Source organism: Streptomyces sp. NPDC091376 (genome assembly GCF_044757085.1).
GTDB lineage: Bacteria > Actinomycetota > Actinomycetes > Streptomycetales > Streptomycetaceae > Streptomyces > Streptomyces pratisoli.
In genome coordinates this window covers 223,816-265,910 of sequence record NZ_JBIVUF010000012.1, presented here as the reverse complement: position 1 = coordinate 265,910, position 42,095 = coordinate 223,816, and the positions used below count along the sequence as shown (strand labels likewise).

The following is a 42,095-nucleotide window of genomic DNA, read 5'->3' as shown; positions in this document are numbered from 1 at the left end:
CGGTGGCCGGAAGGGCGGACGCGGCGCCGAGAGCCAGGGCGGCGACGGCTATGGCGCTGGCCGCGGACAGTCTTCGCCGCGAATTACGCATCACGGACATGTGAGGATCCTCCTCATTGGTGGTGCGTTCTGTGGGGGTTTCGACAGGTGCATGACAATGACGCGGAGGGGATGTCCGCGTGATTGCCGTGCCGCTGCCGTCCGAAAGATTGACCGATCCATAGGAATCCCACAAGAGTCCGGGACATGCCGTAACACGTGCGCCACACAACTGCCATGGTGGATCACATGACGGACTATCAGTGCGCGATGTGCGAGGTGCGGTCCCCTGTCGAGGCGCTCACCTGGCGCTGTCCCCAATGCCGAGGCCCCTGGGATCTCGACTTCGCCGCCGGTCCCGTCCCCCGCAACTCCCTTTCCGGACGCCTCAATTCACTCTGGCGTTACGAGGAGGCTCTCCCCCTCGCGGCCGCGGACGCCTCGCGCGGCTCGCAGGCTGTCTCTCTCGGCGAGGGCAGGACCCCGCTCGTGCCGCTCACCGAGACCGTCACCGCGAAGCTCGACTTCCTGATGCCGACCCTGTCCTTCAAGGACCGCGGCGCGGTCATGCTCGCGGAACTGGCCCGGCATCTGAAGCCTCGGCGCGTCATCGCCGACAGCAGCGGCAACGCCGGCACCTCGATCGCGGCGTACTGCGCCCGGGCCGGGCTGGACTGCACCGTGTACGTGCCCGCCGCGACTCCTCAGAAGAAGGCCGAACAGATCTCGGCGCACGGCGCCCGTCTCGACATCGTGCCGGGCGGCCGCGAGGAGGCGGCGCTGGCCGCCCGCGCCGCCGCCGACGAGGACGGCGTCTTCTACGCCTCGCATGTCTACAACCCGTACTTCCTGCACGGCACGAAGACCTATGTGTACGAGATCTGGGAGGACCTCGGCGGCCGGCTTCCCGAGACGCTCGTCGTGCCCGCCGGCAACGGGACGCTGCTGCTCGGCGCCTACCTGGCCATCGAGGAGCTCCACTCCCACGGGCTCATCGCCGAGCGTCCCGCCCTCATCGCCGTACAGGCGTCGGCGGTCGCCCCGCTCGCCTTCGCCTTCCGGGCGGGCGCGGACGACATCCTCGTCCCCGCGGCCACCACCCCCACGCTCGCCGAGGGCATCGCGATCCCGAACCCGCCGCGTGCCCGCCAGATCCTCACCGCCGTACGCGGCACCGGCGGCACCGTCCTCACGGTGACGGAGGACCAGATCCGGACCGCGCAACTGGACCTCGCGGGCCGCGGCCTCTTCGTCGAGCCCACAGGCGTGGCCTGCTGGGCGGCGATCGGCGCCCACGGCCTGGACGACCGCACCACCGTCGTACCGCTGTGCGGGGCGGGAGCGAAGACGGGATTGGCACCACGCGACTGACGGGCGCGCTCGACAGTCACGGTCGGCGGGACGAAGACACCGGAGTCGGCCGCGAGATGACCATCTAACGGGATCAGCGCAATCGGCCCAAGCCGCCAAGGCACGGCGCCTTCGTCCGGACCAGCCGGCCGGGTTGTCAGTGGCTGCTGCTTCCATGTCGCCATGAGCACTGTGCACGAGACCGCCGCCCTCCTCCCTGAGCCCGCCGAGCTCCGCGCCCATCTGCGCGCGCTGGCCGTCCTGGACGCCGCGATCGGCAGCGATCCGCGGTTCTGCTGCTACACCTTCGACGCGGCTTGGGGCCCGGGCCAGGAGGCGGCGCTGATGGAGAACGGCTCGGGGGACGACTTCTCCGTCGTCTTCACCTCCGCCGGCGCGCTCATACGCGGCTTCGACCACGAGTCGGAGATGAGCCCGTACGCGACGGACGACGAGCAGGTCTGGCCCGGTGTCATCGACGAAGTGCCCGCCGCGTTGCGCCCGCTCCTGGACGAACCCGCCTTCTGTGACGAGGGCATCGACGCGCCTCGTGTCACCACCTGCCTGTGGCGGGAGACCGGCGACACCGCCTGGCGCACCGGCTCGGCCATCGCCTTCCCTTCCGGCAGCGAGGACCCTGACGGCTCCGGTTTCCTCTTCCCTCTCCTCACCGACCGCTCCCCCGAGGCCGTCCAGGCCTACTTCGAGGACTACTACGAGCGCCCCGTCCCGCTCGACGCCATCCGCCGCATCCTGGGCGGGCACACCCTCACCCCGGCGATCGCCGCGGCACTCAACCCGGCCGCCCTCTCGGACAGCGCCCTGCTCCGCAGGATCGCCGACCATGCCGAGGTCGCCTCCTACCTGGCCTGCGACGGCGAGTTCGACCTCGCCCGCACCGACCCGATCGAACCGATCGCCCTGCCCAACGGCCTCCCGGTGGAGCCCGTTGCCGGCTGCAACGCGGGCGGCACCCACTACCTCTGCGGGCCGGCCGTCCCGGGCGGCTCTCGCCCCGTCCTCTACACCGACTCCGAGGGCCAAGCCTCCTTGATCGCGGAGTCCCTCGCCGAGGCCCTGACCCTCGCCGTCGTCCTCCCGTCCTGGCACGACGCCCTGGCCGGCTTCCGTCCCCCGGACCTCAACTCCGATTACCTCGACGACCACCCGGACCACCCCGCCGTCCGCGACCGCCTGCTCGCCGCCCTTCGGCTCCCCTCGGCCACCGACCGGGAAGTCCTGGACCGCCTCCTCGCCACCGCCGCCCGCACCGTCCCCGACGGCTTCCTCCCGCACGTTCCCGATGAGGAGGACTCCGCCTTCCAACCGATGCTCGAACCTTGTGACGAATAGGGCCCCGCGAACCTCCTGAAGAGGACCCGCACGGGGGCCGCCCCAGCCCCCGCGGCTACCGGGGCTGCCACGCCCGTACGAGGTTCTCCGGTCCCCAGTGCGCGGTCAGTGGCAGATCATCAGCCACCCCACAGCGGGCGAGGGCGACCAACGGAGTGTCCGGGGCGGCGCCGGGGACAGCGAGCATGTCGCGTACCAAGGCGTCGTTGTCATGACGGCCGAAGGGCTGGGTCTCCAGCCACTTGACCGACCCGACGAAGTGCACCTGCCGGGCGACCGGCTCGCGGTCCGCGGACAGGTGACGGTCCCAGACAGTCCAGAGGGCGCCCTCGAACTCCTGATCCTGCTCGACCAGCCAGGGCACCTCGTCGATCACCGCGATGCTGGGTGAGTCATCGGGCACCGCGAGCGCCAACGAGCGCAGGGCCTGGTTCCAGTCCTGTGCCTGGAGGCCGGCGACGAGCTCCACGCCCGGCAGCGGCGACTGCGCGAGGGTCGCGGCGAAGTCGGCACGCTCAGCCACAGGGCTACGCCCCCGGTGGCCTGGAACACCCACGTACGGCGCTCCCGACCGATCGCAGAACTCCTGGACCAGTCGCGACTTCCCCACTCGGCGCCGACCCGTCATGATCACGGCCCGCCCTCGCGTGGCACCAGCACCCTCAGCCACGGTCCGGTACTGCTCGGCCAGCAGTTCCAGATCTCCGAGCCTCGGAACAATCGGGACGCCCAAGAGCACCTCACCTGAGGTGACTGCAGCCGCTACCGTGAAGCCATGACCGCACTGCCCGACTGGATGCGCCCGCCGCGCGCGGAAGGCTGGTTCGCGGAGGACCTCGACCGCCTCCCCGAGGCACCCCGCCACACCGAGTTGATCGATGGAGCCCTCGTCTTCATGATGTCGCCCCAGCGGTCCTGGCATGGCCGCCTGGTCACCGCCCTGACCACCACGCTCATGGCGCAGGCGCCGGCCGGCTTCGAGGTCGAGCGCGAGATGACGATCCGCCTGGATGCCCGCAACCGCCCGGAGCCAGACCTCCTACTGACGGAACTGCCCTATGACCCCGACCGCACCTGGTACGCCCCGGAGGATGTGAGACTCGTCGCCGAGGTCGTCTCCCCGGAGTCCGCCCACCGCGATCGCAACGTAAAGCTTCGCAAGTACGCAGAGGCCGGCATCCCGCACTACTGGTGCATCGAGGACGAGGACGGGGCGCCCGTCGTCCACGTCTACGAGCTCGACGAACCCACCGGTGCCTACGCGCCCGCCGGGATCTTCCGGGGAACCCTCCAGCGCCCGGTGCCTTTCGAGGTCAGCCTGGACCTCGACAAGCTCACGCCGCCGCGAAGCAGCTGAAGACGCAGCACCAAGTCGGCACGGGAATGCAGAAGGGGTCGGACTCATCCGAGTCCGACCCCTTCTGACCTGCACGAACGAGGTGGCGCACCCTCGCCGCGGCCCCGCTCTGATCCCTCCTGGGTTAGCGACGACCCCACCCGCCGGGCCCCTGCGCCGCGCATATCAGGCGCACACGCACGGGGCGAGTCCTGGAGTAGGGCGGCCGGGCCGTGCATGGCGTGCACGTCGGCAGTCACCTGACCTGACGCACCTCAAGAGTGCCGCCATGTGGCACAAGAATGGGTGCCATGACAGAGAGGCGTGAGTGGAAGTACGACGGAACTGAGCTGGCGTGGCTCCACGACCGGCTCGGCCGCTCGGAAGCCGGGCCTGGGCACGTGGTGTCCGAGCTTGTACCGAGCGGCTACGAGGCGTACGTACGGGTCTTCCACCGCTTCGAAGCCACAGACGGTTCAGGTCGCAGCCGCACGTGGGAGTCGTGGGCGCAGGACTCTGGCGTTCCGTTTCACCCGGAGATATCCCACTGGTGGTTGAGGCGCGAGGAGCTCAGCACGGGACAACCGCTGTGGGTGGCTGATGACGGGCTCTCGACGAGCACAGCCGTGGGGCGCTCGCTCGCCTGCTCGGCATGCTTTCCGGGGAGCAGGCCACGTACTTCGCCTACAACCTCGCGACCATGCTCTGGGGCGACGATGACGAACCTCTCGTCCGTCACAGCTCCCTGGCCGACCTCGAGAGCGTAAGAGATTCGCTGAGGGATCTGGTGGGAGAGAGCGGCCCAGAATTCTGGTGGCCCCAAGATCGCAGCTGGGTAGTCTCCACCGACTATGACTTGCTGTCGACCTACGTGGGGTGCTCGGCACGGACCTCCAAGCTGCTTGGCGGACGACGAACTCGAAACTCTCCCCGTCACCCTGCAGACCCGCATCGATTGCCACACCCAAGCCGCCCCGTCCGGCCCGTGTGACTCATACACAGGTCGCTCCTGTCCCGCGCTGACTGGCGCTACGAAAACAGCGGTCAGGGCGCGAACGGCTCCGCCAGCGGAAGATCGCCAGTACATCGTCAGCAAACCAGACCCGCGACTGCGGGCAATCAGCTTCAGCGGGGCGGAACAGCACTGCCTGCGCAGGCACCGGGAGCACCGATTCCCCTTCGGGGTACTGGCGCTTCCATCCCCACTCATCCAGAGAAGGGGCTGATCCAGCCAGAGAAGGCAGGAAAGGGCCAGACCTGAAGATCTGGCCCCTGACCTGAGGTTTCCCGCTCTGACCAGCTGCTCCAACCGATCAATGAATCAGGCACTACACGTTGAAGCGGAACTCCACCACGTCGCCGTCCTGCATCACGTACTCCTTGCCCTCCATGCGTGCCTTGCCCGCCGAGCGGGCGTCGGCGACGGAGCCGGTGGCGACGAGGTCGGCGAAGGAGATGACCTCGGCCTTGATGAAGCCCTTCTGGAAGTCGGTGTGGATCACACCGGCCGCCTCGGGAGCCGTGGCGCCCTTCTTGATCGTCCAGGCGCGGGACTCCTTGGGGCCGGCCGTGAGGTAGGTCTGCAGGCCGAGGGTGTCGAAGCCGACGCGGGCGAGGGTGGCCAGGCCCGGCTCCTCCGCGCCGACGGACTGGAGGAGCTCCATGGCGTCCTCCTCGTCGAGCTCGGCGAGGTCCTGCTCCAGCTTGGCGTTGAGGAAGATCGCCTCGGCCGGGGCGACCAGGGCGCGCTGCTCGTTCTTGAAGTCCTCGTCGACCAGCTCGTCCTCGTCGACGTTGAAGACGTACAGGAACGGCTTGGTGGTGAGCAGGTGCAGGTCGTGCAGCAGCTCGGCCTTCTCGCTGCCCTGGAGGATGCCGACGGAGAAGAGGGTGTTGCCCTCTTCGAGGATGGCTTGGGCGGCCTCGACGGCCGCGACCTTGGGCGCCACGTCCTTCTTGATCCGGGACTCCTTCTGGAGGCGCGGAAGGACCTTCTCGATGGTCTGGAGGTCTGCGAGGATCAACTCGGTGTTGATCGTCTCGATGTCGTCCTTCGGCGAGACCTTGCCGTCGACGTGGACGACGTTCTCGTCCTTGAAGGCCCGGATGACCTGGCAGATCGCGTCGGACTCCCGGATGTTCGCCAGGAACTTGTTGCCGAGGCCCTCGCCCTCGCTCGCGCCGCGGACGATGCCGGCGATGTCGACGAAGTCGACCGTCGCGGGGAGGATCCGCTGGGAGCTGAAGATCTCGGCCAGCTCGGTGAGCCGGGCGTCGGGAACTCCGACCACGCCCACATTGGGCTCGATGGTGGCGAACGGGTAGTTGGCCGCCAGCACGTCGTTCTTGGTCAGGGCGTTGAACAGGGTCGACTTGCCGACATTCGGCAGACCGACGATTCCGATCGTGAGCGACACGTTGGCGACTTCCTGGAGTGAGGGCTGGCTGGTGGCCGGGGCCCGGGAGTGGGCCGATCCCCCAGTTTACGGGCGGGCCGCCGCAGTACGTCACGCGTGCGATGTCTCGAACTCACGACCAAGGTCACCCAAAGGGCGTGTCCCGTGACGTACTCGTCGCACATGGCGACCTACGTTGGTCACGTGGAGCAGCAAAGGACTGGTACCCCGTCGAGGCGGCCGCGGCCGCAGACCCCTCTGTCACCGCAGGCCCCTGTCTCGCAGGGTTCGCTGATCGAGGGCGCCGCGGTGTACCGCGTCACCGCCCGGCCCGGGCGGCCCGGTCAGGCGGACGCCCCGGCGCGGCCCGGGAAGCGGCCCACCGTGCGGCCGGTCCGCCCGGGGCCACCGGTGCTGGCAGCCCTGCGGCGGCTGCCCAATCCGCGGCTGACCGGGCTCGGCGCCGGGCTGTTCGCGTGCTCCGTGATGCTGGTCCTCGGCTCGCTCGACGAGCTGTTGTTCGACGGCTCGGCGATCGTGTACGGCGTACTGTTCCTGCCGCTGAGCGCCCTGACGGCGTTCTGGGTACGCGACGCCGATCTGGTCACCGCGCCGATCAGTGTGCCGATCGCCTTCGCCGTCGGGCTCGTCCCCATCTCGGGCGGTGCGACAGGGACCGGTGGCAGCGGGGGGATCGGCGTCCAGATCATGGCGCTCGTCACCGCACTGGCCGTGCATGCGGGCTGGCTGTACGGCGGCACGCTCATCGCCGGCGTCATCGCGAGTGTCCGGAAGATCCGGCTGATGACCCGCCGCCGCTCCCGCCGGCCCTCCGCCCCGCCCCGCCGCGCCTGACGCCCTCGTCACGCCCTCCCCCGGCACCGCGCCGGGGGAGGGTGTCGCTCAGTGCTCCGCCGTGGCCATCGCCGCGCCGACGATCCCCGCGTTGTTCTGCAGCTCCGCCGGGACGATCTCCGCGCGGATGTGCTTGATCAGCGGAATGAACTTGTCCGCCTTGCGGCTCACCCCGCCCCCGATGATGAAGAGCTCGGGCGAGAACAGCATCTCCACATGGGCCAGGTACTTCTGGACCCGGTGGGCCCAGTGCTCCCAGCTCAGCTCTTCGTCGTCCTTGACCTTGGTCGACGCGTGCTTCTCCGCCTCGTGGCCGTTCAGCTCCAGATGCCCGAGCTCCGTGTTCGGCACGAGCTTGCCGTCGATGAAGACCGCGCTCCCGATGCCCGTACCGAACGTCAGCAGCATCACCACGCCCTTGCGGCCGCGGCCGGCGCCGAAGGTCATTTCGGCCACGCCCGCCGCGTCCGCGTCGTTCAGCACGGTCACGGGCATGTTCAGCCGGTCGCCGAGCAGCTTGCCCGCGTCCAGGTCGATCCAGCTCTTGTCCACGTTGGCCGCCGTCCGCACGACCGAGCCGGTGACCACCCCGGGGAAGGTGATTCCGACCGGGCCCGACCAGCCGAAGTGCTCCACCACCTCGCCGACGCAGTCGGCCACGCCGTCGGGCGCGGCCGGATGCGGTGTCAGCACTTTGTGGCGGGGCTCTGCGAGGTCGCCGCGGTCCAGGTCCACGGGAGCGCCCTTGATCCCCGATCCGCCGATGTCCACTCCGAAGACGTTCATGGACACAACGTTACGAGGAACTGCTCACCGTCACTCCCTGAAGGCCGCGCTTGGTCCCTCCCGCGAGCCGTCCGCGGGAGGGCCTCAAGCCGTTCCCAGGCTGTCCTCAAGCCGTCCTCAGGCCGTGCTCGGACTGTTCCCGGACTGTTCTCAGTCCTCGACGAGCGACGTCGCCTCGGCACGCAGGTCCCGGCGGAGTTCCTTCGGCAGTGAGAACGTGATCGACTCCTCGGCCGCCTTGACGATCTCGACGTCCTCGAAGCCACGCTGCGTCAGCCACTCCAGGACCTCCTCGACCAGCACCTCGGGCACGGAGGCACCCGAGGTGACGCCGACGGTCGAGACGCCGCCCTCCAGCCACGCTTCGTCGATCTCGCTCGCGTAGTCCACCAGGTGGGCGGCGCGGGCGCCGGCGCCCAGGGCGACCTCGACGAGCCGCTTGGAGTTCGAGGAGTTCTGCGAGCCGACGACGATGACCAGATCCGCCTCGGCCCCCATCTGCTTGACCGCGATCTGGCGGTTCTGGGTGGCGTAGCAGATGTCGTCGCTCGGCGGTGAGACCAGCAGCGGGAACTTGGTCTTGAGCTTGTCGACGGTCTCCATGGTCTCGTCGACGGACAGCGTGGTCTGGGAGAGCCAGACGACCCTCGACGGGTCGCGGACCTCGACCTTCTCGACGTCGTCCGGGCCGTCGACCAGGGTGATGTGCTCGGGGGCCTCGCCGGTGGTGCCGATGACCTCCTCGTGGCCCTCGTGGCCGATGAGGAGGATGTCGAAGTCCTCGTTCGCGTACCGGATGGCTTCCTTGTGGACCTTGGTCACCAGGGGGCAGGTCGCGTCGATGGTGGCGAGCTTCCGCTCGGCGGCCTCGTCGTGCACGATCGGAGCGACACCGTGGGCCGAGAACATGACGATGGAGCCCTCGGGGACCTCCGCCGTCGCCTCGACGAAGATCGCACCCTTCTTCTCCAGGGTCTGTACGACGTACTTGTTGTGGACGATCTCGTGACGGACGTAGATGGGCGCGCCGTACTGCTCGAGGGCCTTCTCGACGGCGATCACGGCGCGGTCCACGCCCGCGCAGTAGCCACGGGGAGCGGCGAGCAGGACGCGGCGGGCGTTCGTTGCAGTCATGGCACCCATCGTAAAGGCGCGCCGGACGGCCCAACGATCGCCCACAGGACTGAGACTGGTGCCCGTATGTGATCAACGTCGTACGTACGAGGACGGAGGGTCCCATGACGGGCACCGGCACCGGGACCGGTGCGGACGCGCACGCCCGGCTGCGCCGGAGCCTCGGATTCCGGGACCTCGTCGTGTACGGGCTGCTCTTCATCGCCCCCATGGCCCCGGTCGGCGTCTTCGGCACCCTGGACGCGAGGTCGCACGGCGCGGTCGCCCTCGTCTACGTCGTCGCGACGGCCGCCATGGCGTTGACGGCGTTCAGCTACGCCCAGATGGTGCGGGTCGCGCCGCTGGCCGGATCGGTCTTCGCGTACGCCCGCAAGGGGCTCGGCGAGGGGCCCGGCTTCATCGCCGGGTGGATGGCGATGCTCGACTACCTGCTGATCCCCGCCGTCGCCTACCTTTTCTCCGGGATCGCCATGGAGGCCCTGGTTCCGCAGGTGGACCGGTGGGTGTGGACCGGGATCGCGGTCGTCGTGACCACGCTGCTGAACCTCTGGGGCGTACGGGCGGCGGCCAGGGTCGGGTTCGCGGTCCTGGCGATGGAGATCGTGGTGCTGGTGGTCTTCCTGGTCGCGGCCGTATCAGTGCTGGCGCAGGACGGGCCGCGGCGCGACTGGGCGTCGCCGCTGACCGGGGACGGGGACTTCGCCCTGAGCGCGGTGCTCGGGGCGGTGTCGGTGGCGGTGCTGTCGTATCTCGGCTTCGACGCGATCGCGTCGTTCGCGGAGGAGGTCACGGGGGGTTCGCGGCAGGTGGCGCGGGCGGTGCTGTTCTGTCTGGGGGTCGCCGGAGCGCTGTTCGTGGCGCAGACCTATCTGGTGGCCCTGTTGGAGCCGGTCTCATCGGCGCAGCTGGCGGCGGACCCGAAGGAGCAGGGGACGGCGTTCTACGACGCCGTGGACGTGTCCGTCGGGACCTGGCTGCACGATCTGGTCGCCGCCGGCAAGGCGATCGGGGCGGCGTTCGCGGCGCTGGCGGGGCAAGCGGCGGCGGGGCGGCTCCTGTTCGCCATGGGCCGGGACCGGCGGCTGCCGCGTGCGCTGTCCCGTACGGACGAGGGCGTTCCGCGCGTGGCGCTGGTCGTCGCGGCGGCGGTGACGATGATCGCGGCGTTGTGGGCGGCGCGGCGTGACGACGGGCTGGAGCATCTCGTCTCCGTCGTCGACGTCGGGGCGCTGACGGCGTTCACGCTGCTGCACGCGAGCGTGGTGGGCTGGTTCGTGGTGCGGCGGGCGGCCGGCCCGCCGAGCTGGTGGCGGCACGTGCTGTTCCCGGTGCTGGGTGCGGCGGTGACGGTCGTGGTGCTTCTGGAGGCTTCCCGGGCCGCGCAGGTGGTGGGCGTGATCTGGCTGGCGGTGGGGCTGGTGGTGCTGACGGTGCAGCGAGGACGGCGGGAGCGGCGGGAGGCGCAGGCACCGCCCGCTTCGTAGCGACGCGACGGGCCGGCGCTCCCGGGCCAGTGCTCCCGGGCCGGTGATGCCGCTCCGGTGCTACCGGGCCGGTGATGCCGCTCCGGTGCTACCGGGCCGGTGCTCCCTGGCGGGGATCGCGGGTCCGTCGCCGCCGAGCCGGATACTGCCCGGATGCTGCCCGGCCTGCCGTTGCGCGCCTGGTGCTGTCGTGCCGCCGGACCGGGCTTGTCGGAGGGTGCCGATACGCTCGCGGGCATGGGTCTCACTACGTCTGCCGAAGCTCCCCTGCCCGTCGGCGAGGTGTCACGGCTCATCGGGGGATGGATCGACCGCCTCGGCGCGGTGTGGGTGGAGGGGCAGATCACCCAGCTGTCTCGTCGGCCGGGCGCGGGAGTGGTCTTCCTGACGCTGCGCGACCCTTCGTACGACATCTCGGTGAGCGTGACCTGCTACCGCCAGGTGTTCGACGCGGTCGCCGACGCCGTGTCGGAGGGCGCGCGGGTCGTCGTGCACGCCAAGCCGGAGTGGTACGCCCCGCGCGGGCAGCTCTCGCTCAGGGCCGCCGAGATAAGGCCGGTCGGCATCGGCGAGCTCCTCGCCCGGCTGGAGCAGCTCAAGCGGGCGCTGGGCGCGGAGGGGCTCTTCGCACCCGCCCGCAAGAAGCCGCTGCCGTTTCTGCCGCAGCTGATCGGTCTGGTCTGCGGCCGCGCGTCGGCGGCCGAGCGCGATGTGCTGGAGAACGCGCGGCGACGGTGGCCCGCCGTCCGGTTCGAGGTGCGCAACGTGGCCGTGCAGGGCGTGCGCGCGGTGCCGCAGGTCCTCCAGGCCGTGAAGGAGCTGGACGACCACGCGGACGTGGACGTGATCATCGTGGCGCGGGGCGGCGGCAGCGTCGAGGACCTGCTGCCGTTCTCGGACGAACAGCTGGTGCGTGCCGTCGCCGACTGCCGTACGCCGGTGGTGTCCGCGATCGGTCACGAGCCGGACTCCCCGCTTCTCGACCTGGTTGCCGATCTGCGTGCCTCGACGCCGACCGACGCGGCGAAGAAGGTCGTCCCGGACGTCGGCGAGGAGCTGGACCGGGTGCAGGCGCTGCGGGACCGGGCCCTCAGGACCGTACGGGGACTGCTGGAGCGCGAGGAGCGCGGGCTCGCGCACGCCCTGCACCGGCGCGTCATGGAGCATCCGCACCGCATGGTGGAGGAGCGCGAGCACGAGACCGACGCGCTGGTCGCCCGGAGCCGGCGGGTGCTGGGGCATCTGCTGGACCGCGCCGACTCCGAGCTGTCCCACACGCGTGCGCGGGTCGTCGCGTTGTCGCCCGCGGCGACGCTGGAGCGGGGGTACGCCGTGCTGCAGCGCGCGGACGGCACGGTGGTGCGCGCAGCCGGCGAGGTCACCGCGGACGAGGAGCTGCGGGCGCGCGTCGCGGAGGGCGAATTCACGGTGCGGGTGGCGGGCGACTGACACGGCACGGCGTCCACGGGCGACGTCCGGGCTCACGTCCAGGGGCGACGTCCGAGCTCACGCTCAGGGGCGGCGTCCGGGCTCATGTCCCGGCTTCGGGGCCCGGCCCGCCGAGGCCTCAGGCCCCACTGACAACAGGCGAACTTAGGGTGGATCAGATGACAGCCAAGACGGACGAGGGCGCGCTCGGCTACGAGCAGGCGCGGGACGAGCTGATCGAGGTCGTGCGCCGGCTGGAGGCGGGCGGCACGACGCTGGAGGAGTCCCTCGCGCTGTGGGAGCGCGGCGAGGAGCTGGCGAAGGTGTGCCGCCGCTGGCTGGACGGCGCCCGGGCCCGGCTGGACGCGGCGCTGTCCGGCCGCGACGCGGCGGAGGGCGTGGACGCAGGCGCAGGCGCGAAGGTCACGGACGGCTCCAACGACTCGGACGGCTCGGACGACGAGGTCGAGGACACGGGCGGCACGGCTCTGTGAGACGCCGGAGCAGAGGCGGATCAAGAGCAGGGGTGGATTAAACGGACGCACCGTTTAGTTGAAGGTTAATTAGTTGAAAGTTGCGTGACTTAGCTCACGAGCGGCCGGATTTGGTTGAACGTTCACACACTCCGGTCGTACCGTGAGGTCACAGCTTGATCCCCCTGTTCCACCCGGAAGGCACAGCATGTCCCTCGTTCTCGACACCGCCGCCCAGGACCTCCTGTTCCGCGAGGCCCGTACCGCCAACACCTTCACCGACGAGCCGGTGTCGGACGAGCAGGTGCAGGCGATCTACGACCTGGTCAAGTACGGCCCGACCGCCTTCAACCAGACGCCCCTGCGCGTTGTCCTCGTCCGCTCCGCCGAGGCCCGGCAGCGTCTGGTGCAGCACATGTCCGAGGGCAACCAGCCGAAGACCGCCACCGCCCCCCTGGTCGCGATCCTCGCCGCCGACAACGAGTTCCACGAGGAGCTCCCGGAGCTGTTCCCGCACTTCCCGCAGGCGAAGGACGCGTTCTTCGGCGAGCGCCCGGTCCGCGAGCAGTCGGCCATGCTCAATGCCGCGTTGCAGGCCGCCTACTTCATCGTCGGCATCCGCGCCGCCGGTCTGGCCGCGGGCCCGATGACCGGGCTCGACTACGCCGGCGTGCAGAAGGAGTTCCTGGACGACGACCACACGCCGCTGATGGTGGTCAACATCGGCAAGCCGGGCGAGAACGCGTGGTTCCCGCGCTCGCCGCGCCTGGCGTACGACGAGGTCGTCACCACCGTCTGAGTCCCGCCGAGCCACGCGGCCACACGGCCACGCGGACGCACAGACATACGGACGCACAGACACACAGCACGACAAAGGCCGCCGCACCCGGTTCGTTCCGGGTGCGGCGGCCTCGTGCTGCCGGCGTGCTGTCGGCGCCGGCCGGGATCGGGACCACGGCCGGCACGCGGAAGGTCAGGACGCGGCCGGGGGCGGCGTCCCGGCGGGGCTCGGCGTCGAGGCGGAGTCGGACGCGGCTTCCAGCGCCGCCGCCATCTGAGCCAGCCGCTCGTACGAGGCCGTCCCCGTCACGACCGTCGTCGAGCCCTTGTCCGTGCGCACCAGCGCGTCGTACTTCGGGCCCTCCCAGCGCTGCCAGGTCTCCTCGCCCACCCGCTGGGTGTGCTCGGTCGGGGTCGCCCGCTGGGTGACCTGCGGGACGTACTTCCCGGGCGGCGCCGTGGACTGCTCGACCGCGATGTACTGGCCGTCCGGGTCGAGGAAGCCGAGGTGCCAGGCATGGGCGTCCTGGCGCTTGTACGTGACGGACGTGGGCTTCCAGTCCGCGGACAGGCCGGCCGGGGCCGCCACCGGGTACGGTGCCGCCCGCCGTGCCGTCAGCAGTTCGACGCGGTAGTCCACGGTCTTGGTCGGGTCCGCCGAGTCGTCGTGCGGAACGAAGATGTACATCACGCCTGCGAATGCGCAGATGACCGCCATCGACTGGATCATTCCGCGCACTGTCTGCTTGCCTCGCATACCTGCCACCGCACTATGGTCGCATCAAGGTTGTCTGCTCAAACGTGGGCCCCTCTGCTCATTTTGTCGACGTACCGATAGAGTCACAGCACCCTCTTCATCCGGCCGTCGTCGTACAGAAAGGTGCGCTCCGATGACCGAGCACAACTTGCCGTCTCAGCTCGAGGTCTCTCCCGAAGCCCCCGACCGCAACCTCGCCCTGGAGCTCGTCCGGGTCACCGAGGCCGCCGCGATGGCCGCCGGCCGCTGGGTGGGCCGCGGCGACAAGAACGGCGCGGACGGCGCGGCCGTCAAGGCCATGCGAGCGCTGGTCAGCACCGTCTCGATGAACGGCGTCGTCGTCATCGGCGAAGGCGAGAAGGACGAAGCCCCGATGCTGTTCAACGGGGAGCGCATCGGCGACGGGACCGGCGCGGAGTGCGACATCGCCGTGGACCCCATCGACGGAACGACGCTCACCGCCAAGGGCATGCCGAACGCGATCGCGGTGCTCGCGGCCGCCGACCGCGGCACCATGTTCGACCCGTCCGCGGTCTTCTACATGGACAAGCTGGTCACGGGCCCCGAGGCCGCCGACTTCGTCGACATCAACGCCCCGGTCCCGGTGAACATCCGCCGGGTCGCCAAGGCGAAGAACTCCTCGCCCGAGGACGTCACCGTCGTCATCCTGGACCGTCCCCGGCACGAGGGCATCGTCAAGGAGATCCGCGAGACCGGCGCGCGCATCAAGTTCATCTCGGACGGCGACGTCGCGGGCGCGATCATGGCCGTTCGCGAGGGCACCGGCGTCGACATGCTGATGGGCATCGGCGGTACGCCCGAGGGCATCATCACCGCGTGCGCGATCAAGTGCCTGGGCGGCACGATCCAGGGCAAGCTGTGGCCGAAGGACGACGAGGAGCGCCGGCGCGCGCTCGACGCCGGCCACGACCTGGACCGGGTGCTCTTCATGGACGACCTGGTCAGCGGTGACAACGTGTTCTTCGTCGCGACCGGCATCACGGACGGCGAACTGCTGCGCGGTGTGCGCTACCGCGCGGAGACGGCGACCACGCAGTCGCTCGTGATGCGCTCCAAGTCGGGCACGATCCGGCAGATCGACTCGACCCACCGTCTGTCGAAGCTGCGCGCCTACAGCGCCGTCGACTTCGACCGCGCGCAGTAGCCCGCAGGCGTCGGCACGCGGCCTCACGGCATACGGCCACACGCCATACGGAGAGGGGCGCTCCCATGTGCGGTGGGAGCGCCCCTCTCCGTACGTCCGTCCGTACGTGCCCGGAGTGCCGCGTGGCGCGGAACGTCAGGCCGCCGACGCCGACTTCTTCAGTTCCATCTCGCGCCGCCTGCGCCGGGCCAGGACGACACGGCGCTCGGCCGCGGTGAGCCCGCCCCACACGCCGTACGGCTCGGGCTGGAGCAGGGCGTGCTCCCGGCACTCCACCATGACCGGGCAGCGGGCGCAGACGCGCTTGGCGGCGTCCTCCCGCGAGAGCCGCGCCGCCGTCGGTTCCTTGGATGGCGCGAAGAAGAGTCCGGCTTCGTCCCGGCGGCACACCGCCTCCGCGTGCCAGGGTCCGTCCTGATCTTCCCGAGCGGCGGTGCGCTGGGCCGGAACGGCGGCTACCTGCAGGGACTGATGCGGCAGTTGCAGCACGGTCTACTCCTGACGACGGCTTTCGCGAGCGAGAGACGATGCAGCAAGCCCTACCCGCTGTGCGCGTGCCTATGCACTGAGTGGACTTGTGTTCCGGTGGACGGAACTACGCTCGGCCACTCCCGGAACGCCTCGATCCGCGGCCGCCCCGCGCTCCGGAAAGTCCCGCTCCGCGCCGCGATTCCGCGCCCCGGATCCACGCCGATCAGTGCCCGGATCCCCGCCCCGATCAGAGCCCGGGTCAGTGCCCCGGTTCCACGCCCTGCTCAGTGAGCGGGTCAGCGCCCCAGGTGCTTGCGCAGCCGGTCGTGAAGGTCGGCGACGCGCTTGCCCCGCTTCGGCTTGGCCTCCACGTTGCCGAACACGGAGTACCCGTTGACCACGACGACCGGGGCCTCCGGGTCGGCGGCCTCCAGCGTGTCGACCTCGAAGTTGCCGAAGATCCCGGTGCCGCTTCCGCGCAGCGAGATGTTCTCCGGCACGCGGACCTCGACGTTGCCGAAGATCGATGTCGCGTTGATGACGGTCAGACGTTGGCCGAACATCGCCTCTGTCAGGTCGATCTCGATGCTCCCGAAGAGGGAGAACGCCTGCGTCCGCCCGCCCACGCGCCAGCGGCCCTTGCGGGTGGAGCTGGAGAAGACGGCGACGAGGTTCTCGGTGGGTCCGTCGGGCAGCTCCGGGCCGTACGTGTACGACGCCGGCTGCCTGCGGGGCGGGCGCGCGTCGGACGCGCCGGCGGGCAGGTCGCGCACGATCGGCTCCAGTTCGCCGACGGTCTTCGCGCGGTAGACCGCGTCGATACGGTCGGAATGCTCCTCGGCGTCGAGCCGGCCCTCGGCCAGGGCCTCCCTGAGGATGTCGGCGATCCTGTCGCGATCGGCGTCGGACGCGCGGATCGCGCCGCCGGCGTCCGCGAGCACGGCGGGTGCGGCGGGTTCCGCAGGTACAGCGGGTGCGGCGGGTTCCGCGGGCAGGACGGGTGCGGCGGAGGCGACCGGCTGCTGGGGCCGTCCGCGGCCGGAGTCGGCTGAATCATGCTTGTCGAGGTCCACGGACTCAGCGTAGCGAAACGCGATAGATCGCGACTAGTGGTGGCACGCCCGCCGGCCATCCGGCCATCCGTCCGTCCGCACCCGACGGCCCGCCTCCAACTGAGCCTTACCTCACAAGCTCGGACGGCGGAGGGCGTCTTACGCTTGTGGGCGCGCTGCCAATGGATGCCAGCCGTCTGCCGAGTGAGGAATGGCCGTAATGCCGGAATTCTCGTACACCGATCTGCTCCCGCTGGGAGAGGACACCACGCCCTACCGCCTGGTGACCGCCGAGGGTGTCACCACCTTCGAGGCCGACGGCCGTACGTTCCTCAAGGTCGAGCCGGAGGCGCTTCGCAAGCTCGCGGAGGAGGCGATCCGCGACATCCAGCACTACCTCCGCCCGGCACACCTCGCCCAGCTGCGCAAGATCATCGACGACCCCGAGGCGTCGTCGAACGACAAGTTCGTGGCGCTGGACCTGCTCAAGAACGCGAACATCGCCGCCGCGGGCGTCCTGCCCATGTGCCAGGACACCGGCACGGCGATCGTCATGGGCAAGCGCGGGCAGAACGTGCTGACGGAGGGCGGCGACGAAGAGGCCCTGAGCCGCGGCATCTTCGACGCGTACACCAGGCTGAACCTGCGCTACTCGCAGATGGCTCCGCTCACCATGTGGGAGGAGAAGAACACCGGCTCGAACCTGCCCGCGCAGATCGAGCTGTACGCGACCGACGGCGGCGCGTACAAGTTCCTCTTCATGGCGAAGGGCGGCGGCTCCGCCAACAAGTCCTTCCTCTACCAGGAGACCAAGGCGGTCCTGAACGAGGCCTCCATGATGAAGTTCCTGGAGGAGAAGATCCGCTCGCTGGGCACGGCCGCCTGCCCGCCCTACCACCTGGCCATCGTCGTCGGCGGCACGTCGGCGGAGTACGCGCTGAAGACCGCGAAGTACGCCTCCGCCCACTACCTGGACGAGCTGCCGGAGGAGGGCTCGGCCCTCGGTCACGGCTTCCGGGACAAGGAGCTGGAGGAGAAGGTCTTCGAGCTGACGCAGCAGATCGGCATCGGCGCGCAGTTCGGCGGCAAGTACTTCTGCCACGACGTCCGCGTGGTGCGCCTGCCGCGGCACGGCGCGTCCTGCCCGGTCGCGATCGCCGTGTCCTGTTCGGCCGACCGCCAGGCCGTCGCGAAGATCACGGCCGAGGGTGTCTTCCTGGAGCAGCTGGAGACGGACCCGGCGCGCTTCCTGCCGGAGACCACGGACGAGCACCTGGAGTCCGAGGGCCAGGACGACGTCGTCAAGATCGACCTCAACCAGCCGATGGACGCGATCCTGGCGGAGCTGACCCGCTACCCGGTCAAGACCCGGCTGTCGCTCAACGGCCCGCTCGTCGTGGCGCGCGACATCGCGCACGCCAAGATCAAGGAGCGGCTGGACGCGGGCGAGGAGATGCCGCAGTACCTGAAGGACCACCCGGTCTACTACGCCGGCCCGGCGAAGACCCCGGAGGGCTACGCCTCCGGCTCCTTCGGCCCGACCACGGCCGGCCGCATGGACAGCTACGTCGAGCAGTTCCAGGCGGCGGGCGGCTCCAAGGTCATGCTGGCCAAGGGCAACCGCAGCAAGCAGGTCACGGACGCCTGCGGCACGCACGGCGGCTTCTACCTCGGCTCGATCGGCGGCCCGGCGGCGCGTCTGGCCCAGGACTGCATCAAGAAGGTCGAGGTCGTCGAGTACGAGGAACTCGGCATGGAGGCGGTCTGGAAGATCGAGGTCGAGGACTTCCCCGCGTTCATCGTCGTGGACGACAAGGGCAACGACTTCTTCCAGAACCCGGCCCCGGCCCCGACCTTCACCAGCATCCCGGTGCGCGGTCCCGGGCTCGCCTAGGCGCCGCACGCACAGCCGTCCCTGCCCGGGCCCACGGGCAAAGGGGCCCGCCGCTCCCCAGCGGCGGGCCCCGCTCAGATTGCGCCCCGGCTACGCGAAGCGCTGCTTCGCGGACCCGTCGCACGGCTGGAGCCGCAGCGGGTCCTTCGCCGCGGACAGGGTCAGGCACAGGTGCGGCGCGGACGTGGGCCGGAGCGTGCCGGCGTCACGGACGAAGCGCTGGTTCGCGGCGCCGTGGCAGTTCCACAGGGTGAGCGGCGCGCCGGCCCGGTAGTCGCCCCGGGGGACGTCCAGGCAGCGGTCCTGGGTGAGCTCGGTGTGGAGGGAGCCGCGGGTGGTGTCGTACCACCAGCCCTGGTTGCGGCCGCCGTGGCAGTCCCAGCCCAGCACCGCGGTGCCGTTGGACGACTTCGCCGCCTCGGCGTCGAGGCAGCTTCCGGTGGCCTCGTTCTTCAGCGGCTTGTAGACGTCGTCCCAGGCGAACGGGTAGAGCACCGGCCTGCCCGTGGACGCGGGGTCGGCGCAACCGGCCTCCTTCAGCCCGGAGTCGTAGAGCTGGGTGAGGCAGGAGGCGAAGGCGGCGTGCCCCCGGGCGTTGGGGTGGAAGGACTGGCGGACCGAGTTGGAGTCCGGCGGGAAGGGGTTGGACAGCTCGACGTACAGCCCGCGCGCCCAGGTGTCCTCCATGCAGACCTCGTGGCCGTGGAAGAGCCGGGAGTTGTCGAGGTACACGGCGCCCGTGGCACGGGCGACCCGGCGCATGCCGCGTTCGAAGGCGGGGACGGCGGTGTTGCGGCCCCAGACGGTGTCGGAGTCGTAGCCGGTGCCGCCGCAGATCAGTTTGCCGGGGAAGTTCGGGTTGTCGGGGAAGTCGGGACCGATGGGGCTGGGGTAGCCCATCACGACGAGCTTGTAGTCGCCGTCGGCGTACCCGGCGTCGCGCATCACCGTCCGCAGATCGCGTACGGTCCGCTCGACCTTGGGGACGAGTGCGTCGACACGGGCCTGCCAGCCGCTCGCGTACTTGGTCTCGCAGGGCCCCTGGAAGGTGAACCAGCGCACCACGCAGTCGGTCATCACGGGCCCGAACTGCAGATCGTCGTTGGCGCCCGCGACGAGCAGCACCATCTTGATCCGGGTGTTGCGGGCCTTGACGGCGAGGTTGTCGCTCTGCACCAGTTCGTCCGGATACTGCTTCGATCCGCCGATGACGATGTTTCCGCTGTACCCGCCCGAGCAGGAGACGTTGTACGTGACGTCGGCGGCGATGCCCGTGCGGTGGATGGCGGCGTCGGGTGAGCGGTGGCACCAGTTGCCGGGGCCGTCGGTGCCGGGTTCGTAGGTGCCGACACCCTCGCCGGAGATCTCACTGTCGCCCAGCGAGATCAGGCCGGTCCTGCGCTGGTCGAACGGGCGCTCGGCGGGGTCGCCGTAGAGGGCCGTCGCCTCCGCGGCCCGGATCCTCTCCAGCTCCGGCGGAAGGGGTACCGACGGTGCGGATGCGGCCGAGCGGGCCGTGTCGTGCGCACGCTCGGGGGTCGTGGCTGCCATGGTGCCGAGAGTCGCCGCCAGGGCCGCGGCGGCCGCGACCGTGCGGCGAAGTCTTCGTCCAGTGCGCCTCATTGCGCCTCCCCGGTTCGGTGTTACCGACGGTTTTTACTGGCCGGTAGCGCACTTGGGAATACGCAGAACAAGACAAGTGCTCACCTTTGCAGGAGGTTTGGAGATGTCCGACACGAGCGACAACGCAGGCCGGTACCGGATCGAGCACGACTCCATGGGCGAGGTGAAGGTGCCGGAACACGCCAAATGGCGTGCCCAGACCCAACGCGCCGTGGAGAACTTCCCGATCTCCGGAGAACGGCTGGAACGCGCCCATATCGAGGCCCTGGCCCGGATCAAGGCGGCCGCCGCCAAGGTCAACGCGGAGCTGGGCGTCCTCGACGAGGACATCGCACGGGCCGTCCAGGACGCGGCGCAGGAGGTCGCCCTGGGCCGCTGGGACGAGCACTTCCCGGTCGACGTCTTCCAGACGGGCTCGGGGACGTCCTCCAACATGAACACGAACGAGGTCCTGGCGACGCTGGCCGGTGAGCGCCTCGGCCGCGACGTCCACCCCAATGACCATGTCAACGCGTCGCAGTCGTCCAACGACGTCTTCCCGTCGTCGATCCACATCGCGGCGACGGCTGCCGTGACCCGCGACCTGATCCCCGCGCTCGATCACCTCGCCGCGGCGCTGGAACGCAAGGCGGACGAGTTCGCCGACGTGGTGAAGTCCGGCCGCACTCATCTGATGGACGCGACCCCGGTCACGCTCGGCCAGGAGTTCGGCGGCTACGCGGCGCAGATCCGCTACGGGATCGAGCGGCTGAACGCCTCGCTGCCACGGCTCGCGGAACTGCCTCTCGGCGGTACGGCGGTGGGCACCGGCATCAACACACCGCCCGGCTTCCCGGCGGCCGTCATCGCGGAGGTGGCACGGGCGACCGGACTGCCGCTGACCGAGGCGCGGAACCACTTCGAGGCGCAGGGCGCGCGCGACGGGCTGGTGGAGACCAGCGGTCAGCTCCGTACCATCGCGATCTCGCTCACCAAGATCTCCAACGATCTGCGCTGGATGGCGAGCGGCCCGCGCACCGGGCTCGCCGAGATCGCGCTGCCCGATCTGCAGCCCGGTTCGTCGATCATGCCGGGCAAGGTCAATCCGGTCGTCCCGGAGGCGGTCCTGATGGTCGCCGCGCAGGTCACGGGCAATGACACGACGGTCGCGGTGGCCGGCGCCGCCGGGAACTTCGAACTGAACGTCATGCTGCCGGTGATCGGGAAGAACCTGCTGGAGTCGGTGCGGCTGCTCTCGAACGTCTCCCGGCTGCTGGCGGACCGGACAGTGGACGGGATCACGGCCGATGTGGAGCGGGCACGTGAGTACGCCGAGTCGTCGCCGTCCGTCGTCACCCCGCTGAACAAGTACATCGGGTACGAGGAGGCCGCGAAGGTCGCGAAGAGGTCCCTGGCCCAGCGCAAGACGATCCGTGAGGTGGTGCTGGAGGGCGGCTACGTGGAGCGCGGCGCGCTGACCCTGGAACAGCTCGACGAGGCGCTCGACGTGCTCCGGATGACCCGCCCCTGAACGGTTCGGCGAGGTCACGCCCCGCCGTGATCTGCACCGCAGCGCCGGGACTCCCCCGCGCCTAAGATCTGCGCATGACAGCATCGGCGGGCTTTCGGCACTGGGCGCCGGGGGAGCAGATTCTCTGGCGGTATCGCGGCAACGGGTCCGCCGATGTGCACATCTGCAGGCCGGTGACCGTGGTGCGGGACACCGAGGAACTGCTCGCGGTGTGGATGGCACCCGGCACCGAGTGCGTGAAGCCGGTGCTCGCCGACGGCACGCCCGTGCACCATGAGCCGCTCGAGACCCGGTACACCGTGCCCCGGACCACCGTGCGGGCCCGCTGGTCGGGCACGGGGGTGCTGAAGCTGGCCAGACCCGGCGAGCCCTGGTCGGTGTGGCTGTTCTGGGAGCCGGGCTGGCAGTTCAGGAACTGGTACGTCAACCTGGAGGAGCCACAGTTCCGTTGGTCCGGGGGCGTCGACTCCGAGGATCACTTTCTGGACATCGCGGTGCAGCCGGACCGCAGCTGGTGCTGGCTGGACGAGGACGAGTTCGCCCAGGCCCGGGCGGCCGGTCTGATGGACGCGGGCCTGGCCCGGCGGGTACGGGCGGCCGGGCGTGACGCGGTCGACGTGATCAGCGCCTGGGGCGCCCCGTACTCGGACGGCTGGGAGGACTGGCGGCCCGATCCCCGCTGGCCAGTACCGGAGCTGCCCGCCGACTGGAATCGCACTCCGGAGCGCACGTCCGCATGACGACGCCGTGAGACCCTTGATGCGCCCCCGGGGTTCAAACGTAGGATCGTCCTCCGCAAGGCTGCTTCGCATCAACGAATGAGCACAGCGCAGGAACTGACCGTAAGTCATCACGAGGGGGACTGAACCGTGCCGAATGTGCGCCCGGATCGCCCTCGTTCTGTCGACGCCTCGCCCGGATTGGGTATGGGCTATATCGACCATCCAGGGGCGTTGCCGTCCCGGACTCCGGGCGGCTCCGCCCGGCGGCCCGGGGAACCGCGGCGCAGCCACGATCGTCACCGCCCCCGGACGCGTACAGCGGCACCCGAGGCATTCGCCTCGCACCACCGGCCCGGACGGACGGAATCCCAGGCGTGACGGAGCATCCCACCTCCCACGAAGGCCGGCAGCCCGTGGCTGCCGGGCCGCAGGAACGCACCCGGCCGCAGGAACGCACGCGGCCGCGCCAGGAGGCGGCCGCCCATACCCCGGTGCCGGCGGCGGGCGGCGCGGTCCCACCACAGCCGCCCGGTCCCCCCGGGCCGCCGCAGGACCCCGCGGGGGTGGCGCGGCGCGAGGGCGACCGGCTCCGTTTCGTCGGGGCGGCGACCCGCAGGATCGCGCGCGGGATAGACCTGGACGAGATCGTGCTCGGGCTGTGCCGGGCCACGGTGCCCACGTTCTCGGACGCGATCCTGGTCTATCTGCGCGATCCGCTGCCGGTCGGCGACGAACGGCCGGTCGCGCCGTTCGTGTTGCGGCTGCGCCGTACCGACCGGCTGCGTTTAACCGACGAGGACTCCGAGGGCGCCTTCATGAGCGGCGCCCTCCAGGTGCCGGTGCTCAGCACTCCGGCCGACGTGGCGCCGGCGGCCGAGCTGTGCGAGGTGGTGACGGGAGGGGCGCTCGCCGAGGTGCTGCGGGGCGTGCGTCCCGTCTTCGGCGACTCCGCCGCCGCCCGCGCCGCCCTGCCCGAGCTGCTCGGCGACGGCAAGACGCTGCCGACGGGGCACCGCTCGATCCTGGCTCCGCTCCGCGGCCGCCGGCGGGTCATCGGTGCCGCGATCTTCCTGCGCCGCCCGGACCGGCCCGCCTTCGAGCCGAACGATCTGCTGGTCGCCGCCCAGCTGGCCACGCACACCGCGCTCGGCATCGACAAGGCCGTGCTGTACGGCCGTGAGGCGTACATCGCGGACGAGCTGCAGCGCACGATGCTCCCGGAGGGTCTGCCGCAGCCGACCGGTGTGCGGCTCGCCTCGCGCTATCTCCCGGCCGCGGAGACGGCCCGGGTCGGCGGCGACTGGTACGACGCGATCCCGCTGCCGGGCAGCCGGGTCGCGCTGGTCGTCGGCGATGTCATGGGCCACTCCATGACCTCGGCCGCGATCATGGGCCAGCTGCGGACGACGGCCCAGACCCTGGCGGGGCTGGACCTGCCGCCGCAGGAGGTGCTGCACCATCTCGACGAGCAGGCGCAGCGGCTCGGCAGCGACCGCATGGCGACCTGCCTGTACGCCGTCTACGACCCGGTCTCGCACCGCATCACGATCGCGAACGCCGGCCACCCGCCGCCGATACTCCTCCATCTCGGCGGCCGGGCGGAGGTGCTGCGGGTTCCGCCGGGCGCCCCGATCGGCGTCGGCGGGGTGGACTTCGAGGCCGTCGAGCTGGACGCGCCCGCCGGGGCGACGCTCCTCCTGTACACCGACGGGCTGGTGGAATCGCGGCTGCGGGACGTGTGGACCGGGATCGAGCAGCTGCGCGAGCGGCTGGCCGCGACCGCGCAGCTCACCGGGCCCGATCACTCTCCGCCGCTGGAGGCCCTCTGCGACGACGTGCTGGACGTGCTCGGCCCGGGTGACCGGGACGACGACATCGCCCTGCTCGCGGCCCGTTTCGACGGGATCGCTCCGAGTGATGTCGCGTACTGGTTCCTGGAGCCGGAGGACGCGGCACCGGGCCGGGCCCGGCGCCTCGCCCGCAGGGCACTGGCCCGCTGGGGCCTGGAGGAGCTGTCCGACTCGGTGGAACTCCTGGTCAGCGAGGTGGTGACCAATGCCGTGCGGTACGCGGAGCGGCCGGTGACGCTGCGGCTGCTGCGTACCGACGTCCTGCGCTGCGAGGTCGGTGACGACTCTCCGCAGCTGCCCCGGCAGCGGCGGGCTCGCGACACCGACGAGGGCGGCCGTGGGCTGTTCCTGGTGAACCGGCTGGCCAGAAGGTGGGGCGCCACCCGGCTGTCGACGGGCAAGGTCGTCTGGTTCGAACTGCCCACCCACGCGTGACCCTGTGTGACCATCCTCCCATAGGGAGTCCGAGTCTGGATCCAGTCCAAAAGTTGCCGACTTCGCATCTGCGGAGTTGACTGGGGTACACGGCCGAAGCGACCAGATTTCCCCTCGATCGATGGGAGGACGCTCGTGACCGAGTCACGCCCCAAAGCTCCATACACGACGAACAACGCCGGCATTCCCGTGGAGAGCGACGAACACTCGCTCACCGTGGGATCCGACGGCCCGATCCTGCTCCAGGACCACTACCTGATCGAGAAGATGGCCCAGTTCAACCGTGAACGGGTTCCCGAGCGGGTGGTGCACGCCAAGGGGTCGGGAGCGTACGGCGTCTTCGAAGTCACCAACGACGTCAGCCAGTTCACCAAGGCCGACCTCTTCCAGCCGGGCAGGTCCACCGAGATGCTGGCCCGCTTCTCGACGGTCGCGGGTGAGCAGGGCTCCCCCGACACCTGGCGCGACCCTCGCGGCTTCGCGCTCAAGTTCTACACCGAGCACGGCAATTACGATCTGGTGGGCAACAACACGCCGGTCTTCTTCGTCCGTGACACGATCAAGTTCCAGGACTTCATCCGGTCGCAGAAGCGCCACCCGGCCACCGGGCTGCGCAACAACGACATGCAGTGGGACTTCTGGACCCTCTCCCCCGAGTCCGCGCACCAGGTCACCTGGCTGATGGGCGACCGGGGCATCCCGAAGACGTACCGCCACATGAACGGGTACGGATCGCACACGTACATGTGGATCAACGGCGCGGGTGAGCGTTTCTGGGTGAAGTACCACTTCAAGACCGACCAGGGCATCGACTTCCTCACCCAGGCCGAGGCCGACGAACTGGCCGGCGCCGACGGCGACAAGCACCGCCGCGATCTGTACGAGTCCATCGAGTCCGGGAACGCGCCGTCGTGGACCCTGAAGGTCCAGATCATGCCCTTCGAGGACGCGGCGGACTACCGGTTCAACCCGTTCGACCTGACCAAGGTGTGGCCGCACGGTGACTACCCGCTGATCGACGTCGGCCGGATGACCCTGAACCGGAATCCTGAGGACTACTTCATCCACATCGAGCAGGCCGCCTTCGAGCCGTCGAACATGGTGCCGGGCATCGGCCCCTCGCCGGACAAGATGCTGCTCGGCAGGCTCTTCTCGTACCCGGACACCCACCGCTACCGGATCGGCCCCAACTACGCGCAGCTGCCGCCCAACCGGCCGCGCGCGGCGGTCAACTCGTATGCGAAGGACGGCCCCATGCGGTACACGCCGTCGAACGCGTCGATGCCGTACGCCCCGAACTCCTACGGCGGCCCGGCCGCGGACTTCGGGCAGTTCGGCGACCCGGCGGGCTGGGCCGCGGCGGGCGAGATGGTGCGCGAGGCGTACAAGCTGCACAACGAGGACGACGACTGGGGCCAGCCGGGCACGATGGTCCGCAAGGTCCTCGACGACGCGGCCCGCGACCGGCTCGTGTCCAACGTCAGCGGTCATCTGAAGCAGGGCGTGTCGCGCCCCGTGCTGGACCGCGCGGTGCAGTACTGGCGCAACGTCGACAAGGAGATCGGCGACCGGATCTCCAAGGAGGTCAACGGAGGCTGACGGCCTCAGGCCGGCGGCCGAGACGCGGAAGGGCCCGGCGCCGAGGCGCCGGGCCCTTCCCACGTCCCACCGGGGTGCCGGGAGGTTACGGCTGCGGTGGCCGGATGCCCGACGTCGTGCCGCTCGTCGTGCCGTCCGTGGTGCCACCGTCGTCGGTGCCACCACTGTCCGTACCGCCGCTGTCGGTGCCGCCGTTGTCCGTACCGCCGCTGTCGGTGCCGCCGTTGTCCGTTCCGCCGTTGTCGGTGCCGGAGCTGTCGCCCGGCTTGGTCGGCGGGTCGTCCGACGGGGTCGGGTCCGTCGGGCGGCTCGGACGGTCGTCCGGGTCCTTCGTCTTCGTCGGCTTGTCGTCCGGCTTGTCGGGCTTCTCGGTCTCCGACGGCGTCCCGGTCGGGGTCGACGGGGACTCCTCGACCACGGGCTCGGCGGCCTCCAGGTCGAACTCCTCGTCGGAACCGCCGCCGAGCGCACCGGTGGTGTAGTGCTGCCAGATCTTCGCGGGTACGCCGCCACCGTTGGCACGGCCCTCGTTGATCGTGTCCGTCAGCGTGACCTGCTTGCCCTTGGGGTCCTCGCCGAAGAGTCCGACGGCGGTGACGAGCTGGGGCGTGTAGCCGACGAACCACGCGGAGCGGTTGTTCTCCGACGTACCGGTCTTGCCCGCCGCGAAGTAGTCGCCACGGGCGTTCTGGCCCGAGCCGTTCTTCACGACGCCCGTCATGGCCTGGGTCACCGTGTCCGCCGCCTCACGGCTGATCACCTCGTCGCCGCCCTCCTCCGCGGGCTCCGCGGAACGGGTCCGGTGCTCGGCCGACTTCACGATCGACGGCACGACCTCCTTGCCGTGGTTGTCGAGGGTCGCGTACACCCTGGCCATGTCCCAGGGCGAGGCGCCCATCGTGCCGAGCGACATCGCGGGCCGGACCGGCCAGCCCTCGCCGTCGTGCATACCGAGGGCGAGCGCGGTCTTCTTCACCTTGTCGGGGCCGACGTCCACGATCATCTGGGCGTACACCGAGTTGATCGAGCTGTTGGTGGCCCGCTGGACGGTGACCGGGCCGTAGCTGCGGTCGTCCTCGTTCTCCGGCGCGAAGGCGACGTCGCTGCCCTCTACCGGACGCTTGCTCGTGCCGTCGTAGACGGTGTTGAGGCCGATCGGCCGCTCGTCCTGGGTCACCGACCCGTTCTCCAGGGCCGAGGCGAGGACGATGGGCTTGAAGGTGGAGGCGGGCTGGTAGTCCCGCCGGGTGGCGTTGGACAGCCAGTGCTCGGTCGCTCCGACTCCGCCGTACAGCGCGACGACCTTGCCGGTCTTCGGGTCGATGGAGGTCGCGCCCGCCTGGACGGTCGCGTCCCGCTTGTCGCCCTCGCGGTCGAGCTTCTTCTCCAACTGCTCGTCGACGGCCTTGACGAGCGCCTTCTGCCGCTTGCTGTCGATGTTCAGCGTGATGGTCCAGCCGCCGGCCTTGATCTGGTCCTCGCTGACTCCCCTGCGCGCCAGCTCGGCGTTGGCCGCCTCGACGATGTAGCCGGTCTGGCCCTCCATGCCGGGTGCGGCCTTCGGCGGCTTGGGCTCGGGGAACGTGAGCTTCGCGCGCTCGGAGGCATCCAGCCAGCCCTCCTCGACCATGTTGTCCAGTACGTAGTGCCAGCGCTCGGTCACCAGCTTCTTGCTGGTCGGCGAGGCGATCGCCCAGTCGTACTGGTTCGGCGCCTGGAGCAGCGCGGCGAGATAGGCGCCCTGAGCCACGGTCAGTTTCTGTGCGTCCGTGCGGTAGTACGCCTGGGCGGCGGCCTGGATGCCGTACGCGCCGCGTCCGTAGTAGCTGGTGTTGATGTACCCGGCGAGGATCTCGGGCTTTTCCTTCTCCTGATCCACCTTCAGGGAGATCACCAGCTCCTTGAGCTTGCGGGTGACCGTCTGTTCCTGGTTCAGGTAGTAGTTCTTGACGTACTGCTGGGTGATGGTCGAACCACCCTGCTTGCCCTTGCCGGTCAGGGTGTTGAGGACACCGCGGGCCGTGCCCTTCAGGTCGACGCCGGAGTCCTTGTAGAAGGTCTTGTTCTCGGCGGCGACGAACGTGTTCTGGACCTCTTCGGGGATCTTGTCCAGGCCGACGATCTCACGGTTGATCTTGCCGGAACGGGTGAGCACGGTGCCGTCGCTGTACTTGTAGACGTTGCTCTCCATCTCGGCCTGTGCGTTGGCCGAGGGCACCGGCACGAGCAGATAGATGATGAAGAACGCGCCCATCACCAGCAGGCAGAAGGTGAAGAACGCACCCAGCAGCTTCTTCCAGGTGAAGAAGCGCCGTATGCCTCCGCCTCCGGCCTTGCCCGCCCGGCGCGCACCGCGCTGCCGGGCTCGTCGCGCTTCCGCTCGGCCCATCGCTCCGTTGCTCCGCTCTGTGTTCCCCGCTCGTCGTCGTACGTCGTACGTCGTTCGGGGTTCGTCGTGGTTCGTGCGCCGGCGGTCGTCGCCAGATCAGCTCAGCAAACTAACACCGCTCGTACAGACAAAGGACAACTGATCCGGTCTTTTCCGGACGTGACAATCAGCACCCGTCTCCAAAGGAACCGACTCACGAGAGGTGCGGAGGGTTGCCAACCGCGATAATGTGTAATCACATTGATAGCCAACGGGTCGCAGCGGGCGACCCGCGGAACGGGGGAGGCATCATGCCTGCGACCAGCACATCTGTTCATCACGAGGACACGGACGGGACGTACGGGACGGGGATCCGGGAGTTCGCGGCCGGGAGCGTCGGCGGCGGCCCGGCCCTGCTGACGGGACTGGCGGGCGTGGCGCTCGGCGTCGCCCTGGTGGTGACGGGCGGCACATTGGAGTCGGCGGCCGCGAAGACGGTTCTGATCGTGGTCGGAGTGATCACGGTGATAGCCGCGGGTATCGCCATGACCGGACTGAACATGATCGCGCCGGGCGAGGCCCGCGTCGTGCAGCTCTTCGGCCGCTACCGCGGCACGATCCGCACGGACGGCCTGCGCTGGGTGAACCCGCTGACCACGCGCGAGAAGATCTCGACCCGGGTCCGTAACCACGAGACGGCCGTCCTCAAGGTCAACGACGCGTACGGCAACCCCATCGAACTCGCCGCGGTGGTCGTGTGGAAGGTCGAGGACACGGCGCAGGCCATGTTCGAGGTGAACGACTTCCGCGAGTTCGTCTCCACCCAGACCGAGGCGGCCGTACGACACATCGCGATCGAGTACCCGTACGACGCCCACGAGGAGGACGGACTGTCGCTGCGCGGCAACGCCGAGGAGATCACCGAGAAGCTCGCGACGGAATTGCACGCCCGGGTGGCGGCCGCGGGTGTCCAGATCATCGAGTCCCGCTTCACGCACCTCGCATACGCTCCGGAGATCGCCTCCGCGATGCTCCAGCGCCAGCAGGCGGGGGCCGTCGTCGCGGCCCGCCGGCAGATCGTGGACGGTGCGGTCGGCATGGTGGAGGCGGCACTGGCGCGGATCTCGGAGGAGGGCTTCGTGGAACTGGACAACGAGCGCAAGGCGGCGATGGTGTCCAACCTGATGGTGGTGCTGTGCGGTGACCGCGCCGCACAGCCGGTGCTCAACACGGGCACGCTCTACCAGTGACGCGTCCCGAGCGGAAGCAGGTGCTGCTGCGGCTCGATCCGGCGGTGTACGAGGCGCTCGCGCGCTGGGCCTCCGACGAGCTGCGCAGCACCAACGCGCAGATCGAGTTCGTGCTGCGGCGGGCCCTGTCGGAGACGGGCCGCCTGCCGGGGGGCGTCAACCCGATCCCCCGGCGCGGCCGGCCCCCGAAGAGCCCGCCGCCGGGCGACTCCTGACCGGGCTCCGGCACGGAGCCCCGGCACAACCTGCGGACGGAGTGGGTCAGCCGGCCAGGACGCGTACCGGGAGGTCGGCCAGGGCCTCCCGGAGCGCGACCGCGAACTCCTCGAACTCGTCCTGGCGTGCCGCGCCCGTGCGCATCGCCAGGGCGATCCGCCGTGCCGGGGCGGGATCCGCGAAGTACCCGGTCGCCAGAACGGGACTGCGGCCGGTCTCGACCTCGACGGCGGTGCGTGGCAGCAGCGTGACACCGAGGCCGCCCGCGACCAGCTGCACCAGCGTGGAAAGCCCGGCGGCGGTGGTCGTCACCGGCGTCCCGTCGGTGCGGCCCGCCTCCCGGCAGATGTCGAGGGCCTGGTCACGCAGGCAGTGCCCCTCGTCGAGCAGCAGCAACGGGAGTTCCTTGAGCGCGTCGCGCGGAATGTCCTGGCGACCGCCCAGCCAGTGGTCGCCGTGCGTGACGAGCACGAAGTCCTCGTCGAAAAGGGACAGTTCGCTCACTCCCGGCACCCCGAGCGGCACGGCGAGCAGCAGCAGATCCAGCCGGCCCGCCGCGAGCCCCTCCAGCAGGGACGACGTCTGCTCCTCGTGGACCTGGAGGTCCAGCTCCGGATAGCGCTCGTGGACCAGCCGGAGCACGATCGGCAGCAGATACGGCGCCACGGTCGGGATCACGCCCAGCCGCAGCACCCCGGTGAACGGCGCCCGTACGGCCTCGGCCTCCTCCAGCAGCTCGCCGACCGCGTCGAGGACCGCCTTCGCACGGACCGCGAGCCGCTCACCGGCGGGCGACAGGAGCACCTTGCGGGTCGTACGCTCCAGGAGCTGGACACCCAGTGCCTCCTCCAGCGCCGACACGGCACCGGAGAGCGCGGGCTGACTCATCCCGATTGCGGATGCCGCGTCCCGGAAGTGCAGATGCTCGGCCACGGCCGCGAAGGCACGCAGCTGCGCCAGGCTGGGCTGCTTGCCCCGGTTCACCGCATTCGGCACCGCCACTGATAACCACCTCCGATCACGGCGACCAAGTCTAGCTATTTCTGTGATCAATGCACTCTGTGCCAGGGTGGAGATCCGTCCAACCCCCCGGAAGCCCCCACAAGGGGCGTTCCCCCCTGCAAGGAGAGCGTGTGCTCACTGTCGGTGACCAGTTCCCCACCTTCGAACTGACCGCCTGCGTCTCGCTGGAGAGCGGCAAGGAGTTCGAGGAGATCACCCACAAGTCCTACGAGGGCAAGTGGAAGGTCGTCTTCGCGTGGCCCAAGGACTTCACCTTCGTCTGCCCCACCGAGATCGCCGCGTTCGGCAAGCTGAACGAGGAGTTCGCCGACCGTGACGCCCAGGTCCTCGGCTTCTCCGGCGACTCCGAGTTCGTCCACCACGCCTGGCGCAAGGACCACGACGACCTGCGTGACCTGCCCTTCCCGATGCTGGCCGACTCGAAGCACGAGCTCATGCGCGACCTCGGCATCGAGGGCGAGGACGGCTTCGCCCAGCGCGCCGTCTTCATCGTGGACCCGAACAACGAGATCCAGTTCACGATGGTGACCGCCGGCTCCGTCGGCCGTAACCCCAAGGAGGTCCTGCGGGTCCTCGACGCCCTGCAGACCGACGAGCTCTGCCCCTGCAACTGGACCAAGGGCGAGACGACCCTCGACCCGGTCAAGCTGCTGGCCGGTGAGTGAGCATGGCTCTCGATGAGCTGAAGTCCGCGCTCCCGGACTACGCCAAGGACCTGAAGCTGAACCTCGGTTCGGTGATCGGCAACAGCGACCTCCCGCAGCAGCAGCTGTGGGGCACGGTCCTGTCCTGCGCGATCGCCTCCCGCTCGCCGATCGTGCTGCGCGAGCTGGAGCCGGAGGCCAAGGCCAACCTGTCCGCGGAGGCGTACACGGCCGCCAAGTCGGCCGCCGCCATCATGGCCATGAACAACGTCTTCTACCGGACCCGGCACCTGCTGTCGGACCCGGAGTACGGGACGCTGCGCGCGGGTCTGCGGATGAACGTCATCGGCAACCCGGGCGTCGAGAAGATCGACTTCGAGCTGTGGTCGCTGGCCGTCTCCGCGATCAACGGCTGCGGTCAGTGCCTGGACTCGCACGAGCAGGTCCTCCGCAAGGCGGGCGTCGAGCGCGACGTCATCCAGGAGGCCTTCAAGATCGCTTCGGTGATCCAGGCGGTCGGTACGACGCTCGAGGCCGAGGCCGCCCTGGGCGGCTGACGCCGCACACACATGACTAGGGCGCCCGCGCCCGGCTCCGTGCCGGACGCGGGCGCCTTCGTCATGCCCGCATGTCCGTATGTCCGTTCACCGCTCGCGCGGGGCGTGAACGCCACCACTCACGTGGAGCCTGCCCGTTCACCGCTCACGCAGGGCGCCGGAGCTCGTCCATCAGCGCTCTCGTGTCCGCCGTGACATGCTCCTTGAGCGACAGGAGGGCCTGGACGCCCCGCTGCCGCTCCTCGCCGTTCTCGATCGTCGTGTCGTCGTAGGGGAAGCTGAGCGCGACCCGGAGCACGGCGCGGCCGTCGAGCACCACGAGTTCGAGCATCGGGAACTCCTCGGCGGGGACCAGCACGTACGCACGCTCTCCGAGGCCCTCGACGCGCTCGGCCCCGCGGAGGTCGCCGTCGCCCGCGGCCGGGAGGTTCAGGGCGTCGAACTCCGCCTCGGGGTCGGTCTCCTTGTGCAGCTTGTACGTGATCGAGACCCCGTAGTCGAGACCGTCGCTCTTGCGGCCGAGCCGGAAGTCGCAGTGTGATCGGTCGAGCGCGACGTTCTCGGCGACGGACGTCGTGATCTCCTTCTTGTCCCTGCTGCCGAGCGCCCCGCCGAGAGCCGTGAACTCCGCGTCCAGGCACAGGTTCCGGCTGACCCGGTAACCCCCGAGGTCGGCGGCCCGGTGCTCGTACGCGTACAGTCCCCCGGCCCACACCGCCGAGGCGGCCACCGCTCCGCCGAGCGCCCACAGCCAGGGGTGCCGGGAACGCGCGGGCGCGGTCGGCGGCGACCCGTCGGACGAACCGGTTCCGCCCGTCACGACATCACCCGGGCGCGGCGCCGGGACGGCGGTGCCGCCCACCAGCTCCGGCTCGGATATCACTTCGGCTCGTCTCCCTCGGAGGGCGACGCCGGGGGCGGGGGCAGGGGCGGAGGCGGCGCGGTGGGCGCCACCTCGATCGCCGTCGCACCGTGCGGCGCGGGGCCCATGTGCACGGGGTACCGCTGTCCGTACGCGCGCAGATAGCCGACCACGGTGTTGGTCACCGCCACCAGCGGTACGGCGACCACGGCACCGCCGATGCCCGCCGTCAGGCCGCCCGCGGCGACCGCGAGGACCACCGCCAGGGGATGGACCCGTACCGCGCGGCCGAGGATGAACGGCTGCAGCACATGGCCCTCGAGCTGCTGTACGGCGAGCACCACGACCAGCACCATCAGCGCCGTGAACACGCCCTGGGTCACCAGCGCGACGACGACCGCGAGGGCTCCCGACACGACCGCGCCGACGAGCGGGATGAAGGAGAAGAGGAAGATGAAGACGGCCAGCGGCACGGCCAGTGGGACGTCGAGGAAGTAGACCCCGAGACCGATGAAGATCGCGTCGATGAGGGCCACCACCACCGTGCCCCGCACATACGCGGTCAGTGTCCGCCACGCGCGCGGCCCCGCGCCTGCCACGCCGGGCCTGGCGTGACCCGGCACGAGCTTCAGCGTCCACTGCCAGATCCGCTTGCCGTCGTACAGCAGGAAGAGCGTGGAGAACATCGTGAGCAGTATGCCGGTGAGGATCTCGACCATGACGGTCACGCCCTGCAGACCGGCCGAGGTGATCTCCTCGGTGTTGGTGCCGATCGTGTCGCTCAGGTTCTTGGCGATGTCGTTGATCTGCTGCTCGGTGACGTGGAACGGGCTGTCCAGGAGCCAGCGTTTGAGCTCCTCGATGCCGTCCTTGACCCGGTCGGCGAGATTGTCCAGGTTGTCCAGAACCTGCCACACGACGAACCAGCCGACCAGGCCCATGACGACGAAGCCCAGGATCGCGGTCACGGCGGTGGCGAGCCCGCGCGGCAGACCGAGCCTTCTGAGCCGGGCCACGGTGGGCTGGAGCAGGGCCGTGATCAACAGGGCGGCGACGAAGGCGAGGACGACGAGCTGCACCGCGCTGATCGCCTTCATCAGCACCCAGAGGGTGCCGGCGAGGACGAGCAGCCGCCAGCCGGCCTCGGCCGCGACGCGCATCCCCCACGGGACCGCGGAGGCGGGGTCGGGTCTGTCGACGACGGCCGGGACGGCGGGAGCGTACGAGGGCGGCAGGGGGACGGTGCCGGGCTGCCGGCCGGCGGTCGGCTCCTCGTCGCCGTTGCCGTTGCCGTTACCTGCGGCCTCGGCCCGGCGCTGTGCCAACCGCTCCTCCATCCGGGTCAGTCGGGCCCCGAGCCGGCCGAGCCACCCTGGCATTTTCGACATGGTGCTTTCTTCCTCTCCCCCCGGGTCCGCCACGACCGTACACGCACGCAGCCCCTCACCGTAGGACGGTGAGGGGCTGCGCGGAGTTGAGCGCCCGGAACGTTCCGGGACCCGGGGCCCGGTACTAGTACCAGTGGTTGGCCTGCCAGAACGACCAGGCGCCGCAGGGGCTGCCGTAGCGGTCGTTCATGTAGTTGAGGCCCCACTTGATCTGGGTGGCCGGGTTGGTCTGCCAGTCGGCACCCGCCGAGGACATCTTGGAGCCCGGAAGGGCCTGCACCAGACCGTAGGCACCCGAGGACGGGTTCTGGGCCCGGTAGTTCCAGCTGGACTCGTGGTCCACGATGTTGCTGAAGCACTGGAACTGGTCGCCCGGGATCATCTGGCGTGCCATCGCCTGGACCTCGGAGACGCTGTAGGAGGCCTGGGTCGCGAAGCTGGAGGCGTCGCGGACGGCGGAACGGCTGGCCCGCTCCTCCGCCTCCTTCGCCTCGGCCTCACGCTCGGCCTTCTCGTCAGCGGCTTCCTTCTTGGCCTGGGCGTCCTTGGCCGCCTGGACCCGAGCCGCCTCCTCGGCGGACTTCCTCGCGGACGCGTCGGCGGCAGCCGCCTGCGCGTCGGCCTGCTGGGTCAGGGATGCGACCTGAACCTGGGCCTGCTCACCGACGGGGATGTCTGCGAGGAGCGTCGCGTCTGCCGCGGTCGTCTCCAGGTTGTCGCCGTTGACGGGGTTGCCCGAGGCAACGCCCACGACAGCGCCGACTGTGGTGACTGCGGTGGCGGACGCCACTGCGAATCCCCGGACCGAGATCCGGCTCACACGGTTTCCTTCCAGCATCGCCCGCACAGGTGACCTCGCGGACGCAATCGTGCCCCTGGCACTGGCACTCCCCATTACTAGGTCACGGGAGGCACGGGCCCGGTGGGCAACTCCCTTGCGGGAGTGCCGCGTGGTGCTCGGGCGGCATACGGCGGCAGCTGTGGAGTTGTGTGGTGCCGCACCCCTGGAGGTGCGCATGTGCCGTATGCGGGGCCTGACGGAAACCAGACTCTGCCGGATGCCGACGCCGCAAGGCAATTCATGGCTGCGTGTGAAAGCTCACACCTCGTTTGTCTCGGCAGTTTTACGGAAAGAGGCGCGCAGCACGACGCCGCCCGGCTAGGCTCCTGCGCTTCGCCGGGCGGCGCCAACTCTCAAGCCGGACACCGGACGTCAGATCGGGCCGTCCTCCAGCATTTCGGTCACCAGCGCGGCGATCTGCGAGCGCTCGGAGCGGGTGAGCGTGACGTGCGCGAAGAGCGGATGGCCCTTCAACTTCTCGACGACGGCGACGACTCCGTCGTACCGGCCGACCCGCAAATTATCCCTTTGCGCCACATCATGGGTCAGAACGACCCGCGAGTTGGCCCCGATACGGGACAGAACGGTCAGCAGGACATTCCGTTCCAGGGACTGGGCCTCGTCGACGATGACGAACGCGTCGTGCAGCGACCGCCCACGGATGTGGGTGAGCGGCAGCACCTCCAGCATGCCGCGGCCGAGCACCTCCTCGATGACCTCACGGCCGGCCACCGCGGACAGCGTGTCGAAGACCGCCTGCGCCCACGGACTCATCTTCTCGGCCTCGGTGCCCGGCAGATAGCCGAGCTCCTGCCCGCCCACGGCGTACAGCGGCCGGAAGACCATCACCTTCTGGTGCTGCCTGCGCTCCAGCACCGCCTCCAGGCCGGCGCAGAGCGCGAGCGCGGACTTTCCGGTGCCGGCCCTGCCGCCCATCGAGACGATGCCGACGTCCGGGTCGAGCAGCAGATCGAGGGCGATGCGCTGCTCGGCGCTGCGGCCGCGAATACCGAAGGCCTCGCGGTCACCACGGACGAGCCGGACATTTCCCTCGGCCGTGACCCTGCCGAGCGCCTTGCCGCGCTCGGACTGGAGGACGAGCCCGGTGTGGACGGGCATGTCGGCGGCCTCCGGAACGTACAGGCTCTCCTCTTCATAGAGGATGTCCACCTGTTCCGCGGCGAGGGCCAGTTCGGACATTCCGGTCCAGCCGGAGTCCGTGATGGCGAGCTCCGCCCGGTACTCCTCGGCGAGGAGGCCGACCGAGGATGCCTTGATGCGCAGCGGCAGGTCCTTGGAGACGACGGTGACGTCGTACCCCTCCGCCTGCAGGTTGCGCGCCACCGCGAGGATCCGTGAGTCGTTGTCACCCAGCCGGTAGCCGGCGGGAAGCACCCCGGGGTCCGAGTGGTTGAGCTCGACGCGCAGGGTGCCGCCGAGGTCTCCCATCGGAATGGGTGCGTCCAGACGGCCGTATCGGACGCGGTAGTCGTCCAGCAGGCGCAGCGCCTGGCGGGCGAAGTAACCGAGCTCCGGATGATGCCTTTTGGCCTCCAGCTCCGTGACCACGACGATCGGGAGCACGACCTCGTGCTCGTCGAAGCGTGTCACGGCGTTCGGGTCGGCCAGCAGGACGCTGGTGTCGAGAACGTAGGTGCGCCTGTCGGGCATGCGGCGCTTTGTGCTGTTCACCACGGAAGGACGTACCCCCTCGGCTGAGATCGGGGTGCGACGACGTCGCGGGCGGAAGGACCGGTCTCCGGCCACGATGCACGGGCCGGGCACCGGCCCTCCGTTCCTTCCGTGCTGATCGCACGGTCGTCCTGGCGCAAAGGGCCTCCCGGGCGAGCGGCTCGGTGCCGCGCGCTGTAGAACGGCATCCGGAGCGGGTGTCCGGATGTCGACCTGTCAGGGATATTCCCTCGAACAAGCGAGGCCATGCCATGGCATATGACGACGCGTCGATGAACACCCGATGACCACGCCCGGGAAGGCTGTGGCAGGCCAGCGCCCCGGCGCATGCCGGCCCCGGGACGGATCAACGCGATTCCGCCACCCGGGTGACGGGCGGCCCCGCTGGACGCGGGCCGGGGGGCGAAGTCCCCTGGACGCGGGGGTCGCGGGGGTGACGGGGGTGCCGGCCTCGGTTCAGGAGCCGTAGCGGCGGTGGCGGGCCGCGTAGTCACGCAGGGCGCGAAGGAAGTCGACCTTGCGGAAGGCCGGCCAGAAGACCTCGCAAAAGTAGTACTCGGAGTGCGCGCTCTGCCAGAGCATGAAGCCCGACAGCCGCTGCTCACCGCTCGTGCGGATCACCAGGTCCGGATCGGGCTGGCCCCGCGTGTAGAGGTGCGAGGCGATCATGTCCGTGTCGACGATCTCCGCGAGCTCCTCGAACGTCGTCCCCTTGGACGCGTGCTCGAGCAGCAGCGAGCGCACCGCGTCCGCGATCTCCTGGCGGCCGCCGTAGCCGACGGCGACATTGACGAGTATCCCGTCGTTGCCGTCCGTCGCCTGCTCCGCCTCCTTGAGGACGGACTGGGTCTGCGGCGGCAGCAGGTCCAGGGTGCCCACGTGGTGCACCCGCCAGCGGCCGTCGGCCGCCAGATTGCGCACGGTGTTCTCGATGATGCCGAGGAGCGGTCGCAGCTCCTCCTCCGGGCGGTCGAAGTTGTCCGTGGACAGCAGCCACAGCGTGACGACCTCGACGTCCGTCTCGGCGCACCAGCCCAGCAGCTCGGAGATCTTGTCGGCCCCGGCCTGGTGACCCTCGGCCGCCGTGCCGCCCGATGCCCTCGCCCAGCGGCGGTTGCCGTCGAGGACGACACCGATGTGCTTGGGCACCTGGGCGTGGTCGAGGCGGCCTTCCACGCGGCGGGCGTAGAGCCCGTACACCAGGTCGCGCAGGTTCACCGTACTAACCCCTCCGTGTGCGTGGCTGACCCCCGAGTCCGTCACACTACTGCGGTCGGGCCACGGGCACCCAACCCGGTCTGTCACAAGTCCGTGATAAGGAGGGAAGCGTGACTGATTCCCCCTATTACCGCGCAGCCGAGGGCCGGTACGACGCGATGGAGTACCGCCGCACCGGCCGCAGCGGACTCAGGCTTCCCGCCGTCTCCCTCGGCCTCTGGCACAACTTCGGTGACGACCGCACGCTCGACTCGCAGCGCGCGATCCTGCGCCGCGCCTTCGATCTCGGCGTGACGCATTTCGACCTGGCGAACAACTACGGGCCGCCCCCCGGCTCCGCCGAGCTGAACTTCGGGAAGATCTTCGCCCAGGACTTCGCCCCGTACCGGGACGAGCTGATCCTTTCCACCAAGGCCGGCTATCTGATGCACCCCGGCCCTTACGGCGAGTGGGGCTCCCGCAAGTACCTGATGTCGTCGCTCGACGCGTCCCTGAAGCGGATGGGCGTCGACTACGTCGACATCTTCTACTCGCACCGTTTCGACCCGCACACCCCGCTGGAGGAGACGATGGGCGCGCTGGCGTCCGCCGTCCAGCAGGGCAAGGCGCTGTACGTGGGTGTGTCCTCCTACAAGGCGGAGCAGACCGCCGAGGCGGCCCGGCTGCTGAAGGAGATGGGTGTCCCGGCGCTCATCCACCAGCCGTCGTACTCGATGATCAACCGCTGGATCGAGGACGACGCGCTCCTCGACACCCTCGAGTCGGCCGGCATGGGCTGCATCTCCTTCGTGCCGCTCGCCCAGGGGCTGCTCACGAACAAGTATCTGACCGGCATCCCGGAGGGCTCGCGGGCCACGCAGGGCAAGTCCCTCGACCCCGGTCTGCTCTCCGACGAGGTGCTGCGCCGGCTGCGCGGGCTGAACGAGATCGCCCAGCGGCGCGGGCAGTCGCTCGCCCAGCTGGCGCTGACGTGGGTGCTGCGCGACGAGCGGATGACCTCGGCGCTGATCGGCGCGAGCAGCGTCAAGCAGCTGGAGGAGAACGTGGCGGCGCTGGCCGGGCCGCCGCTCTCCGACGAGGAGTTGAAGGAGATCGACACCTTCGCGGTGGACACCGCGGGGACGAACATCTGGGCGGGCCGCGGCTGACCCCCCGCCCGGTCCCGGCCGGGCAAAGAAAACGGGCCGGTCCGTGGGGGGGATACGGACCGGCCCGAGGGGGGGTTTCCACCATAACCCTTCGTAAGGGCCGGCGCGTGCCACGCCATGCCATAACTACTCTCCGAATTCGCCGGACTGCGGCGCGGAGACGGAAACCCCCGGGATTCCCGGAGAACGGGGCCTCGGAGGCCGATCCGGCCCCATACTCCGCACGGGGGACGCACGGCGCCGGGCACCTGGTTGACGCACACGCCATCGGTGCGGCGCACCACCCGGGTCAGGCGGCGCTGCCCTTCGGGTGCTCCTTGTTCCGCAGGATCTGGCTCATGAAGTCGTCGCCCCACTGCCCCAGCGGCAGCAGCGCCGTGTTCAGCGCCTTGCCGAGCTCGGTCAGCGAGTACTCGACACGCGGCGGGACCTCCCGGTACACCTCGCGGTGCACGATTCCGTCCGCCTCCAGCTCACGGAGCTGCTGGATCAGCATCTTCTCGCTCACCCCCTGCACGTCCCGCCTGAGCTCCCCGAAGCGCCGTGTCCCGGCGACGTGCAGGGCCCAGAGGATCATCGGCTTCCACTTGCCGCCGACGACGTCCACGGCCGCGTCGAGACCGCAGGTGTAGGAGATCTTGCCCTTCGCCACCGTCAACTCCCCGTTCCGTCCCGACATTTGGTCACTTTCCGATTCGACAGTACTGCACGCGCCGCGCGTGAAAGCGGGGTGAAAGCGGACAGTTTCTGGCCTGATCGCCACCTAGGGTCGCCGTATGACGACGACGCGCCGTGTGACCTGGGCCGAGGCCAACGCCCGCCGCATCGGCCGGCAGCATCTCGCCGCTCCGGCCTGTGCCAAGGGCTCCTCCACCGCCGCGATCACGGGAGCCATGCTCGGCGCGCACGCCCAGGTGCTGTCCGCCGCCGAGCTGTCGATCGCGCTACGCCTCGCGGGCGCGACCCGGGCGGACGTACGCGAGGCGCTGTGGACGGACGGCACGCTGGTGAAGACGTACGGGCCGCGCGGCACCGTCCATCTGCTGCCTGCTGCCGATCTTCCGCTGTGGACGGGGGCGCTCTCCGCGATCCCGGCCGGGCCGAATGCGATGCCGCCCGCGGTCCGGATGACGGACGAGCAGACGGAGGAGGTGCTCACGGCCATCGGGGACGCGCTGGCGGAGAGCGCGCTGACCGTCGACGAGCTGACCGACGCGATCGTGGAGCGGACGGGCCCCTGGGCCGGGGAGCGGGTCATGGAGGCGTTCCAGGACCTGTGGCCGCGCTGGCGGCAGGTGACGCACCGGGCCGCGCACCGGGGCGTGCTGTGCTTCGGCCCCAACCGCGGCCGCAAGGTCACGTACACCAATCCGCACCGCGCCCTGCCCGGGTTCACCCCGATGGACGGCACTGCCGCGCACACCGGGCTCGTACGCCGCTATCTGCACGCGTACGGGCCCGCCACCCCGCAGCACTTCGCGAGATGGCTCGCGGCGCCGGGGGCCTGGGCGGCCGGGTTGTTCGCCTCGCTGGCGGAGCAGGGGGAGATCGAGAACGTGCTGTTCGAGGATGCGCCGGGTTGGGTCGTGGCGGGCGACACGGATTTCGCGGACGGCCCTGTCCGGGGTGTGCGGCTGCTCCCCTACTTCGACGCGTTCGTGATCGCCTCGCAGCCCCGCGGGCTGCTGTTCCCGGGTCGCGCCGAGGAGCGTGCGCTGGCCGGCGGGCAGGCGGGGAACTTTCCGGTGCTGCTCGTGGACGGCATCGTCGCGGGTGTCTGGCACCAGCGCCGCTCGGGGCGCCGGATCGCGGTCACGGTCGAGCCGATCGCGCCCGGGACCCTGACGCCCGCCCGCCTGCGGGCGCTGGAGGAGCAGGCGGAGCGGTTGGGCGAGGTGCTGGAGGGCCCTGCGGAGCTGACGGTGGGAGAGGTGACGGTGGGCCCCCACGCGTGAGCCGGCGGGAGCGCTTCAGCCGGCTAGCTCACCGTGCTCACCCTTCTCGCCCTTCTCAGCCTTCTCACCGCAGTCGTCGCCCCCCGGCCCCCTCAGCCTTCTCAGCCTTCTCACCGCAGTCGTCGCCCCTCGGCCCCTCAGCCTTCTCACCGCAGTCCTCGCCCCTCGGCCCTGGCTCCTCGGCCCCCCGTCTCAACCGTCGCGCCTCAGCAGGGTGATGCCGTCGCGTGCGGCGACGAGCCGGTAGCCGTACGTCCGCCGCGCCGCGTCCAGCTCGGCCTGCTGCTGCTCCGGGGGATACGGCCAGTGGCCGGTCTTGTAGGGCCAGGCCTCCGGGGCCCTGCTGTCGTGGATGATCCACTCCGCGGTGGGCCCGGGCAGCCGCTTCCTGTCGTACTCGTACAGATGGCCCTCGACCGGCCATGTCGGGAAGAGCACGAC

The 42,095-nt window shown here is 70.0% G+C and carries 36 protein-coding genes and 1 pseudogene (1 of these 37 running past the window's edge); 20 read left to right on the top strand and 17 right to left on the bottom strand.

What is annotated here, in order from left to right:
• Positions 1-288: 288 nt before the first annotated feature.
• Entirely contained in the window at positions 289-1,410 is a 1,122-nt protein-coding gene (locus ACIQMR_RS25840; RefSeq protein WP_401391659.1) for a threonine synthase, read from the top strand.
• A gap of 162 nt (positions 1,411-1,572) precedes the next feature.
• Positions 1,573-2,742, top strand: coding sequence for a hypothetical protein (locus tag ACIQMR_RS25835; protein ID WP_401391657.1), 1,170 nt, complete (start codon positions 1,573-1,575; stop codon positions 2,740-2,742).
• A gap of 55 nt (positions 2,743-2,797) precedes the next feature.
• On the opposite strand, the gene ACIQMR_RS25830 is transcribed toward ACIQMR_RS25835, so the two are convergent.
• Positions 2,798-3,265, bottom strand: a complete 468-nt coding sequence (locus tag ACIQMR_RS25830) for a hypothetical protein (RefSeq protein WP_401391654.1) — start codon at positions 3,263-3,265, stop codon at positions 2,798-2,800.
• A gap of 252 nt (positions 3,266-3,517) precedes the next feature.
• On the opposite strand from ACIQMR_RS25830, the gene ACIQMR_RS25825 reads away from it, so the two are divergent.
• A complete protein-coding gene (locus tag ACIQMR_RS25825; protein WP_401391651.1) occupies positions 3,518-4,099 on the top strand; it encodes a Uma2 family endonuclease in 582 nt (193 codons plus the stop codon).
• A gap of 1,307 nt (positions 4,100-5,406) precedes the next feature.
• Here ACIQMR_RS25825 and ychF read toward each other — a convergent pair.
• Positions 5,407-6,495, bottom strand: coding sequence for a redox-regulated ATPase YchF (gene ychF / locus ACIQMR_RS25820; protein ID WP_401391648.1), 1,089 nt, complete (start codon positions 6,493-6,495; stop codon positions 5,407-5,409).
• Positions 6,496-6,678: 183 nt separating this feature from the next.
• Here ychF and ACIQMR_RS25815 point away from each other — a divergent pair, with 183 nt between their 5' ends.
• Positions 6,679-7,329, top strand: coding sequence for a DUF6542 domain-containing protein (locus tag ACIQMR_RS25815; RefSeq protein WP_401391645.1), 651 nt, complete (start codon positions 6,679-6,681; stop codon positions 7,327-7,329).
• A gap of 48 nt (positions 7,330-7,377) precedes the next feature.
• Here ACIQMR_RS25815 and ppgK read toward each other — a convergent pair whose 3' ends face one another.
• Together ppgK and ACIQMR_RS25805 are read right to left on the bottom strand one after the other, a co-directional pair.
• Complete coding sequence (ppgK, locus tag ACIQMR_RS25810; RefSeq protein ID WP_328726097.1) at positions 7,378-8,115, bottom strand: polyphosphate--glucose phosphotransferase; 738 nt, start codon at positions 8,113-8,115, stop codon at positions 7,378-7,380.
• Between the two features lie 150 nt (positions 8,116-8,265).
• Positions 8,266-9,258, bottom strand: a complete 993-nt coding sequence (locus ACIQMR_RS25805; RefSeq protein WP_401391641.1) for a 4-hydroxy-3-methylbut-2-enyl diphosphate reductase — start codon at positions 9,256-9,258, stop codon at positions 8,266-8,268.
• 95 nt (positions 9,259-9,353) lie between these two features.
• On the opposite strand from ACIQMR_RS25805, the gene ACIQMR_RS25800 reads away from it, so the two are divergent.
• The 4 genes and pseudogenes from ACIQMR_RS25800 to ACIQMR_RS25785 all read left to right on the top strand — a co-directional run bounded on the left by ACIQMR_RS25800 (position 9,354) and on the right by ACIQMR_RS25785 (position 13,433).
• Positions 9,354-10,733, top strand: coding sequence for an APC family permease (locus ACIQMR_RS25800; protein ID WP_401391638.1), 1,380 nt, complete (start codon positions 9,354-9,356; stop codon positions 10,731-10,733).
• 237 nt (positions 10,734-10,970) lie between these two features.
• Positions 10,971-12,182 (top strand): exodeoxyribonuclease VII large subunit, encoded by a 1,212-nt coding sequence (gene xseA, locus ACIQMR_RS25795; protein ID WP_401391635.1) that lies wholly within the window; start codon positions 10,971-10,973, stop codon positions 12,180-12,182.
• A 158-nt stretch (positions 12,183-12,340) separates the two neighbouring features.
• Positions 12,341-12,568 (top strand): annotated as a pseudogene (locus ACIQMR_RS25790) (exodeoxyribonuclease VII small subunit); the annotation flags it as partial.
• Between the two features lie 274 nt (positions 12,569-12,842).
• Positions 12,843-13,433: a malonic semialdehyde reductase gene (locus ACIQMR_RS25785; protein WP_401391632.1), complete on the top strand. Its 591-nt coding sequence runs from the start codon at positions 12,843-12,845 to the stop codon at positions 13,431-13,433.
• 174 nt (positions 13,434-13,607) lie between these two features.
• Here ACIQMR_RS25785 and ACIQMR_RS25780 read toward each other — a convergent pair whose 3' ends face one another.
• Positions 13,608-14,180, bottom strand: coding sequence for a DUF4245 domain-containing protein (locus tag ACIQMR_RS25780; protein ID WP_401391630.1), 573 nt, complete (start codon positions 14,178-14,180; stop codon positions 13,608-13,610).
• A 124-nt stretch (positions 14,181-14,304) separates the two neighbouring features.
• Between ACIQMR_RS25780 and glpX the strand changes: the two genes are divergently transcribed.
• Positions 14,305-15,336, top strand: a complete 1,032-nt coding sequence (gene glpX, locus ACIQMR_RS25775) for a class II fructose-bisphosphatase (protein WP_401391627.1) — start codon at positions 14,305-14,307, stop codon at positions 15,334-15,336.
• Between the two features lie 135 nt (positions 15,337-15,471).
• On the opposite strand, the gene ACIQMR_RS25770 is transcribed toward glpX, so the two are convergent.
• Positions 15,472-15,825, bottom strand: coding sequence for a WhiB family transcriptional regulator (locus tag ACIQMR_RS25770; RefSeq protein WP_401391624.1), 354 nt, complete (start codon positions 15,823-15,825; stop codon positions 15,472-15,474).
• Positions 15,826-16,103: 278 nt separating this feature from the next.
• Positions 16,104-16,802 (bottom strand): DUF1707 domain-containing protein, encoded by a 699-nt coding sequence (locus ACIQMR_RS25765; protein ID WP_401391712.1) that lies wholly within the window; start codon positions 16,800-16,802, stop codon positions 16,104-16,106.
• Positions 16,803-17,079: 277 nt separating this feature from the next.
• Here ACIQMR_RS25765 and ACIQMR_RS25760 point away from each other — a divergent pair, with 277 nt between their 5' ends.
• Positions 17,080-18,753: a fumarate hydratase gene (locus ACIQMR_RS25760; RefSeq protein ID WP_401391621.1), complete on the top strand. Its 1,674-nt coding sequence runs from the start codon at positions 17,080-17,082 to the stop codon at positions 18,751-18,753.
• A gap of 90 nt (positions 18,754-18,843) precedes the next feature.
• Here ACIQMR_RS25760 and ACIQMR_RS25755 read toward each other — a convergent pair whose 3' ends face one another.
• On the bottom strand, positions 18,844-20,376 hold the full coding sequence (locus ACIQMR_RS25755; protein ID WP_401391618.1) for a ricin-type beta-trefoil lectin domain protein: 1,533 nt from the start codon (positions 20,374-20,376) through the stop codon (positions 18,844-18,846).
• A gap of 103 nt (positions 20,377-20,479) precedes the next feature.
• On the opposite strand from ACIQMR_RS25755, the gene ACIQMR_RS25750 reads away from it, so the two are divergent.
• The 4 genes from ACIQMR_RS25750 (at position 20,480) to ACIQMR_RS25735 (ending at position 26,492) form a co-directional block, all read left to right on the top strand.
• Complete coding sequence (locus ACIQMR_RS25750; protein WP_401391615.1) at positions 20,480-21,886, top strand: class II fumarate hydratase; 1,407 nt, start codon at positions 20,480-20,482, stop codon at positions 21,884-21,886.
• Between the two features lie 74 nt (positions 21,887-21,960).
• Positions 21,961-22,626, top strand: a complete 666-nt coding sequence (locus ACIQMR_RS25745) for a DUF402 domain-containing protein (protein ID WP_401391612.1) — start codon at positions 21,961-21,963, stop codon at positions 22,624-22,626.
• Between the two features lie 356 nt (positions 22,627-22,982).
• A complete protein-coding gene (locus tag ACIQMR_RS25740) occupies positions 22,983-24,893 on the top strand; it encodes a SpoIIE family protein phosphatase (RefSeq protein WP_401391609.1) in 1,911 nt (636 codons plus the stop codon).
• A 135-nt stretch (positions 24,894-25,028) separates the two neighbouring features.
• Positions 25,029-26,492, top strand: a complete 1,464-nt coding sequence (locus ACIQMR_RS25735; RefSeq protein ID WP_401391607.1) for a catalase — start codon at positions 25,029-25,031, stop codon at positions 26,490-26,492.
• Positions 26,493-26,577: 85 nt separating this feature from the next.
• On the opposite strand, the gene ACIQMR_RS25730 is transcribed toward ACIQMR_RS25735, so the two are convergent.
• The gene (locus ACIQMR_RS25730; protein WP_401391604.1) at positions 26,578-28,881 is read right to left on the bottom strand and encodes a transglycosylase domain-containing protein; all 2,304 of its coding nucleotides are present in this window, start codon (positions 28,879-28,881) and stop codon (positions 26,578-26,580) included.
• Between the two features lie 290 nt (positions 28,882-29,171).
• On the opposite strand from ACIQMR_RS25730, the gene ACIQMR_RS25725 reads away from it, so the two are divergent.
• A complete protein-coding gene (locus ACIQMR_RS25725; protein WP_401391601.1) occupies positions 29,172-30,110 on the top strand; it encodes an SPFH domain-containing protein in 939 nt (312 codons plus the stop codon).
• Complete coding sequence (locus tag ACIQMR_RS25720) at positions 30,107-30,325, top strand: hypothetical protein (protein ID WP_401391598.1); 219 nt, start codon at positions 30,107-30,109, stop codon at positions 30,323-30,325. The genes ACIQMR_RS25725 and ACIQMR_RS25720 overlap by 4 nt, the downstream gene beginning before the upstream one ends.
• 46 nt (positions 30,326-30,371) lie before the next feature.
• Here ACIQMR_RS25720 and ACIQMR_RS25715 read toward each other — a convergent pair whose 3' ends face one another.
• Positions 30,372-31,328, bottom strand: a complete 957-nt coding sequence (locus ACIQMR_RS25715) for a hydrogen peroxide-inducible genes activator (protein ID WP_401391595.1) — start codon at positions 31,326-31,328, stop codon at positions 30,372-30,374.
• Positions 31,329-31,459: 131 nt separating this feature from the next.
• Between ACIQMR_RS25715 and ACIQMR_RS25710 the strand changes: the two genes are divergently transcribed.
• Both ACIQMR_RS25710 and ACIQMR_RS25705 read left to right on the top strand, forming a co-directional pair.
• Positions 31,460-32,014, top strand: a complete 555-nt coding sequence (locus ACIQMR_RS25710; protein WP_401391592.1) for a peroxiredoxin — start codon at positions 31,460-31,462, stop codon at positions 32,012-32,014.
• A gap of 2 nt (positions 32,015-32,016) precedes the next feature.
• Positions 32,017-32,550 carry an alkyl hydroperoxide reductase gene (locus tag ACIQMR_RS25705; protein WP_266382404.1) on the top strand — a complete coding sequence of 178 codons (534 nt, stop codon included), beginning with the start codon at positions 32,017-32,019 and terminating at the stop codon, positions 32,548-32,550.
• 145 nt (positions 32,551-32,695) lie between these two features.
• On the opposite strand, the gene ACIQMR_RS25700 is transcribed toward ACIQMR_RS25705, so the two are convergent.
• The 5 genes from ACIQMR_RS25700 to ACIQMR_RS25680 form a co-directional block, all read right to left on the bottom strand.
• Positions 32,696-33,433 carry a hypothetical protein gene (locus ACIQMR_RS25700; protein ID WP_401391589.1) on the bottom strand — a complete coding sequence of 246 codons (738 nt, stop codon included), beginning with the start codon at positions 33,431-33,433 and terminating at the stop codon, positions 32,696-32,698.
• Positions 33,430-34,800, bottom strand: a complete 1,371-nt coding sequence (locus ACIQMR_RS25695; protein ID WP_401391586.1) for an AI-2E family transporter — start codon at positions 34,798-34,800, stop codon at positions 33,430-33,432. Before ACIQMR_RS25695 ends, ACIQMR_RS25700 begins: the two co-directional genes overlap by 4 nt.
• A 124-nt stretch (positions 34,801-34,924) precedes the next feature.
• A complete protein-coding gene (locus ACIQMR_RS25690) occupies positions 34,925-35,620 on the bottom strand; it encodes a transglycosylase SLT domain-containing protein (RefSeq protein WP_401391583.1) in 696 nt (231 codons plus the stop codon).
• A gap of 393 nt (positions 35,621-36,013) precedes the next feature.
• The gene (locus ACIQMR_RS25685) at positions 36,014-37,336 is read right to left on the bottom strand and encodes a PhoH family protein (protein ID WP_401391580.1); all 1,323 of its coding nucleotides are present in this window, start codon (positions 37,334-37,336) and stop codon (positions 36,014-36,016) included.
• 453 nt (positions 37,337-37,789) lie between these two features.
• On the bottom strand, positions 37,790-38,551 hold the full coding sequence (locus ACIQMR_RS25680; protein WP_266382391.1) for an isoprenyl transferase: 762 nt from the start codon (positions 38,549-38,551) through the stop codon (positions 37,790-37,792).
• Positions 38,552-38,661: 110 nt separating this feature from the next.
• Between ACIQMR_RS25680 and mgrA the strand changes: the two genes are divergently transcribed.
• A complete protein-coding gene (gene mgrA, locus ACIQMR_RS25675; RefSeq protein WP_401391577.1) occupies positions 38,662-39,699 on the top strand; it encodes an L-glyceraldehyde 3-phosphate reductase in 1,038 nt (345 codons plus the stop codon).
• 289 nt (positions 39,700-39,988) lie between these two features.
• Here the strand turns inward: mgrA and ACIQMR_RS25670 are convergent, their stop codons facing one another.
• Positions 39,989-40,378, bottom strand: coding sequence for a winged helix-turn-helix transcriptional regulator (locus tag ACIQMR_RS25670; RefSeq protein ID WP_385474882.1), 390 nt, complete (start codon positions 40,376-40,378; stop codon positions 39,989-39,991).
• Positions 40,379-40,475: 97 nt separating this feature from the next.
• Here ACIQMR_RS25670 and ACIQMR_RS25665 point away from each other — a divergent pair, with 97 nt between their 5' ends.
• On the top strand, positions 40,476-41,654 hold the full coding sequence (locus ACIQMR_RS25665; RefSeq protein ID WP_401391574.1) for a winged helix DNA-binding domain-containing protein: 1,179 nt from the start codon (positions 40,476-40,478) through the stop codon (positions 41,652-41,654).
• 192 nt (positions 41,655-41,846) lie between these two features.
• On the opposite strand, the gene ACIQMR_RS25660 is transcribed toward ACIQMR_RS25665, so the two are convergent.
• A protein-coding gene (locus ACIQMR_RS25660; RefSeq protein WP_401391571.1) for a DUF2079 domain-containing protein crosses the window boundary here: on the bottom strand, positions 41,847-42,095 show its 3' end. Its footprint extends 1,278 nt past the window's final position; the window shows 249 of its 1,527 coding nt (coding positions 1,279-1,527); its start codon lies off the right edge, out of view; the stop codon is at positions 41,847-41,849.

Bases quoted from the DNA above. Each gene is read 5' to 3' on its own strand.
- ACIQMR_RS25825 (WP_401391651.1), top strand. From the start codon at position 3,518: ATGACCGCACTGCCCGACTGGATGCGCCCGCCGCGCGCGGAAGGCTGG.
- ACIQMR_RS25750 (WP_401391615.1), top strand. From the start codon at position 20,480: ATGTCCGACACGAGCGACAACGCAGGCCGGTACCGGATCGAGCACGAC.
- glpX (WP_401391627.1), top strand. From the start codon at position 14,305: ATGACCGAGCACAACTTGCCGTCTCAGCTCGAGGTCTCTCCCGAAGCC.
- ACIQMR_RS25800 (WP_401391638.1), top strand. From the start codon at position 9,354: ATGACGGGCACCGGCACCGGGACCGGTGCGGACGCGCACGCCCGGCTG.
- ACIQMR_RS25835 (WP_401391657.1), top strand. From the start codon at position 1,573: ATGAGCACTGTGCACGAGACCGCCGCCCTCCTCCCTGAGCCCGCCGAG.
- xseA (WP_401391635.1), top strand. From the start codon at position 10,971: ATGGGTCTCACTACGTCTGCCGAAGCTCCCCTGCCCGTCGGCGAGGTG.
- ACIQMR_RS25695 (WP_401391586.1), bottom strand. From the start codon at position 34,800: ATGTCGAAAATGCCAGGGTGGCTCGGCCGGCTCGGGGCCCGACTGACC.
- ppgK (WP_328726097.1), bottom strand. From the start codon at position 8,115: ATGAACGTCTTCGGAGTGGACATCGGCGGATCGGGGATCAAGGGCGCT.
- ACIQMR_RS25785 (WP_401391632.1), top strand. From the start codon at position 12,843: ATGTCCCTCGTTCTCGACACCGCCGCCCAGGACCTCCTGTTCCGCGAG.
- ACIQMR_RS25745 (WP_401391612.1), top strand. From the start codon at position 21,961: ATGACAGCATCGGCGGGCTTTCGGCACTGGGCGCCGGGGGAGCAGATT.
- ACIQMR_RS25665 (WP_401391574.1), top strand. From the start codon at position 40,476: ATGACGACGACGCGCCGTGTGACCTGGGCCGAGGCCAACGCCCGCCGC.
- ACIQMR_RS25760 (WP_401391621.1), top strand. From the start codon at position 17,080: ATGCCGGAATTCTCGTACACCGATCTGCTCCCGCTGGGAGAGGACACC.
- ACIQMR_RS25755 (WP_401391618.1), bottom strand. From the start codon at position 20,376: ATGAGGCGCACTGGACGAAGACTTCGCCGCACGGTCGCGGCCGCCGCG.
- ACIQMR_RS25725 (WP_401391601.1), top strand. From the start codon at position 29,172: ATGCCTGCGACCAGCACATCTGTTCATCACGAGGACACGGACGGGACG.
- ACIQMR_RS25805 (WP_401391641.1), bottom strand. From the start codon at position 9,258: ATGGGTGCCATGACTGCAACGAACGCCCGCCGCGTCCTGCTCGCCGCT.
- ACIQMR_RS25705 (WP_266382404.1), top strand. From the start codon at position 32,017: ATGGCTCTCGATGAGCTGAAGTCCGCGCTCCCGGACTACGCCAAGGAC.
- ACIQMR_RS25730 (WP_401391604.1), bottom strand. From the start codon at position 28,881: ATGGGCCGAGCGGAAGCGCGACGAGCCCGGCAGCGCGGTGCGCGCCGG.
- ACIQMR_RS25670 (WP_385474882.1), bottom strand. From the start codon at position 40,378: ATGTCGGGACGGAACGGGGAGTTGACGGTGGCGAAGGGCAAGATCTCC.
- ACIQMR_RS25840 (WP_401391659.1), top strand. From the start codon at position 289: ATGACGGACTATCAGTGCGCGATGTGCGAGGTGCGGTCCCCTGTCGAG.